The organism is Limnohabitans sp. DM1 (assembly GCF_001269385.1).
In the GTDB taxonomy this organism is placed as follows: domain Bacteria; phylum Pseudomonadota; class Gammaproteobacteria; order Burkholderiales; family Burkholderiaceae_C; genus Limnohabitans_A.
In genome coordinates this window covers 1-44,774 of record NZ_CXOO01000012.1, presented here as the reverse complement: position 1 = coordinate 44,774, position 44,774 = coordinate 1, and the positions used below count along the sequence as shown (strand labels likewise).

Here is a 44,774-nt window from a genome sequence, read left to right as displayed (position 1 = left end):
TTTCCCCGCCACGCCACTGATGCCCGCCGTGGTCGTGCTTTGGGCTGAGCCCTTGTCACTGCCCACACCCACGCCGCTCATGCCCGCACTGGCGCTCTTGCCGGGCAGGGTGCCTGCGCCTATGCCCACACTCACGCTGTTGGCGCTGTAGCTGGCACTGTTGTTGAGGTCGGTGGTGGTGGTGCCTTGCTTGGCTTCGTAGCTGTTTTTGTTGTTGTCGATGGCCGCTTGGGTGCTGGTGATTTGGCCGCCCGTCAGGGTGGTCTTGCCTTGCACGTTGACTTGGAAGCCGCCGTCGCCTGCGCGGATGGCGCTTTGCTCGCCCACGCTCAGGTAGTCGCTGTTGATGCTGCTCTTGGCCAGATTCACGCTGCCGCTGTAGCCCGCGCCCACCATGACCGAGCCGCCTGCGCTCTTGCTGCTTTCTTTGTATTGGCTCTTGTCTTGCAGGCTTTCTATGTTGAGGTTGCCGCCCACATCAGCCCTGACTTGCTCACCCTTGACCACTGCACCTTTGAGGTTGGTTTCACCGCCTGATTCAATGTTGACCGTGTTGCCCGCCACCTGGCTGTTGGTGTAAGTGACGCCGTTGCCCGCGCCTTGGCCTGTGGCTTTGCTGGCACTGGCCGTGAAGCCGCCACCGCCACCGCCTGCGCCCAGCTGCATGGCTAAGCCAATGCTGCCGCTCTTGCTTTGGTTGCTGCTGCTCTCGCTGGTGGTGTTTTGCGCGGCCAGCAAGTTCACTTGGTCGTCGGCTTTGAGGGTGACGGTTTTACCGGCTTGGACCTTGCTGCCTTGCACGGTGATGTCGCTGTCTTTGCCAGCGCCTGTGGCCGTGATGGTCACGTTGCCGCCTGCGTTGACCTTGCTGCCCTTGGCGCTGTCGGCGCTGCTTTGTTGTTTGGACTGGCTGCTGCTGGCACTGATGCCAATGCCGCCTGCTTTGTCTGCGGCATTGCCGCCTTCTTTGGCTTGGCCTGCAGCTATCGCGTCTGCGCCTTGCTTGAGGTTGAATGCCGCGTTGACCCCAGCCAGCGCTTGCATACGGGTGACGTCTTGGCTGACCAGCCAGACCATGTCGCTGGTCAGCTGGGCCATTTGCGCATTGCTCAGGGCAATGCCGGGGCGCAGGTTCCATTGCTGGGCGTAGGTCAGGCCGCTGTTCATGAGGGCCATGTACTCTTGTTCGTCGCTGGCGTAGTTGCCCAAAAACCGTTGCCCGGTGAGCAGTGCCACTTGTTCGCGGATGAGCTTTTGTTCATAGAAGCCGTCGCCCAAGCGCTTTTGGGTGTCGCCGGGGTTCAGGTGCAGGCTTTGCAGCATGTGCGGCACTGGCACACCTGCTGGCCTGCGCACACGCCGAGTCCCTGAACATCCACCACCACTGCTGCGGACGTTTTCTGCAACAGCCATCATGCAGCCACGTGATTGGTTAAAGATCAAGCGGTGGGTTTGGGGGTTCATGGCGCAACCATACTTGTAAACACTGTGGGAGATGTACCGGTTTTCGGTGTGATGGAGAAGCCCTCAAACCCCAGTTGCGCACCACGAACGCTTCGTTCTGCTGGCAAGCCCAGGCGTCGCTTGTCGGCTTGTTGGCGATTCATCAAAAAGATTGTTGACAAGGAAGCGGTAACCTGTAAGGGCTGCGACTTGTTTGACCGGTCAGGAGCCATCAACCACTCCGTCATTTTCCATGACGTTGTATGGAAAGCCATTAATTGCCAACAGAAACTTACTCAATAGTCCTGTACCTTCAAAACGGCTCCACTCCTGCAGATTGGTTTCAAAATCCCAATAGTTCATGTTTGGTACCTCCAGTGGTTTATCGATTTGCTTTTCTTTGGCAAGCCTTAGTGCGTCAGCAAAGGGGGGGTACTGAGAAAATCTATCAAGGTCTTTGAACTTGTTTCTATCGGCTGCAATCCGCCGCTCTAGCGCGAATGCAATCTTCTGGAATTGGTTTTTGTCTTCTTCGCAGAAAACAATATCAGGCCAGCTCATTTGTTACCTCCAATCGTACCAATCGGTTTTGGCTCCGTCCACAACGAACGGTTGGGGACGATGGTTTGTTGTGCCCCACCCACCGCTGTGTATGCGCCTTGTTCCACAGGCGCGACGGTGCTGGTAAACACCTTGGGAGCACTGCCCGGTTTTGGCGTGATGGCGAAGGCCTCAAACCCCAGTTGCGCACCTCGAACGCTTTGTTCTGCTGGTAGTCCCAGGCGCTGACCAATTTCTGTAGGACTGAGTTTGCTCAATGCGTCGTACTCTGATCGGGTCATGAAATAGGGTGAAAACGCACCAACACCGTCACTGCCTGCAACATTTTTCGGCACCACCTTGATCAACTCTTCGTTGCCCGAGACGGTCCGAACAACAGGTAAAGAATCACCCGTTTGCAGCACACCCCTTGAATAGCGGATCGCTTCCTCTGCCGGAACCCCCGCCGCCTGATACTCAGCCATCAGCGCTCTAGCTTGTGGCGTTTGCATCACCTCTGGCGTGACATTCATGCCTTTAGCACCAAACTTGCTGATGTCCTCGTAAGACAATCTGGCTGCTGCGCTATTACCCGCTTGCGATGCCGTCGCTGCATTCACCACACTCCCGGCTTTGGCTGCTGCACCAATGCCCAGCGCTGCCTCGGCATAACCTGCTGCTTCAGGACTCAGGCCCAATGCCTGCAATGTGTTGTTCAGTGCTGTGTTTTCAGGCTGACCCGACAACAGCTGTTTAGCCCCAGTCAATGCCGCGTCGGCACTGAATGTGACTGCCGCCGCATTGGCCACACAACCAATGCCCGTGGCACAACTGGCAGGCGCAGTTACTGCGCTGGCTGCCACGCCTAAGCCACCCAATACGGCTTGTCCCGCGCCTGCTGCTCGCGTGGTGATCTGATAGGTGTTGTTCAGTTGTTTGGCGGCGTCGATGTTTTTGTCACTGAGCACACCTTGTGTGCTGTAGTTGAACATGCCTTGCTGCGCCTGCAACTGCTGTCGCTCTGCGGCCATGGCATCACTGCTGCCCGCTGTCGCCATAGCTTTGAGCGCGTAGTAAGTCGCACTGCCTTCCGGATACTCGGCATAGCACTGCACAAGCGCACAGGCTGCTGCGGTCAGTCGTGCTTCTTTTTGTGGATCGCCTTTAGCCAAGTCTTTGATACGTTGCTTCTCACTCGGATGCAACTGCCGATTGTTCATGTCCGAATTGAACGCCGTGGCCGCCCCGGCTGTCGTGCCCCCACTGGCCGCTGCACCAATCGCTGCAGCTGTGGTGCCACCGGCCAGGCTGGAGATGACGTTCGCCGCACTGTCGCCCAAGCCTGCATTTTTGATCGCGGTTTTGAGTTGGCCTTGCAGTTGGTCAATCGTGGGCGCTGCGGCGCTGGCGGCTCCTGCCCCTGCAGCTCCTGCAAGGCCACCCGTCAGACCACCAACGGCGGTGTGCATCGCCACGCGATAGGCGCCGCCTTCTTCCCACTTGGCCGCTTCGGCTTGCAAGGCCGCTTTCTTGCCGGGGTCGGTTTCGGCGTTGGCCTTGCGGCTCAGGTCTTTGAGCTGGTTGCCCGCATAGTCCCCCACCGCCTTGCTCGCCTGCTTGCCAAACTCACTGGTGATCGCCACTTGTGCGGCCACTTCCTTTTGAACCTGATCTTTGTTGAAGATCGGCGCAATGCTGGTGCTCTTGTCTCCGGTGCGTGCGGCAGTGTTGCCCGCCTCGCCGCTGATGCCCGCCGTGGTCGTTGAGCTGGCACTGCCCTTGTCGCTGCCCACACCCACACCGCTCATGCCCGCACTGGCGCTCTTGCCGGGTTGTGCTCCTGCGCCTATGCCCACACTCACGCTGTTGGCGCTGTAGCTGGCACTGTTTTGCAAGTCGGTGGTGGTGGTGCCTTGCTTGGCTTCGTAGCTGTTTTTGTTGTTGTCGATGGCCGCTTGCGTGCTCGTGATCTGCCCGCCCGTGAGGGTGGTTTTGTCCTGCACGTTGACTTGGAAGCCGCCGTCGCCTGCGCGGATGGCTGACTGCTCGCCCACGCTCAGGTAGTCGCTGTTGATGCTGCTCTTGGCCAGGTTCACGCTGCCGCTGACACCTGCGCCCACCATGATGGAGCCGCCTGCGCTCTTGCTGCTTTCTTTGTATTGGCTCTTGTCTTGCAGGCTTTCTATGTTGAGGTTGCCCCCCACATCAGCCCTGACTTGCTCACCCTTGACCACTGCGCCTTTGAGGTTGGTGTCACCGCCTGATTCAATGTTGACGCTGTTGCCCGCCACCTGGCTGTTGGTGTAAGTGACGCCGTTGCCCGCGCCTTGGCCTGTGGCTTTGCTGGCACTGGCCGTGAAGCCGCCACCGCCACCGCCTGCGCCCAGCTGCATGGCTAAGCCAATGCTGCCGCTCTTGCTTTGGTTGCTGCTGCTCTCGCTGGTGGTGTTTTGCGCGGCCAGCAAGTTCACTTGGTCGTCGGCTTTGAGGGTGACGGTTTTACCGGCTTGGACCTTGCTGCCTTGCACGGTGATGTCGCTGTCTTGGCCCGCGCCTGTGGCCGTGATGGTCACGTTGCCGCCTGCATTCACCTTGCTGCCCTTGGCGCTGTCGGCGCTGCTTTGTTGTTTGGACTGGCTGCTGCTGGCACTGATGCCAATGCCGCCTGCTTTGTCTGCGGCATTGCCTTCGACCATCTTGCCGTCTGCGTTCTTCACCATGCCATTGGCGTCGCCCTGGCCAGCCTTGATAGCGTCTGCCGCTTGTTTGAAGTTCATGGCCGCGTTGGCCCCGGCCAGGGCTTGCATGCGGCCGCTGCTGGTGTTGCCTGCCGCTTGCAACTCGTTGTTGGCCGTTTGCAGGGCGCTGATCACCGGGCTGGTGATGGCCACCGTCAGGCCGCTTTGCTTGAACTTTTGTTCGGTGCTTTGGCTGCCGGTTTCTCTGGCTTCTTGGATGTCCACTGTCTTCGCAGTGATGTCGATGTTGCCGCTACCGGAGGGGCTGTTCAGTCCTGGCGTGATCACATCACTGCCTGTTTGCGTGTAGGTCTTGCCTGCAGTGATGCTCACGTTACCGCCCGTGCTGCCCACGGTGCTGCCTGCTGCCGTGGTGCTTTGGCCTTGGCTGTCCACGCTTTGCATTTGCTTGCCAAGGGTCACGCTCAGGCCGCCTCCGCTCAAGAGACCGGACTTGGTGGTTTGGCTGAAACTGCTTTGATTTTGCGTGTTTTGCGCAGCTTCAATGTTCACGTTGCCACCGGCATTGAGCTGAACGTTCTGGTCGGCCAGCACGTTGGAGCCTTTGACGGTGAGGTCTTGCCCTGCGGTGATGCTCACGCTGTTGCCTTCAAAGCTGGAGCCCAGGGCGGTGGTGCTGGCGCTCTTGATTTGGGTGGTGGTGGTCGTGCTCGACAGCACGCCTTTGTTGGTGCTCTTGCGCGCTTCGTCAAAGGTTTCGCTGGCCTCGCCTGCGCTGATGTTGACCTTGCCCGCTGTCAGGCTCAGCTTGCCTTCGGCGTTGATCTGGCTGCCCACGTCTTGGCTGTTGCATTGGCGCAGGTGGTTGTTGGCGTCCCAGTTGAGGCTTTGGCTGCTGCCGGTGGTCACGTTGCTCAGGTTCAGGTTGTTGCCTGTGCTGAGTTTGGTCTCGCCCGTGCCTGCATTGCTCACGGCCGCCGCCGTCAGGTTCAGGTCTCGCCCGGCGCTGGCCACCAAGGCCCCGGCCTGGCCCTTGACGTAGAGCCCCGCCACGCGGTCGATGCCGGTGTTGCTCAAGGTGTTGGCACCTGTGTTGGTGGTGGTGCTCTGGGTGGTGGTGACCACGTTCAGGTCACGCCCTGCATTGACGTCGAGCTTGCTTAGGGCCTCAAACGTTCCGCCCAAGTTGTTGATGTTCTTGGCGTTGATCTCCATCACGTTGCGCCCCGCGATGATCCGCATCACATCAGTCCTGCGCCCATTTGTGATCAGACATCAATGGAGCACCGCACTTGCTGCACTTTCTTGGGAACAGCAATACACCCGATGTCCCTGCCTGACTGCTCTTTGGTGGATCACCGCACCGAGGACATCGATAGGTGTAAATGACTAACAACGCCGATACATACGCAACAGCAAAATTAAAAAATTCATAGCCCTTCGGAAATATCCTAGTCGCGTCATCTCTGATCTCCAAAACAAAGCATACAAATAACATCACCAGCGCTAAACGGATCAACCGCCGCCGGGCTTTGAACGCCAACGAGGTTTCTGAATCGGTCAAATCAGGATTCTTGAAAAAATAGGACTTCATTTGTTTGCATCCGGCGGAGCTTTAACGGAAATTTCAAGAACATTGACCTTGATCTCACCTTGAATTTTCGGGAGAACTGGAGACACCGTGAGGTTGCCAACAGAACCATCCTTAAAAGGGGTTCTCTTGAAATTTGAGTGGGTAAGCTTCTGCCATATTGATCAACTTTTGAGCGTGAATTGATGACTGCCAAGCTGTTTGAATCTGCCCTGGGCATCACTGACCCGTGGTGCGTTGCCTCGGTTGAGTTCGACGAAGGTGCCAAGACCTTGACGATATTGATTGACTTCAAAGTCGGCAGTCGCTTTGCAGTCTCGGGTCACGATGGGCTGCATGGTGTGCACGACACGGTGGCCAAGACGTATCGGCACCTGAACTTCTTTCAACACGAGTGCCATCTGCAAGTTCGCACGCCTCGCGTGAAACTTCCCAACGGTTCGGTGCGGTTGGTCGAGCCTGATTTTGCCGGGCGACTTAATGGCTTCACCTTGCTGTTTGAAGCCTTCATTCTGATGCTGTCTGGCCAGATGCCATTTGCCGCCGTCTCGCGTCTTGTCGGGGAGTCGCCGCACAAGGTTCTGGCCGTGTGCGAAAAGTATGTTGAGATGGCCTGTGGCTTGGCAGATCACTCGGATGTCACGGCACTGGCGATTGATGAGACTTCGCGTGCCAGGGGACACAGCTACGTCACGCTGGCCGCTGATGCCGTTGCCAGGCGCGTGTTGTTTGTAACCGAAGGGCGCGATGCTAAAACCATCAAGGAACTGGCGTCCTACCTGGAAGACCATGGCTGCCCGTGCGAAAACATCATCCAGACCAGCATCGACATGTCGCCCGCCTTCATCTCGGGGGTTACCCAGCATTTGCCCAACGCCCGGATCACGTTTGACAAGTTTCACATCATCGGTCACGCAAGCACTGCAGTGGACAAGATGCGCCGGATCGAGCASAAGACCGACAAGTCTCTCAAGGGCATGCGCTGGACTTTGCTCAAAGACACAGCCAAGCTCAAACCGGAGGCGGCAGCTGAACTGGATGCGTTGATGGCCAAGATGACCGTCAAACGCACGGCCAGGGCGTGGTCCTACAAAGAGCAGTTGCGTGAGATCCTTGATCGAAAGCAGATCAACGTTGTGCGAACCATGCTGGATCACTGGTGCACATGCGTGATGCGCTCCAAGGTCGAACCGATGAAGGACGTTGCCAAGATGATCCGCGCTCATATGGAAGGCATCGTGGCCTGGGCGCAGACACGCCAGACCAACGGATTCCTCGAAGCCATCAACGGTTTGTTCCAGGCATCCAAGCGTCGTGCGCGTGGGTTTACGCGAATCACAACGATCAAGACTGTCATCTTCTTGATCGCCGGGAGACTCGACTTCCACGCTATCAATCCTCATGCTGGGCAACCCACTTGAAATTCATCAGAGCCTCAAGTTTGCTGAGATTGTGAACAGCCAGCATGCCATCTGCGTGTTGATGCAAGACTTGAGCACCGCTGGCCAGCGGCGCGTAGCCATCAAAGCGCAAGAGGGGATTGAGCCAAAACAGTTGGCGGCAATGCCTTTTGAGCCACTGCACTTCAGACTGCAATTGTTCAGGTGCGCCTGTGTCCAAGCCATCGCTGATGAGCAGCACCATGGTTCTGCGCCCGACCAGACACCGCGCATGACGCTCGCGCAAAGTGGTCAAGGACGCGCCCAAGCGGGTGCCACCGGCGAAATCAGAGATCCGTGTGTTGGCCTCCTCCAGCATGCGATCGGTGTCTTTGTGCTTGAAAGCAGGACGCAGGTCCGACAGGTCAGTGCCAAAGGCAAAAACAGAGCGCGGGTGAGCCCGGGTGGCCTGGTGCAAGAAGGCCAAAAGCAATCGGGCATAGCGTTCCATCGATCCCGAAATGTCGACCAGCACCAGCAAGGGCAAAACCTGCGGGCGACGCGCCCGTTGAGGCAGCCACAACAATTCCCCCTCTGAGCGACCTGCTTGCTGCATGGCGGCAGGCCAATGTGGGCGTTGGCCGCGTGTGCCAGCGCGTGTGCGGCGACCGGGCACCGGTGCCAAAGACAAGGGAACGTCGCGAACCAAGCGTTCAATCAGGCGGAACTCGCTGGCGTTCAGTGTCGCGAAATCGGCATGCTTCAGTCGATGGCGGTCACTGGCGGTCATGGCCGCATCCAGTTGGATTTCACTTTCTTGGCGTGGGCCGCCTTCTTTTTTGGGGGTGGCAGCCAAGGCTTCTTGCACCCTGGCTTTGCGTGATGGGGGCTGGCCTTGACGCACCTTGGGCAACATTTGTGCCAACAGTTGCTGGGCCAGTTCGGGGTTTCTGAACAAGGCCGAAAACAACTGGTCAAAGACCTCCATGTCCTGCTGACGATGGATCAAAACCGTGCCAAGTGCTGCGTGCAGATCGTCTTTTCGTTCAAGACCCACGATGCTGGCCGCTTCAATGGCCAGCGCCATGCCTTGGCTGTCAATGGGCACACCCGCTCGCCGCAAGGCCCGACCCAAGCCCACGATGTTCTGAGGCAGTTTGCCACTTCGGGCGTCACCCAGTTTCATGGCATCAAGCCGACTGCGGCTCAGGTCGCAAAAGCTCGTCGATCATGGGGATCAAAGCTGCCACATCCTCACGCTGCTTGAACAAGATACCGGCCGTGTCCTGGATCACTTCCGGGTCAAGCTCCAGCGTGTCCAGTGCCACCAGTGCCTTGGCCCATTCCACACTCTCGGCGATGCCCGGGGAGCGCTGGAATGCATTGGCAAATGGCATCGCACGCAGCCGAGACACAAATTGTGTGACGGCTTCGGTCAACATCGGTGCGGCCTCAGGCACTTGACTTTGCACAATGGCCAGTTCCCGTTCACGCTCAGGGTAATCCAACCACTGGTAAAGACAACGCCGTTTCACGGCATCGTTCAGGTCGCGCGTGCGGTTGCTGGTGAGGATGGTGATCGGTGCCACTTGGGCCTTGATCGTGCCCAGCTCTGGAATGCTCACTTGGTATTCGCCAAGGTATTCCAGCAAGAAGGCCTCAAACGGTTCATCGGCACGGTCGACCTCATCGATCAGCAAAACGGCACCCGGAGCTGGCGCTTGCAAGGCCTGCAACAAAGGCCGACGAATCAGGTAGCGCTCTTGATAGACCTCTTGCTCGATTTCGGCCACGGTGTGGGTGGCTTGCGCCGCACGCATGTGCAGCAGCTGCGCTGTATGGTTCCACTCGTACAAGGCTTCGCGCTGCTCCATGCCGTCGTAACACTGCAGGCGCAGCATGGGCCGCCCCAACACCTTGGCCAGTGCTTTGGCCAATTCTGTTTTGCCAACACCGGGTTCGCCTTCGAGCAACAAAGGCCTTTTGAGCTTCATGGCCAAAAAGACCGATGTCGCCAGACGACGAGGCGCGTGATAACCCACACCCTCCAGGGCGTGGGTCAATGCATCGATGCTCACAAAATCGTGAATGGTTTCACGCATTGGCTTGTTGCACCGCCCGCTGTGTTTGCACCTTGATCAATTGGGCACGGAACGCAGCGCTGGCATGCAAGTCGCCATTGAGTTCATTCGCATCAATCGACACACCTTCGACAGCCTCGGCCGTGAAGCTTTTCGACAAGGCCGCTTCCAAGCCAGCATGGCGAAACACGCCATTGCCCGCACCGGTGATGGCCACGCGAACGCCTTGATCGGTTTGTGCGACAAACACGCCCACCAGCGCAAAGCGCGAAGCTGCTTGGCGGAACTTGGCATAGGCCGCCTTTTGGGGCACAGGGAAATGAATCGCGGTGATCAATTCACCTTCTTCCAGCGCCGTGGTGTACATGCCCTGAAAGAAATCGTCAGCCGCGATTTTTCGCTTGTTCGTTTGCACTGTGGCGCCCAATGCCAAAACGGCGCTGGGGTAGCAAGCTGCGGGGTCGTTGTTGGCCACCGATCCGCCCATGGTTCCCATGGCACGAACCTGACGGTCACCAATTTGGCCCGCCAGTGCGGCCAATCCAGGGATGGAGGATTTCACTTCGGCGCTGTCGGCCACAAACTCATGGCGTGTCATGGCACCAATGACCAAGGTGTTGCCTTCTTTTTTGATCCCGCTCAGTTCACCGACACCTGCCAAGTCAACCAAACTGCCGGGCTGGGCCAGGCGCTGCTTCAGGGAGGCGATCAAGGTTTGGCCCCCTGCCAGAGCTTGACCTCCGGCAGAGATTTTGGCCAGTGCGTCTGCCAATGCGGCGGGACGTTCGTATGCGAATGCGTACATGTTGTGGTTCCTCAGGCTTTGGCTTGTTGAATGGCGGTCCATACCCGGTTCGGGCTGGCGGGCATGTCCAGGTCTTTCACGCCCAGGGGGGCCAAGGCGTCGAGCACAGCGTTCATCACCGCAGGCGGCGAGCCGATGGCACCAGCTTCACCGCAACCTTTGGTGCCCAAAGGGTTTGTGGTGCAAGGCGTGCACACATGGCCAATCGTGAAGGAAGGGAAATCGTCGGCGCGGGGCATGGCGTAGTCCATGAACGAACCTGTGACCAGTTGCCCGGTTTCGCGGTCGTACACGCAGTGCTCCAGCAGCGCTTGACCGATGCCCTGAACCAAGCCACCGTGGACCTGGCCTTCCACAATCATCGGGTTGATGATGGTGCCAAAGTCATCCACCGCAGTGAACCTGTCCACATGAACTTGGCCTGTGGCCGGATCGACTTCGACCTCGCAAATGTAGGTGCCGGCCGGGAAGGTGAAGTTGGTCGGGTCATAGAAGGCTGTTTCATTGAGACCGGGCTCCAACTTGTCCAGCGGGTAGTTGTGGGGCACATAGGCGGTCAGGGCCACTTGGCCAAAAGTGACCATTTTGTCCGTGCCCTTGACCTTGAATTCACCACCGGCAAAGTCCACATCGGCATCGCTGGCTTCCATCAGGTGAGCCGCAATTTTCTTGGCTTTGGCCTCAATTTTGTCCAACGCCCGCATGATGGCTGCACCGCCCACCGAGATGGAGCGCGAACCATAAGTGCCCATGCCAAAGGGCACCCGGCCCGTGTCTCCGTGCACGATGTCCACTTGCTCGGGCGAGAGGCCCAAGCGAGCGGCCACCACCTGTGCAAACGTGGTTTCGTGGCCTTGGCCGTGGCTGTGCGAACCGGTGAAAACGGTCACGCTGCCAGTGGGATGCACACGCACTTCACCGCACTCAAACAAGCCTGCACGCGCACCCAGAGCACCTGCCACATTGGAAGGGGCCAGGCCGCAAGCCTCGATGTAGCTGGAATAACCCAAACCACGCAACAAGCCTTTGGCTTTGGATTGCGCCTTGCGTTGCTCAAGACCCGCCACATCGGCCAATTCATTGGCTTGTTTCAGGCAGGCGTGGAAGTCACCGGTGTCGTACTGCAAGGCAACCGGTGTCTGGTAAGGGAACTCGGTGATGAAATTGCGACGGCGAATTTCGTCTTGAGACAGACCCATTTCCCAAGCCGCGCGAGACACGATGCGCTCAAGCAAGTAGGTCGCCTCGGGTCGACCTGCGCCTCGGTAGGCATCCACGGGCGCTGTGTTGGTGAACCATGCGTCGACCTCCACATAGACCTGTGGCGTTTTGTACTGACCGGCCAGCAATGTGGCGTAAAGGATGGTCGGAACGGCCGTTGAGAACGTCGACAGGTACGCGCCCAGGTTGGCATCGGTGTGGACGCGGAAACCCAAGAACTTGCCATCCTTGTCCATGGCCAACTCTGCATGGCTGACGTGGTCACGGCCATGGGCGTCAGACAGGAACGCTTCAGAACGGTCGCAGTTCCACTTGATGGGGCGGTTGAGCTTTTTGGAGGCCCAAGTCAGGCACACATCTTCTGCATACAGATAAATCTTGGCACCAAAGCCGCCGCCCACATCGGGCGCAATCACACGAACTTTGTGTTCGGGCAGGCCCATCACAAATGCCGTCAAAAGCAATCGCTCGACGTGCGGGTTCTGGTTGGAGACATACAGGGTGTAATCGTCACCGGCCCGGTTGTAGTGCCCGATGGCCGCACGCGGCTCCATGGGGTTGGGGGCCAAACGGTTGTTGACCAAGTCAAGCTTGGTCACATGCGCAGCATTGGCAAATGTGGCATCGACGGCCGCCTTGTCACCAATGGCCCATTTGTAGCACTGGTTGTTGGAGGCAATGTCGTGGATCACAGGTGCGCCCGGGGCTTGCGCATCACGCACATCCACCACCGCAGCCAAGGGTTCGTAATCCACCACCACCAATTCGGCGGCATTGCGGGCTTGTTCGTAAGTTTCGGCCACGACCATGGCGACGTGGTCGCCCACATAACGCACTTTTTCGAAGGCCAAAATGGGGTGTGGCGGCTCTTTCATGGGTTCGCCGTTGGTGCTGGTGATCAACCAGCCGCAAGGCAAACCATTGATCTTGTCAGCGGCCACGTCCTGGCCATCCAAAATACCGATGACACCCGGCGCTGCCAGAGCCGCCGATTTATCGATGCTGCGGATTTTGGCGTGTGCGTGGGGCGAACGGACAAAGTAGCACTGGGCCATATTGGCCAGCACGATGTCGTCGGTGTACTGGCCCGCGCCGGTCAGGAAACGGTAGTCCTCCTTGCGGCGGAGGGATTCCCCAATGTGGGGCAGGTTGGCGAAATCGGAAGCACCCATGTTCGATCTCCTTAAGATTTCATGGCCGCTGCACCCTGCAGCACGGACTTGACAATGTTTTGATAACCGGTGCAGCGGCAAATATTGCCTTCCAGCGCCTCACGGACTTCGTGTTCACCCGCATTCGGTTGACGTTTGCACAAATCCAGTGCACTCATGACCATGCCTGGGGTGCAAAAACCGCATTGCAATCCATGGCACTCCTTGAAGGCTGCTTGCATGGGGTGCATGGTCCCATCTGCCGCCGCAAGGCCTTCGATGGTTTCGACCTCGGAGCCAGCAGCTTGCGCCAACAGCATGTTGCAGGACTTGACGGCCCGGCCATTCATGAGAACGGTACAGGCACCACATTGGGCCGTGTCGCAGCCCACATGTGTGCCCGTGAGTTTGAGATGCTCGCGCAATGCTTGCACCAGCAAAGTATGGGGCGCTGCCTCCACCGCAACGGCCTTGCCGTTGACCTTGAGTTGAACCTGCATTCCTGTCTCCTTTTTGAGGGTTTCACTTTTCATTTCAACGCACAAACACCCCAGATCCCGAGGATCTAAGTCCTTGGCGCGCATCCAGTTTCAGGCCGATCTTCAACCGATTCGCGCACGACCCGCAAAGCAGGACCGCAGGTAGGCGAGCCGCAGCACAACCGTCTGGAAATGGCCTGACAAGGTGTTCTTGTTTGCGCATTCATCCTAAGGGACGAAAGCTCATTTTTGGCTCAGGGATATCCGCTATGAAATGCGTTGCATACATCCCGGGCATGCGATGGACTGTCACCGTTCGCAATGAGGCACACTCCTGCCCGTGCAACACATCAACCTCTCTTACAGCTGGACCCCGCATCAAGCGCAGGCGCAGCAGCGTGACCAAATCAGCCCCCTGCGCAATCCTTTGATGGACATGCTGCAAGCTGTGCGGGCAACCGGCTCCATTGCGGGCGCTGCCCGCGTTTTGGATTTGTCCTATCGCCATGTCTGGGGCGAACTCAAGCGCTGGGAACAAGTGCTCGGCCAGCCTTTGATTCTTTGGGAAAAAGGCCAAGCCGCCCGCCTGTCGGAATTTGCCGACAAGCTGCTGTGGGCCGAACGCCAAGCCCAAGCCAGGCTGGTCCCCCAGATCAGCGCTTTGCAAGCCGAACTGGAAAAAACCTTTGCCGTGGCCTTTGACCCTGGCAGCCATTTGTTGACGGTCTATGCCAGCCACGACGATGCGCTGGTCAAACTCAGGGAACACAGTGCCCGGCAATCCCTGCATTTGGACATGCGCTTTTGTGGCAGCGTGGATGCGATCCGCGCTTTGAACGAAGGCCGCTGCACCGTCGCAGGGTTTCATGCCCCTTTGCAACCCGATGCCAGCACCTTGACGGCCCGCACATACAAGCCTTTGCTGAAAACCGGGCACCACAAACTGATCGGATTTGCCACCCGTGAGCAAGGCTGGATGGTGGCCCCAGGCAACCCCAAGAACATCTCGGGTTGGCACGACCTGACGCGGGCAGACCTGCGCTTGGTCAACCGGACACTGGGCACCGGCACCCGTCTGCTTTTGGACCAATGGCTGCAAACCCACAAGCCTGCAAGCCTGCCCACTGGCTACGACAACGAGGAGCCCTCACACTCTGCAGTGGCCACACGCATCGCCTCGGGCCACGCTGATTTGGGGCTGGGCATTGCATCCGCTGCACAAGCTCAAAAACTGGATTTTGTGCCCCTGACCCAAGAGAACTACTGGCTTGTGTGCCTGAAATCGGCCTTGGACAACCCGGCCGTGATCGCCATGCGTCAAGTCTTGCAAAGTCCGCAATGGCAGCAACAGCTGAGCCAACAAACAGGTTATCGCCTGAATGAACAAACCGGGCGAATTCAATCCCTCAAACAATGCCTGCCATGGTGGTCCCATTGAACCAGTACCCGACTTGAGTGAAGCGACCTGCAAAAAAGCGACCAGAAAAAAAGCATGCGTTGATTGAGCCCACAACAATCACATGTTTTTAGATAGAAATCATTGCCTTGCTCAAGGCCTGGCGGGCCTGAACGCCTCGTCCACAAAGTCCACAAACGCCCGCACCCGCGCCGCCGACTTGTGCTGAGCAGGGTAGACCGCATAAATGTCGGCATCGGGCGTGTGGTGCTGCGGCAGCACTTGCACCAGCTGGCCAGTGGCCAAGTGCTGGCGGATGTCCCATTCGGCCCGCAGCAAGAGGCCGTGACCATCCAGCGCCCATTGCACCGCGATGCTGCCGTCGTTGGTGGTCAGGTTGCCGCGTGTCTTGATGGTCTCGGTGGGGCCTTGTTTGCCGCGTGTGAGTTTGACCACGCCATAGGCTTCGCCCCCTTGGCGGATGCTGATGAAGTTGTGCCGGGCCAGGTCAGCCGGAGTTTTGGGCTCGCCATGTGCATGGAGGTAGGCGGGCGAGGCACACAGCAAGCGTTGGTTGTCGGCGATCTTGCGTGCAATGACGCGGGTGTCGGGCGGCGGGCCAAAGCGGATGCACACATCAAAGGCGTCGTCGGTCAGCGAGGGCGGGTCAACCGACAGCTGCAGCTGTGCATCGACTTGCGGGTATTGCCGCACGAAGCGGCTGATCAGTGGGCCGATGTGGCTGCGCCCAAAGCCCAGCGTGGCGTTGATGCGCAGCAGGCCGCTGGGCGTGGAGCGGCTGGCACCCAACTGCTGTTCCAGATCGGCCATCTCGGCCAGGATGCTGCGGGCGTGGCGCAGCATGGTTTCGCCTTCCACCGTCAGGCTCATGCGGCGGGTGGTGCGGTTGACCAGGGGAACACCCAGGCGCGACTCCATGTGCGTCAAGCGTTTGCTGACGGCGGCGGTGGTGATGCGCAGCTCACGCGCGGCGGCGCTCAGGCTGCCCGCCATGGCCAGTGCAGAAAAAAAGCCGAGATCGGCCGCTTGCAGGCGTGGTTCCATTGTTGATAACAGGTTAATAATGGATTGAATTTTAGGGTGTTTGTTGATCTGATCAGGCTCCAGAATGTCTGCACCGTTCAACATCCATCCCGCATTCACATGAAAACCTACCGCATCGCCACCATCCCCGGAGACGGCATTGGCAAAGAAGTCATCCCCGCAGGCCAACAGGTCATGCAGGCCTTGGCGAACGCCTGTGGCACCTTCGCTTTCGAGTTTGAAAACTTTGGCTGGGGCGGCGACTACTACCGCGAGCACGGCGTGATGATGCCGGCCGATGGCCTGGACGCCTTGCGTGGCAAAGACGCGATTTTGTTTGGCTCGGCCGGTGACCCGGACATCCCGGACCACATCACGCTGTGGGGCCTGCGCCTGAAAATTTGCCAGGGCTTTGACCAATACGCCAACGTGCGCCCCACACGCATCTTGCCTGGCATCGATGCACCGCTCAAGCGCTGCACGCCCAAAGACCTGGACTGGGTCATCGTGCGTGAAAACTCCGAGGGCGAATACTCGGGCGTGGGCGGCCGTGTGCACCAAGGCCACCCGATCGAGGCGGCCACCGACGTGTCCATCATGACCCGCGCAGGCGTGGAACGCATCTTGCGCTACGCCTTCAAGTTGGCGCAGTCGCGCCCGCGCAAGCTGCTCACGGTGGTGACCAAGAGCAATGCCCAGCGCCACGCCATGGTCATGTGGGACGAGATCGCTGTGCAGGTCTCCAAAGAGTTTCCCGATGTGAAGTGGGACAAAGAGCTGGTCGACGCCGCCACCGCCCGCATGGTCAACCGCCCGGCCACGCTGGACACCTTGGTCGCCACCAATTTGCATGCCGACATCCTGAGCGATCTGGCAGCCGCCTTGGCGGGCAGTTTGGGCATTGCGCCCACGGGCAACATCGACCCCGAGCGCCGTTACCCCAGCATGTTCGAGCCCATCCACGGCTCGGCCTTTGACATCATGGGCAAGGGCTTGGCCAACCCGGTGGGCACTTTCTGGTCGGTGGTCATGCTGCTTGAGCACATTGGCGAGCCGGCCGCCGCCCAGCGCCTGATGGCGGTCATCGAAAGCGTGACGGCCAATCCTGCGCTGCACACCGGCGACCTGGGCGGGAAAGCCCTGACGGCCGATGTCACCCAGGCGGTATGCAAAGCCCTCGCTTGAAGTCATGATGCAGGGCTGGATGCAGTTTGTCCTTTTCCTGATGACTGAATTTTGATCCCCTTAATCTTTGAAAGGTTTGAACATGCGCTCCCCATTTCTGCCGGTGTCCTTCGCTTGTGCTTTGCTCTTGTCTGCCAATGCGTTCGCTCAAGACTACCCCTCGGCCAATAAACCCATCACCTTCGTGCTGCCTTATGCCGCAGGCGGGCCGACCGACAAAGCCGCACGGGACCTTGCCCAGGCCATGAGCAAGGCCATGGGCGGGCACAGCATCGTGATCGACAACTCGGCCGGTGCTTCGGGCTCGATCGGGGCGAACAAAGTGGCCAAGGCGTCAGCTGACGGCTACACACTCTTGTTCACACACATTGCACAAGCGACCTTGCCCACTTTTTTCCGCAAATTGCCCTACAACGTGGAAAAAGACTTTGAGTACATCGGTTTGGTCAGCGAAAACCCGATGAACCTGATCGGTCGCCCCAGTTTGCCCGTCAACACCATGGGTGAGTTGGTCACCTGGATTCAGGGCAACAAGGGCAAGATCAACATCGCCAACGCAGGCCCCGGCTCTGCCTCGCACCTGTGCGGCATGTTGTTCCAGTCCACCCTCAAGGTGGACATGACCTCGGTGCCCTACAAAGGCACGGCCCCCGCCATGACCGACCTGATCGGCGGCCAGGTGGACCTGATGTGCGACCAGACCACGACCACGATCCCGCAGATCGAGGGCAAAAAGGTCAAGTCTTTCGCCGTGACCACGCCCACGCGTTTGAGCTCGCCGGTGCTCAAGGACAACCCCACCATGCAGGAAGCCGGGCTTAAGGATTTCAGCGTCACGATCTGGCAGGGCTTGTATGCACCCAAGGGCACACCCGCCCCGGTGCTGAAAAAACTCAATGACGCACTGAAAGTGGCGGTCAAAGATCCGGACTTCATCCGCAAGCAAGATGCTGGTGGTGCGTCTGTCATCAACGATGCCCGCAACGACCCAGCAGGTCACAAAGCCTTTGTGCTGGCCGAAGTGGCCAAATGGGCGCCTGTGATCAAGTCGGCGGGCGTTTACGCGGATTGAAGCGCACATCCAACCCACCAAAGGGTGCACTGGCCTCAGGGCTGGTGCACCCTTTTGACCTTGAAGGGTTATGGGCTGAAATGCCTTTATCCTTTGCGCCTGTTCTTTTGCCCGAGACTGTCTGAACATGACCGATCCTCAAACCGCGCTGCGCCACCTCTACGATGTGGCCGTGCAACGCGCCTTGCCCCTGCACAACACCGCCGCCCATTTGCCCACCCCGCCAGATCCGGCGAAGGGCCGCACCCTGGTGCTCGGCGCTGGCAAAGCCGGGGGCGCGATGGCGCAGGCGGTCGAGGCCCTGTGGCCAGCTGACGCGCCACTGTCGGGCCTGGTGGTCACGCGTTATGGCCACACGCCACCGCGCCCGGCGGGATTGCCCTCGCGCATCGAGGTGGTTGAGGCCGCCCACCCCGTGCCCGATGCAGCGGGTTTGCAAGCGGCCGAGCGCATTTTGGAATTGACGAAAGGCTTGACGGCCGATGATTTGGTGCTGTGCCTGATCTCGGGCGGCGGTTCGTCGCTGCTGACCTTGCCTGCCGACGGCATCGATTTGCAGCTCAAGCAAGACATCAACCGCCAGTTGCTGGCCAGCGGGGCCAATATTTCCGAGATGAACTGCCTGCGCAAACACCTCTCGCGCATCAAAGGCGGGCGGCTGGCGGCGGCATGCAGCCCGGCGCGGGTGGTCACGCTCACCATCAGCGACGTGCCGGGTGATGACCCGTCCATCATCGCCAGCGGCCCCACCGTGCCCGATGCCAGCAGCTGCGCTGACGCGCTGGCCATCTTGCAACGCTACGCCATCACGGTGCCCGACTCGGTGCTGCAGGCTTTGCAGTCGGGTGTTTGGGAAACGCCCAAGCCCGGCTCGCCCGTGTTTGCGGGGCACAGCGTGCACATGATCGCCACGCCCCAGCAGTCCCTGGAGGCCGCAGCTGCCGCTGCTCGTGCCATGGGGCTCAATGCTTACATCCTGAGCGACGAAATCGAAGGCGAATCGCGCGAGGTGGGCAAAGTACACGCGGCGCTGGCCCGTGCGGCGGCCAAGGGTCTTGGGCCCTTCACCAAGCCCTGTGTGATTTTGAGCGGTGGCGAAACCACCGTGACGATCAAGCCCCAAGCCGCTGGTGTGCCCAAGGGGCGCGGGGGGCGTGCGGGCGAGTTTTGCATGGGTTTGGCGCAAGCGCTGCAAGGCCAAGCGGGCGTGTGGGCCTTGGCCGCCGACACCGACGGCATCGACGGCATCGAGGACAACGCCGGGGCGCAAGTGAGCCCCGACACGCTGGCCCGCGCCCTGGCGCTGGGCCACAAGGTGGACGAGCACCAGCAGCGCAACGACGCTTATGGCTTCTTTGAACCCCTGGGCGATCTGGTCATCACCGGGCCCACACATACCAATGTGAACGACTTTCGGGCCATGCTGGTGCTGTGAAGCCTGCATGGCGCAGGCTTGTGTGCGGCGCAGTAGCACATGGCATGCGGCCAGTTGATGTGTGTCAAAACCGCAGGCGACATGCTCTGGCACAGTGGAGCCCATCATGTTGGCATCCGTTTCTTCCCTCACCTCCCATCCTGGCGTCACTGTGGCGGCGGGCACTGTTTTACTGCACCGGGGCGATGTGGTGGACCGCATCATCCACGTCAGCAAAGGGCTGGTCACGTTGGGGGTGTTGCAGCACGGTTCGCTGGAGCATCAGCTGGGAGCGGTGGAAGGCCCTTTCTGGCTAGAGGCCGCTTCCGGTTTGCTGGGCCTGACCCATGCGGTGGACGCTGTGGCGCAAACGCCCGTCGAATTGCACTACATCAGTGTGCAGGATTTTCTGGCCGAGGTGAACACCTTGCCTGCCAGCACGCAAAATCTGCTGAAGGACTTGGCCAAAGCCCAGCGACAGCAAACCGATCTGGCCGTGAGTCGTTTTTCCAAGGACGCCGATGCGCGCTGCGCCGAATGGTTGCTGCAGCATGCTGCGCCCCAGGAGGGCTCGGGTGGTCTGGCTGTCACTTTGACCGAGCGCAAACGCACCATCGCGGCGCAATTGGGCATCGCCCCTGAAACCTTCTCTCGCGTGTTGCGCCATTTGCGTGAGCGCCAACTCATCAGCGGTGGTGGCCGCATCCTGTCACTGCCCAACCCGCAAGCGCTGCGCGAGTTGGCTGGGGTTTGAGGCGCAGAGCAGCGGTGCCTCGGCCGATCACCTGCGGGCAGTGCCTTGCCCTATCATCCGGCATCCCCATTTTCGACCCACGTGATGACTGCTGCACTTGCCTACCTCAGTGACATTGAAGCACCCACCCGGGCCGAAGTGGAGGCTTTACGTGGCCTGGCCTTGCTGGAGTTTGGCACCGACTGGTGCGGCCACTGCCGCGCCGCACAGCCTGCGGTGGCCCGGGCGCTGGCAGGTCAACCGCAATGGAAACACCTCAAAATCGAAGACGGGCCAGGCCGTGCGCTGGGGCGTTCCTACCGCATCAAGCGTTGGCCTACGCTGGTGTTTCTGCGCGACGGGCAAGAAGTGGCCCGACTGGAACGCCCAACAAGCGCTCTGGACATCGTCCAGATGCTGTCGACGGCATGAAGGTCTTGCCCACCTTGCGAGCGTGCATTGGGCGGTATGGGTGAATTGGCAGAGGTCGGACTCTGCGGGGACCGATCTGCGGGATTGCATGATCGAAGTTTGGGGTTCCTAGGTGATCAGGCGATACCCAGGCGCTGGTGCAGCAAGGTGGAAGTGGTGGTGTACTGCAACAGGGTTTTTTCTTCAGGTCGCAGCAGCGCCTGGGCGCCAAAGGCGGCCAAAGTGGCTTCGTGGAAGCCGCAGAGGATGAGTTTCTTTTTGCCGGGGTAGGTGTTGATGTCACCCACGGCAAAGATGCCGGGCTCCGAAGTCCCGAAGTTTTCGGTGTTGACCACCAGTTGCTTGCGTTCCATGGCCAGGCCCCATTGCGCCACGGGGCCTAATTTGGGCGACAGGCCCAGACAGGTTTGCAGCACATCCAGGCTCAGCCATTCGGTTTCGCCTTGCGGGTTGAGCAGTTCCAGCGCTTGCAGGCGGCCTTGCTCGGTCCTCAGGCCGGTGGGCTGACCGGCCACAAAGCGCATGCGGCCTTGGACGCAGGCTTGGCGCATTTGCTCGGTCAACTCGGGTGTGGCGCTGAACTGGTCGCGTCGGTGCAGCAGGGTGACGCTGGCTGCGGCGTGCGGGCCTGTCATGGCATCCAGGCAGGTTTGCAAGGCGGTGTCGCCGTCGCCGGCCACCACCAAATGGTGTCCTGCCCAGCGCTTGGGCGCAGGGTGTTCGGCAAACACCTGCGTGCCTTCAAAAGCACTCAGGCCATCGAGCACCATGCGGCGCGGCACAAAAGCGCCGACGCCCGCCGCAATGAACAAGGTGGAGGTGAGAAAGTGTTGTCCGCCATCGGTGGTGATGGCCAAGCGCTGGTCGGCTTGGCGTTCGATGTGGGTGACTTGCTGGCCCAGGTGCAAGGTGGGTTTGAAGGGCGCCATTTGCTGCTGCAAGCGCTCGACCAGCTCTTGGCCGGTGCAAAAAGGGATGCCCGGGATGTCGTAAATCGGTTTGCCCGCATACAGCTCGGCGCATTGGCCGCCCGCATGGGGCAGGGCGTCGACCACTTGGCAGTGCACGCCTTGCAGCCCCAACTGAAACACCTGAAACAGGCCCACGGGGCCTGCGCCAATGACCAGTGCTTCGGTCTCGATGGGGGCCTGGGTCATGGGAGGGGCTTGAAGAAAATGGCCGAAAAATCAGCCCCATGTGAAAGGGCTGGGCAAACGGTCAGCGCATGGGCGCTGGCGTTCAGCGGATCAACTCGGACAACTTGCCGGTTTTGTCTTTCCACTCCTCAGCGCTTGGCAGGGGCGCCTTGCGCTTGGTGATGCTTTTCCAGCCGGGCAGCAAAGCCAACTCGGCGTTCAGTTGGGTCATGTGCTGTTGGTCGGCTGGCAGGTCTTCTTCAGCGTAGATGGCGTTGACGGGGCACTCGGGGATGCACACGGCGCAGTCGATGCATTCATCGGGGTCGATGGTCAGGAAGTTGGGGCCTTCGCGGAAGCAGTCCACAGGGCAAACGTCCACACAGTCGGTGTATTTGCACTGGATACAGGATTCGGAAACAACGTGGGTCATGGTGGACTCTGGAAATTAGATGGCGCTGCGTGTGCTGCACTAAACTGGTGATTTTAAAGGAGTTGGAAAGGCCATGGCGCTCAAATTGTGGATGGCTGCACAAGTTCGGGCGGGGTCATCGCACCTTAATTGGGGTCAGATCCCAATTAATCCTGAAAGTCGCCTGGTGATTTTTAAATTGGGATCTGACCCCAATTAGCTGTGACCCCATTTAACTGCCCCCCTCAGTTCACCAGCACGGCCCCCGAGGTTTTGTGGCTGGCGGTGTCCACGAGCACCAGCGCGCCCAAAATGCGCGACTGCGCAAAGGGCAGGGTGGCCAATGGCTCTTGCAGGGTCAGCGTGACATGGCCGATGGCGTTGGGGGGCAGTTCGGTGGCTTCTTCCTCGGCCAGAGTGTTCACATTCAGGCGGTGCACCACGCGCTGCACCCGGGCCTTGACCCAGCGGTGGCCGTGCAGCGCCCAATAAAGGCGGCCTGCCACCAGCGGTTCGTCGTCCATCCAGGCGATGGTGGTGCTGAGTTGGCGCTGGCCTTCGGGGCTGCCGTGTTCTGCCAGCAGCCAGTCGCCACGCGACACATCCACCTCGCGGTCGAGCACGATGCCTGCGCTGTGGCCTGCGGCTTTGTTTTGCGGCTGGCGGGTGGCGCTCAACACTTGGGAGACCACGGCGGTTTGGCCGCTGGGGAAGACCTTGACGGTCTGGCCTGGCTCGACGCTGCCGGTGGCCACGCGGCCCCAGAACACGCGCCGGCCTTGGGTGGTCACGCCGGAATCATGAAACTTTTCGACCCATTGAACAGGGAAGCTGAAGGCCACATCGGTCTCGGCCGGGGTCACAGGCAGGTCTTCGAGGATGCTGAGCAGGCTGGGGCCGGTGTAGCCGCACCAGTCGGGCTGCGAATCAACCACGTTCCAGCCTTTCAGGGCCGACACGGGGACCATGGCGGTCACGGTGATTCCGGCTTCTTTGGCAAATTTTTGCAATGCGCCTGCGATGTTTTGGTAAGCCACGGCCCGATCGGCCACGGCATCAAGCTTGTTGATGGCGAACACGATGGAGGGCACGCGCAGCAGGTTCACCAGCAGCGAGTGGCGGCGTGTTTGCGGCAGCAGTTGCAAATTGGGGTTGGCCCAGTCGAGCTTGATGGCGTCGACCAGCACCACGGCAGCGTCAGCGCTGGATGCGGCTGTGACCATGTTGCGGGTGTACTGCTCGTGGCCGGGTGCGTCGCCGATGATGAATTTACGGGCTTCGGTGTTGAAGTAACGGTAGGCCACGTCGATGGTGATGCCTTGTTCACGCTCGGCACTCAAACCGTCGGTCAACAGGGCCAGGTCGGTTTCACCCGAGCGCTGCACCCCTGCCAGGTGGTCTTGCAGAACGGCCTTGGTGTCGACCAGCAGGCGGCCAATCAGCGTGCTCTTGCCATCGTCGACCGAGCCGCAGGTGATGAATCGCAACGCGGTTTGCGTGTTGCTTTCAGAGGACTTGGCAGAAAAGTGTTGTTCGTTGTGCATGATTCGTCTTATTTCGGTGTTCTGTAGGCGCGAGCCCTGCTCGCGAATGGTGGTTGGCCATCACCTCTGATTCGGCCGCAGGGGCGACCTCCCAAAGGGGCATTCGCGGCTTTAGAAGTACCCATCTTTCTTGCGCTTCTCCATCGAAGCCTCGGACGTCTTGTCGTCCATGCGCGTGGCCCCGCGTTCGCTCACATCGGCGGCCAGCGTTTCGATGACGATCTGCTCAGGCGTGGCTGCCAGGCTCTCCACCGGGCAGGTGCAGGTGATGTCGCCCACAGTGCGAAAACGCACGTCGCGCAAAACCACTTCTTCGCCGTCTTTGGGTGGCGTCAGCTCGGTCACCGGCACCAGCAGGCCCCGGCGGTCCACCACTTCGCGCTTGTGGGTGTAGTAGATCGACGGCAGCGCAATGCGTTCGCGGGCAATGTATTGCCACACGTCCAGCTCGGTCCAGTTGCTGATGGGGAACACACGAAAGTGCTCGCCCGGTTGCAGCTTGTGGTTGAACAGCGTCCACAGCTCGGGCCGCTGGGCCTTGGGTTGCCACTGGCCAAAGCTGTCGCGGTGCGAAAAGATGCGCTCCTTGGCGCGGGCCTTTTCTTCGTCGCGGCGGGCACCGCCAATCAGCGCGTCAAAGCCGAACTCTTCAATCGCTTCGAGCAGCGTGACCGACTGGTGCACATTGCGGCTCTCGCCCGGGTGGGCCAGACGCACAGTGCCGCGCTTCATCGAGTCTTCGACGCTGCGCACGATCAGCTCGGCCCCCAGTTCTTTAGCCCGTGAATCGCGGAAGTCAGTCACTTCTTTGAAGTTATGGCCCGTGTCGATCATGAGCAGCGGGTAAGGAATGCGACCGGCACCAAAAGCTTTTTCGGCGCACTTGAGCATGACCAGCGAGTCCTTGCCGCCCGAAAACAGCAGGGTGGGGCGCTCGAAAGCGGCGGCGACTTCGCGCAGGATAAAGATGGTTTCTTCTTCCAACGCGTCGAGGTGGGCATTGCTCAGGGTGTGCAGTTCGGTTGGGGTGATGGCGGTCATGTGCGTTCTTTGTTTTCTGTAGGAGCCAGCCCTGCTGGCGATTCGCTTGAAAGTGGTCTGCTGGTCAATCGCTTGCAGGGCAAGCTCCTACAGACAAGCTTTCTACGTTTGGGTTTAGGAGCCAGCCCTGCTGGCGATGGTTTTGATCAGTTTTTAATTCTTGACGTGCAGGCCACATTCCTTGGCCGCTTCGTCCTCCCACCACCAGCGCCCGGCGCGGAACTCCTCGCCCAGGCTGATGGCGCGGGTGCAGGGGGCGCAGCCGATGCTCGGGAAAAACTGGTCGTGCAAGGGGTTGTAGTCCACCTGGTTCGTGGCGATGTAGTGCCACACGTCGCCCCAGGCCCACCTGGCCAGCGGGTTGAACTTGGCCAGGTTTTTGGAGGCTTCTTCACTGGTGTCGAGCAGGGGCACTTCGGCGCGGGCGTTGGATTGCTCCTGACGCAGACCCGTGATCCAGGCGCGTTGGCCCGTCAAGGCGCGGGCCAGCGGCTCTATCTTGCGGATGCCGCAGCAGGCCTTGCGCAAGTCCATGCTCTGGTACATCGCGTCCTGACCTTTTTCACGGACGAACTGGATGACCGATTCGGGCACCGGGCGGTACACCACGATGGGCGCACGCGAATGCGCCTGCGTGCGCTCCAGCAGGGCCAGGGTTTCGGTGTGCAGCGCGCCGGTTTCGAGCACAAAGACCGGGATGCCCAGCTGCAGACGGTTGATGAGGTGGGTGATCACCACGTCTTCGGCACCCAGGCTGGAGGCTTGGGTCACGGGCGCAAATTCGGCGGCAGCGCGTTGCAGCAGCGCCTGCGTTTCGGCCAGCTTGGCGGCAAAGTCGGGGCTGGCTTGGGCGTTTTGCTCGGTGGCTTTGAGCGGCGCGTTGCGGGAAGAAATCAGGCTAGAAGTCATGGTGTGTCTTTTGTAGGAGACCACCCCGTGGGCGATGGTGGGTGGTCCTTCGCAGGGGACATCGCCCACGGGGTGGGCTCCTACAGGGATGTGTGTCGGCGGGTTGGTTTTGTTGATAGTCCTGTGGCCACTGACCTCAGGCGGCTTTGGCAAAGTGCGGTTGGGTTTCGACCGCCGAGCCTTGGTAGAACCCGGCAAAGCGCTCAAACTGGCGCTGCGCTGCCGATGCGTCCACGCCCTCGCGCAGCACGGCCACGTCAAAACCCGTGCGCTGCATCTGCACCAGCTGGTCGATCAGCACATCCCCCGTGGCGCGCAACTCGCCCGCAAAGCCCAGGCGGCGTCGCAGCAAAAAGGCCTGGCTGTAGGCGCGGCCGTCGGTGAATTTGGGGAACTGCAGATCGATGCGGGTCACGCCGCTCAGGTCGAGCGCGCGAGGGTCGGCGTCGTTGGCCAGTGTGAGGACCACAGGCGATTCAACAGCTTGGTGTTCTTGGGCGGAAATGATTTTCATGGTCGTTTTGTCTTTGTGTAGGAGCCCACCCTGTGGGCGATGTTTTCGCAAAATCGCCCACGGGGTGGGCTCCTACAAGAGTGCTTCAGATGGTGGTTTCCTCGGCGGGGTGGCGGGCGGCGTTGGCGGCGGCTTTGAACGGCTCTTGCCCCACGCGGCGCAGGGTGTCGATGAAGGCTTCGGCCTTGTGGCCTTGGCTGGTGCGCAGGGCCTTGTAGGTGTCCAGAATCGCTTCGATCACGTCAGGCACTTCAAACGAAGAGAACGAAGGGCCGACCACCTTGCCCGCCACGGTGGGGCCTGACAGCGCTTTGCCGTCCGAGCCGCCCAGCGTGACCTGGTACCACTCCTTGCCGTCTTTGTCCACGCCCAAAATGCCGATGTGGCCCGAGTGGTGGTGACCGCAGGAGTTGATGCAGCCGCTGATGTGGAAGTCGATGTGACCCAGGTCGTTCAGCTCGTCCAGGTCCTGGTAGCGTTCGGTGATGGCGGCCGCCAAAGGCAGCGAGCGGGCATTGGCCAGGGCGCAGTAGTCGCCGCCGGGGCAGGCGATCATGTCGGTCAGCAAACCAATGTTGGGCTGGGCCAGTCCCAGCGCTTTGGCTTCGAGCCACAGGGCGTGCAACTGGTCCAGGCGCACCCAGGGCAGGACCAGGTTTTGGGTGTGGGTCACGCGGGCTTCGCCAGCGGAGTATTTGGCGACCAGCGCCGCAGCGGCATCGAGCTGGTCGGCGGTGGCGTCGCCCGGCGCTTGGCCCGTGCGCTTGAAGGACAAACTCACGGCGCGCAGGGCAGGGTTCTGGTGGAGCTTGACGTTTTGCGTGATCCAGCGGGCAAAGGCTGGCGTCTTGGCCGCTTCGATGCTGACATCGGCTTCGGCCTTGGCGGCCCATGACGCATCGTTTGGCAGGTTCAAAGCAGGCGCGGCAAAGCAGGCGGCCACGCGGTCGAACTCGGCTTGCGGGATGGTGTGCAGGCCGCCGTCCTTGACCAGAATGTCCTGGTACTCGGCCTCGACTTCGTCAAAGTAACGCTGGCCTTCGGCTTTCACCAAAATTTTGATGCGCGCTTTGTAGATGTTGTCTCGGCGGCCCCAGCGGTTGTAGACGCGGATCACGGCTTCGAGGTAATTCATGATCTGGTTCCAGGGCAGGAACTCGCGGATCTGCGTGCCCACCGTGGGCGTGCGGCCCATGCCGCCGCCCACCAGCACCTTGAAGCCCACTTCGCCAGCCGCGTTCTTCACCATTTGCAGGCCCACGTCGTGCCAGCCAATGGCGGCGCGGTCTTCCACAGCGCCCGTGATGGCGATCTTGAATTTGCGGGGCAAAAACGCGAACTCGGGGTGCAGCGTGCTCCACTGGCGGATCAGCTCGGCGTAAGGGCGTGGATCGACCACTTCGTCCACCGCCACACCGGCCAACTCGTCGGTGGTGGTGTTGCGGATGCAGTTGCCGCTGGTCTGAATGCCGTGCATGTTCACGCTGGCCAGCAGGTCCATCACCTCGGCCGATTTGGACAGGGGAATCCAGTTGAACTGCACGTTTTGGCGGGTGGTGAAGTGGCCGTAGTTGGTGGTCAGTTTGGGTGCCAAGCCGGCGATTTTGTCTTGCGTGGCCTGGGCTTCGGCCAGCAGGGCGGCGTCGGGCGTGTCGTACTCGCGGGCAATTTGGGCCAGCACTTTGAGCTGGGGCGCCGAGATTTCGCCATAAGGCACGGCCACGCGCAGCATGGGCGCGTAGCGCTGCACGTACCAGCCGTTTTGCAGGCGCAGGGGCTTGAATTCATCGCCGCTGAGTTGCCCGGCCTGATAGCGCTCGAGTTGGTCACGGTGTTGAGCAGCGCGGGAGCGCACGAACTGTTTGTCAAATTCGGTGTATTGGTACATGAGGGTTCTTCTTCAGATCAAAACGAGTTTGGTGCCAGCCCAGGCCAGCAAGACGGAAAGCAAGGAACGGATCACGCGGTCGGGCGTGTGGTGGGTCAGGCGTGAGCCCAGCCAGATGCCGGGGAGTGAGCCCGCCAGCAGCTTGGCCAGCAAAGACCAGTCGACAGACCCCAAAGAGGCATGGCCCAGCCCAGCCACCAGCGTGAGCGGCACGGCGTAAGCGATGTCGGCGGCCACGATGCGCGGCAGGGGAAGCATGGGGTAAAGCAAGAGCAAAACGGTGACGCCAATGGCACCCGCGCCGACCGAGGTGAGGGTGACCAAGGTGCCAATCAGGGCACCGAACACCACCGGCAGGCTCCAGTGGCGTGGGGTGCTGGCATGGGCTTCGTCGGCACTGGCCAGGTGGCGGGGCACTTGCTTGCCACGCACGGCCTTGTAGAGCATGGCGGCGGCCGTCAGCAGCAATGCCACACCCAATGTGGTGGTCATCAGCGACTGCACCTCAGGGGAGGCTGGTCCCACCCCGTGCAAAAAGCCCAGGGTGACCAAGCAGGCCGGAATGCTGCCCGCACTGAGCAAGCCCACCACGCGCCAGGGCACGATGCGCTGGCGGGCAAAGCTCACGGTGCCGCCCAGTTTGGTGAAAGCCGCAAACAGCAAGTCGGTGCCGACCGCCATATAGGGCTTGACGCCAAAGAAAAAAATCAACAGCGGCGTCATCAAGGAGCCGCCACCTACCCCCGTCAGGCCCACGATGGTGCCCACGAAGAAACCTGCAAAGACATAAGCCAAATCAACCATGGGGGCGACTTTAAGCGTGCTTTATGCCAAAACAAACGATTTTTTAGTTGGGTATATATTCCATAGGCTTATAAAGATGGCGTTTGCGCACACAGGCCTATCCTCTGGGGGTGTGTATTCAGGTCTGGTTTTGAAGACGGCGCTGTGGCGCTGCGCGAATGCTGACAGGGCCGTCCTGAGGGCGTGACGGGCTTGGCGCGGGCAGGCTTGGGTGCAGGAAGACCACGGCGGAGGCATGAGCCCCCGCCGTGCGAAGGCTCAGCGGTTTTTTTCCGCCTGTTTGGCTTTGCTGCCCGGGGCTTGGCTGTGTGCCAGGACGTTGGCTCGGGAGCGGATTTTGCTGGTGCTGGGCAGCTCTTGACGTGATTTGAAGGTCTGGGCGCGCTCTTGTGACCTGAATGGGCCGGTGAGTACGCTGAACTGAAGGGCACCCTGATCGCGTTCGTACACGGGAACGATCCGGGCATTGGCCAACCAGGTTTTGGATTGAATCAGTTGTTGCGCCTTGCTTGCCGTGCTGAATTGGCCGTGTTCGATGAGGAAACTGTCTTTGGGCAATGTGTTGAGCCATTGGCGACCTTTGACGGCGACTTTGGGCAAGGGCTCCGGAACGGCCGCCTCAGAGGGGGCAGACGCGGTCAATGCCGCTTGCGCCACGCCGGGCGTGGCATTGCTGGACACAGCGGGCGCCACCACGGTTGCGGGCGTGAGGGGTGCTTGCAAAGCCTCGGATGCCGATGGCAGTGCGGAGGCAGGGGCCGCATTGGATGCGGCGCCGGGCTCGGACGCTGCCCTGGCCTCGGAGGCTGCGGCCGCTTCGGAGGCGGCTGCTGTCGGTGCAGCAGCTGGTGTATCCGTTGCTGAATGGCGGGGTGCATTCGCCCCAGCACCTGGAGCCAGTGTTTGCCAGGTCAAGCCAGCCGCGATGAGCGCCAGCCCCCCGGCCACGCCCGCCCACGAGGTGCGCGACAGGGTCATTGCGCCCGAGGCCTTGGGCTGGCTGGGCGGTGTCCATGGAATGTTCCAGCTCTCGATGCGGGTGCCCGGTTCCAGGCTTTGTGGCAGCGCTTGTTCGGGGCCTGTGAACAGCAAGATCAGCCCGACACCAAAGCTGGGAAAGTGTTTGAGCAAGCGCTGAAGCAGCGACAACTCGTGTACCGCCAGCAATTGGGCCTTGTCGATCACCCAGATCTTGACCGGGGTGCTGATGGCGCCGGGTTTCATGGCCAGATCAATTGATAAATCTGCCAGCCGTTCGTTGATTTTGGCCAGCAGAGGCTGGCTTTTTTCACCCGAAAAGTATTTGACCGTGAGCTCAGGGTTCTGCGCTGTCAGTTGGTTCACCAGGGTTTGACAGTTGTGGCTCAAAAAGTCGGACGAGGTGCAAAACAGCGCCAGGCTTTGGTTGTGCTGCATCAGGGAGGCGGCACATTTTTCGATGCGCAGGCGGTCCGAGGGGCTCCAGGGCCACAGTGGGGTCGTTGCATCGGTCGATGCAGTCAAGGAATTCATGAGAGAGGGTCGGTTTCGGACAGTGATGACACTGAGGTATTAAACAATATGACCAAGGTGTCTTAATGTTGTTGATTTTGTCGTTTTTTGAAACGTTCGGCAAGCAATGATTTCGCCAAGGATGGCGACAGGGGCAAAGGCTCATTTTCCAGCAAAGCGGCCGTCATTTCGCCACACAAGACCGCCAAACTGATGCCTCGTGCCCCCATGCCTGCACTGATCCACAAGCCGGGCCACGTTGTGGCGTCGATGGGTCCCACCACGGGCAAGCGGTCTGGCAAGGTGCAGCGCAGGCCCGCCCAGCCTTGCACTTTGGGTGCAGAAAACTGTCCGGCCATGGCGGCACCCAGCGTGGGCAAGAGCGTGACCAGGCGCTTGTGGTTGGCGCTGTGGTCTTCTTCCCGAAGGGGGGCCTGGGTGCAGTTGCGCTCAAAAGTCGACCCCATAAACCAGCCGTTGGCCCCCTCAGGCGTGGGCACGCCAGCGATGAAACTGCCGTGGCCGTTCACCGGGAAGGGCGGCAGTTGCTGCGTGGCGGCCTGGGGCAGTCCCGCCAATTCGCCAAAACTGATTTGTCCGCGCAGCGGGTTCAGCGGGATGGCGGGTTTGTCGGCATCGGGCGGCAGGCTGTTGAGCATGTGCAGGGTGTCAAACCCCCCCGAAAAAACCACCCATTCAGCCTGCGCAATGGGCTTCCCAGCCGCGTCGCAAGCTTGCCATTTGTTCGAGGTGAGCGGGGTTTGCCCGTCTGATCCACCTGATGCATCTGGCAGGCGCTGCAAGTGCGCCATGCGCTGGCCCCACAGGGTGAGGACGCCGGGGGTATTCAATTGAGCGGCGACCAAAGTCTGGGGGCGAAGCCAGCCCGCCAGCTTGTGCCAAAGCGCGTTGTCGCTGGGCGCCAAGCCCGCTTGGCGAAGGTGTTCGGGGGTGGCCTGTGTGCTCCATTCGTGGGCTGCCTCGGGCCAGTCCGAGCCTGTAGGCAAGCTGCGTTTGCCTTCCACACGGTGTTCCAGCACGCCTGTGGGGGACCAGTCGGCACCCGTTTTCAGGAGTTGCTCAGCGCGTTGCAGCGTGGCACGCACACCTGAGCGGGTGATGCGCGAGAGCACGTTGTCGTCGGGTGACACATGGGGCGCGGTCAGCCCGGCGGGCAGGCCGGAAGCCCCGGCGCCCGGGCTGCTGCCCTGGTCGATCACGGTGACCGCCCAGCCGCGCAAGGCCAGGCTGTGGGCCACCGCCGAGCCCGACAAGCCCGCGCCGATCACCAATGCCTGGCGTGATGCCGGTGGGGCCGCATGCCGCAGGCGGCTGCGCGGCTGCCAGGCGGGCGCATACAGGGCGCTCAGGCAGGTGGCTTCTGGCAAATCTTTGTGGGGCAGGGGCTGAAAGCCGCATTGCAGCCATTCTTCAGCCGATGGCATGTCGCTCGTCCGCTCCATGGCCAGCCGTGTGCCTGGGCGGCACAGGCGAGAGACTGCTTGCAGCCTTTGCAAGCGTGAGGCGCCTTGGCGGGTGTCTTGGCTCGGGGCGGGCTGGCACTGCGGGCTGCCCAGCAAGACGCTGTCAGCGGCCACATCCATCTCGCGCAGGGTTTTTTCGGGCGCGCCCAGGTGCAGCGTCAGCTGAACGCGGCCCTCTTCAAACACCAGCCGGTGCGTGCCGGGCATCAGGCCCCGCCATTGCCGTCTGAGTGACGCGCTCAAGCCCGCGAGTGCCGGATGGTTTTGGGCGATGGCCTGCAGGTCTTGCAAGGCGCAGGGGTGGTCCGCCAGCACGCTGAAAAACAGGCGATCAGGTCTGCGGGGGTCTTGCAGCCAGGCCTGCCAGGAGGCCAAAAAGGCCAGGCCGTGGACGGCATCGCCCACCTGCATCACATGCCATTGGCGCAGGTCAGCCCACTCGGGCATGCCGCTTGGGTGGGGCAACAGACCGCATGCGTGCAGGAGTTGTGCAGGAGTAGCGCCTGATAACCCAGCTAAATGGGCTGCACTCACTGACCGAATCAAGCCGCAGGAGGCGGCACGTAGCCTTGCGCGGCGTCAGCACCGTCACCAAAGAAATGGTTTTCCATCTGGCGGGCCAGGTACTGGCGGGCGCGCAGATCGGCCAGGTTCAGGCGGTTTTCATTGACCAGCATGGTCTGGTGCTTGAGCCAGTCGGCCCAGGCTTGCTTGCTCACGCCCTCCCAGATGCGCTTGCCCAGCTCGCCGGGGTAGGGCGGAAAATCCAGACCTTCGGCCTCTTTGCCGAGTTTGATGCATTGAACGGTGCGTGCCATGGTGTTGTCGAGCCTTGAACTGTCTTAAGAAGCGCTGGTTATACGGATATAGAATTTACGTATTTCCAGTTGTGAACAAATCGCACGAAAATACGCGTTGTTGCCCAGCGGCCGCGCCATCTTCGTGTTCTTGCAGGCCGCAACTGTAGCAAGCTTTCAGCATCCCTTAGCGGCATTGGGGCTCTGGCCCCGGCCCAAACCGAAACAAATCAAATGAGTGCATTTCTCGAAGAGCGCGTTTTGAGCGTTCACCACTGGACGGACCGCTTGTTCAGCTTCACCACCACCCGCGATCAGGCCCTGCGCTTTTCGAATGGCCACTTCACCATGATTGGCCTGCGCCAGGAAAGCGGCAAACCGCTTTTGCGCGCCTATTCGATTGCCAGCGCCAACTACGAAGAGCACCTCGAATTTTTGAGCATCAAGGTGCCCGATGGCCCGCTGACCTCCAGGTTGCAACACATCCAGGTGGGCGACACCATCGTCGTGGGCCGCAAGCCCACAGGCACGCTGCTGTGCGACTATTTGCTGCCTGGCAAAAACCTGTATTTGCTGTCCACCGGCACGGGTCTGGCGCCCTTCATGAGCATCATCCGCGACCCTGAAACCTACGAGCGCTTTGAAAAAGTCATCCTGGTGCACGGCGTGCGCCAGGTCAATGAACTGGCCTACCACGACTACATCACCCAGGATTTGCCTGCCAACGAGTTCCTGGGCGAGATGGTGACAAAGCAGTTGCTGTACTACCCCACCGTGACCCGTGAGGCCTATAAAAACCAGGGCCGGGTGACCGACTTGATGGAAAACGGCAAACTCTTTGCCGACCTGGGCCTGCCCCCGCTCAATGCTGAAACCGACCGCGTCATGATTTGCGGCTCACCCGAAATGCTGCGCGACTTGAAGCGCATCTGCGAAGAGCGTGGCCTCAAAGAAGGCAACACCAGCACACCGGGCGCCTTTGTGATTGAGCGGGCCTTTGCCGACGCCTGATGTGCCGCACAGGGCCTTGCAATGCCTGATCGGGTTGGGGCCATGTGATTTGCCCCACCCAGCCAATCACCCCACGGGCGCACAATGCGCCCGTTTGCTTTTGTAACCCCCTTGCCCATGAACATGAACACCCTCACCCCCCCACGCTGGATGGCCTTGATCGCCTTGTCGGGCATCGGCATGTTGGCTTTTGGCCTGTATTTGCAGCATGTAGTGGGCCTGAACCCCTGCCCCATGTGCATCGTGCAGCGCTATGCACTGATCGGCGTGGTGGTGTTGGCGGCTGTGGGCTGGCGTTTGCGGGGGTGGGGCCTTGCGGTGTCGGGTTTCTTGCTGGCGCTGGTGGCGGGCTTTGGCGCCTTCACGGCCGCACGCCAAAGCTGGCTGCAGTGGTACCCGCCCGAAGTCGTGAGCTGTGGCCGAGACTTTTACGGCATGGTCGAAAACTTTCCCATCAACCGCGCCATTCCCATGATCTTCAAGGGCAGCGGCGACTGCACCAAGATCGACTGGACCTTTTTGGGCGGCTCCATTGCCAACTGGTCGTTTGTGTGCTTTGTGGCGTTTGGCCTTTTGGGCCTGTGGGTGGCCTTCAAGTCGCGTCAGCCAGCGGCGTAATTGAGCGGCACGGCGGTGGTGTATTTCAGCTCTTCCATGGCAAAGCTCGAACTCACATCTGACAGCGGCACCTGCTGAATCAGCTGCTTGTACACCTGGTCGTAAGCGGCAATGTCGGGCACCACCACCCGCAGCAGGTAGTCCACATCACCGCTCATGCGGTAGACCTCGACGATTTCAGGGATGGTCTGCACTGTGGCCCGAAACTTCTCCAGCCAGGGCAGGTCGTGGTCACGCGTGCGCACCGCCACAAACACCGTCACCCCCAGATTCACCTTTTGCCGATCCACCAGCGCCACCTGCTGAGAGATCACGCCCAGATCCTTGAGCCTCTGAATGCGACGCCAGCAAGGCGTTGCCGTCAGGTGCACGGCGGCGGCCAGCTCGTTGATCGGCAAGTCGCTGCTCTTTTGCAGCAATTCCAGCAATTTTCGATCTATTGCATCCAGTTTCTGTTTCATGGCTAGATTGTAGAAAATTATTCCAAAAAAAAGCCATTTCGTGCGTAATTTTGAAACTTCATGCTGGTCGTCTGGTGGCAAACTTTGAGACTCATTTTGCAAAGAAGGCGGGCATGAAAAAAATTGGTTTGATCGGCGGCATGAGTTGGGAATCCACGGCGCTTTATTACCAACACATCAACCGCGAAGTGGCCAAGCGCCATGGCGGTCTGCACTCGGCGCGGGTGCACCTCATCAGCCTGGACTTTCAGGAAATTGCCGATCTGCAAAAGCAGGGTGACTGGCTGCGCATGACCGAGATATTGCAAACGGCAGCGCGCCAACTCGAAAGGAGCGGTGCCGAAGTCTTGCTGATCTGCACCAACACCATGCACCGCATCGCGCAGGAGGTGCAATCAGTGACCGCCTTGCCCTTGTTGCACATTGCCGACGTGACCGCCGACGCGATTTTGGCTGCTGGTTTGCACAAGGTGGGCCTGCTGGGCACCCGCTTCACCATGGAGCAAGCCTTCATGCGCGATCGGCTGGCGGCAAGGGGCATCGCGTGTGTGGTGCCCGATGAGCCCGGGCGCATCGAGGCGCACCGGGTCATTTTTGAAGAGCTGTGCCAGGGCGTAGTGAAGGAGGATTCGCGCCAGAAGCTCGCGGCCCTGGTGCGCGATTTGACGGCCCAAGGCGCGCAAGGCGTGATATTGGGCTGCACCGAACTGACCATGATCTTGCACCCTGGTGACGGCGGCTTGCCCAGCTTTGACACCACAGCGTTGCACGCCATGGCGGCGGTGGATTTTTCCTTGTCCTGAAGCTCGCCATGTGCCAGCTGATGGGCATGCGCTGCAACAAGCGCGCTGCCAGCACGTTTTCTTTCACAGCTTCTTGACCAGCACCTGGCTCTTTCGGTCCCAGTTGTATTTGCGTTTACGCGCCTCGGGCAGCCAGTCCGGGTCCACCTGCGCAAAGCCGCGTTTGATGAACCAGTGCATGGTGCGCGTGGTCAGTACAAAAATGCTCTTGAGGCCCATGGCGCGGGCGCGTTGCTCGATGCGCTTGAGCACCTTTTCGCCATCGCCCTGACCTTGTGACTGGGGCGACACGGTGAGCGCCGCCATCTCGGCCGTTTTGGCTTCCGGGTAGGGGTAGAGCGCGGCGCAGGCAAAGATCACGCCGTCGTGGTCAATGATGGTGTAGTGGTCGATGTCGCGCTCGATCTCGGTGCGGTCGCGCTTGACCAGCGTGCCGTCTTTCTCAAAGGGCTCGATCAGCTGCAAGATGCCGCCCACGTCGTCGGACGTGGCTTCGCGCAGCTCTTCGAGCTTTTCGTCCACCACCATGGTGCCAATGCCGTCGTGCACATAAATTTCGAGCAGCAAAGCGCCGTCCACCGCAAAGGGCAGGATGTGCGAGCGTTCCACGCCTTCTTCGCACGCTTTGACGCAGTGCTGCAGGTAAAAGCCGATGTCGGTCGGCTCGGTGGGCGTGGGCAGTGAAGCGAGCAACTGTTTGGCGGCAGCCAGGGGCAGCTCGGTGTCGATCGGGTTGTCTTCGCTGGCCGGCTCGCTGGGCTGCATGCGGATGCCCGGGATCTCGGTCACAAAAATCAGTTTGTCGGCTTGCAACTCGGCCGCCACGCTGGTGGCCACTTCTTCCATGGTCAGGTTGAAGGCCTCGCCCGTGGGCGAGAAGCCAAAGGGCGAGAGCAGCACCATCGCGCCCATGTCGAGGGTTCGCATGATGCCGTCGACATCGACCTTGCGCACCAGGCCCGAGTGGATGAAGTCCACCCCGTCCACAATGCCCACGGGTCGTGCGGTGATGAAGTTGCCCGAAATCACCCGTACGGTGGAGCCCGCCATGGGCGTGTTGGGCAAGCCCTGGCTGAAGGCGGCTTCGATCTCGTAACGCAGTTGACCCGCGGCCTCTTGGGCGCAGTCGAGCGCCACGCTGTCGGTGATGCGGATGCCGTGCGAGTACTTGGGGGTGTGGCCCTTGGCGGCCAGCTGTTCATTGACTTGCGGGCGAAAGCCGTGCACCAGCACGATCTTGACGCCCATGCTCTGGATCAGCGCCAAGTCTTGTGCCAGATTGTGCAACTTGCCCGCCGCAATCGCCTCGCCCGCAATGCCCACCACAAAGGTCTTGCCCCGGTGCATGTGGATGTAAGGCGCGACCGAGCGGAACCAGGGCACGAAGGTGAAGTTGAAGACTGTGGACATGGGCTTGAGGTGTCAGGGCTTGAGCAAAAGAAGTTGGTCTGCGGGAAGCAGACGCGAAAAATCGCGGTCGAATGTGCAGAGTGTCTCACCGGATTGCATCACCGTTGCGGCGATCCATGCATCGGTGATCAAGTTGCCTGTGGCTTGTTGTGCCAGACACACTTGCCGCAGATTGGGCCAGGTGGCACCCTGCGGCTGAAATTGCACGCCGGGGCAGCTGAGCAGGCTGTCCACAAAGTCGGTCACGTCTTGTAAAGGATCTGTTTGTTGAAAAATTTTGGGGTGGGTGGTGATCCGTATCAAACCTGTCACCACCATGCCCAGCAGCATCAGGCTGGTGCGTCCGTTGGCTGCTTGCACAACGGCGTCGTCCAGCCAGGCGCGGGCAGGCAAGTGGTGCGGGTGGTCGGGCCGGTAAGCGGCCGCCAGCACATTGACATCAGGCGTCATGACAGCCGCGTCAGGTCCATGTCCGCGTCCATCGCGTCATACATGGAGCGGTTACTGCTCGGGTCAATACCCGGTTGCAGGCCGCCCCGGGCTTTGGAGACAGGCAGTTTGGGAATCACGATGGGGGCAGCGGGTGTGTCTTGCCGGACATACAAGGACAGCAGTTCGCGCATCTTTGCGCTCAGCGATGTGCCTTCTTGGATGGCTTTGATACGGGCTTGCTTAATCAGGTTTTCGTCAACGGAAATGGTGAGATTGCTCATGAAAAATCTCTTTCTAGAAAAACACGTAAATCAGTGTAGCACGTGTTCACGTGAACTTTTTTGACAACAAAATATGACCCCTGGGGTAACAAATTCATACGGTAAAATTCCGTACCCATTGACCCACGAGACCTTCGCACCCCGCTTCAAAGGACCGCACCATGACCGCTTCTGCTGCCCGACTGGACCTGAAAATGGACGCCGCTGAAAAAGACGTGGTCTCGCGTGCGGCAGCGCTCATGGGCACGACCATGTCGGCCTTCATGCGGGCGGCAGCCAAAGACAAGGCGCTGGAGTTGCTGGAGCGCGAATCGCGGATCACCCTGAGCGACCGGGACTTTCAGGCCTTTGCCGCCGCACTGAACGCCGACTTTGCGCCCAACGCCGCCTTGCAGGGTGCCCTGGCCGATGCGGCAAAGGTCAAGCGTGCTTGAAGAGCAACTGCTCGAAGCCCAGCGCCACGACCGTTCATCTTTTGACTGCGGCGTGCCGCCGCTCAACGACTACCTGCACCGACTGGCCGCGCAGCACCAGAAAAAAGGCATCAGCACGGTGCGCGTGCTGGTGGACAGCGATGCCCCGCCAACCATCCTCGGCTACTACAGCCTGAGCGCAGCCCATGTGGCCCACGCCGCGCTGCCTGCCGAGACCCGCAAAACCTTGCCCCCATACCCCGTGCCCTGTTTCAGGCTCGGGCGTTTGGTGGTGGACCTGCGCTTTCGTGGGCAGGGCCTGGGCCAGGTGCTGGTGGGCTTGGCGGTGCAGCGGTGCCTGCAAGCGCGCCAGCATGTGGCGGCCTTTGCCATGCTGGTGGACGCCAAAGACACAGCTGCCCAAAATTTTTACCTGCATTACGGCTTCACGCCCTGTGCCGACAAGCCCATGACGCTGTATCTGCCTTTGGGTCGTACTTTGTAAGCACTGCTTGTTCGCGCCATTACCCTTTCATTTGACCCATGTCTGAACTCCAAATCGACTTCCCCGAAGGCCTGCCCGTCTCGGCCCGCCGTGACGAAATCATGGCCGCCATGGACCAGCACCAGGTCATCATCGTGTGCGGTGAAACCGGCTCGGGCAAGACCACGCAGCTGCCCAAAATTGCGCTGATGCTGGGGCGCGGCAAGCTCAACGCCAAGCCGGGCGAGCGGGCGCGGATGATCGGCCACACCCAGCCCCGGCGCATTGCGGCCAGCTCGGTGGCCAAGCGGATTGCCGAAGAACTCAAAACGCCGCTGGGCGAGGTGGTGGGTTTCAAGGTGCGGTTTCAGGACCGTTTGAGCAAAAACGCCTCGGTCAAGCTCATGACCGACGGTATTTTGTTGGCCGAAACGCAAACCGACCCGCTGCTGCAGGCCTACGACACCATCATCATCGACGAGGCGCACGAACGCAGCCTGAACATCGACTTCTTGCTGGGTTACCTGCGCCAGATCTTGCCGCGACGCCCGGACCTCAAAATCGTGGTGACTTCGGCCACCATCGACGCCGACCGGTTTGCCAAGCACTTTGCCTCGCGCAACGGTCCGGCCCCGGTCATCATGGTGTCCGGCCGCACCTTCCCGGTGGAGCAGCGTTACCGCCCGTTTGAAGAGTCGCGTGACTATGGCCTGAACGAGGCTATGGCCGATGCGGTGGACGAACTCTGGCAAGGCGGGGCAGCGGGCGACATCCTGATCTTTTTGCCCGGCGAGCGCGAGATCCGCGAAGCCGCCGACCACCTGCGCAAGCACTTGGCGCACCAGCCACTCACGCGGGGTGCCGAAGTTTTGCCTTTGTTTGCCCGCCTGTCGCAGGCCGAGCAAGACCAGATTTTTGAAGCGTCCAACGGCCGCCGCATCGTTCTTGCCACCAACGTGGCCGAGACTTCTTTGACGGTGCCGGGCATCCGTTATGTGATCGACGCGGGCACGGCGCGGGTCAAACGCTACAGCCTGCGCAGCAAGGTCGAGCAGCTCATGGTCGAGCCGATCAGCCAGGCGGCGGCCAACCAGCGGGCGGGCCGCTGCGGCCGCGTGGCCAACGGCATCTGCATCCGCCTGTACGACGACAAAGACTTTGCAGGCCGCCCCCGCTTCACCGATCCGGAAATCTTGCGCTCGTCCTTGGCGGGCGTGATCTTGCGCATGAAGAGCCTGCACCTGGGCGTGGTGGAAGACTTCCCGTTCATCGAAGCGCCTTCCAAACGCGCCATCACCGACGGCTACCAATTACTGGCCGAGCTGGGCGCAGTCGATGACGACAACGAACTCACCCCCATTGGCCAAGAGCTGGCCCGTCTGCCGCTGGACCCGCGTGTGGGCCGCATGATTCTGGAAGCGCGTCACCGCAACGCCCTGGACGAAGTGCTGGTCATTGCCAGCGCCATGAGCGTGCAAGACGTGCGCGACCGCCCGATGGACGCCCAGGCCCAGGCCGACCAGCAACACGCCAAGTTTGATGACGACAAAAGCGAGTTCACCGGTTACCTGAAACTGTGGAAATGGATTCATGACGCCCGAGGCGGGCCCTCTAAAACAATTGGGGTCAGATCCCAATTAAATTCGCCAGTCCAGCCGGGTCAAAACAATCGGGATCTGACCCCGATTAAAGAAGCGCCGCAGCACAAGCTGAGCAACCGCCAATACGAGCAGCTGCTCCGCCAGAACTTCATCAACATCCGGCGCGTGCGCGAGTGGCGGGACACGCACACCCAGCTGCTCACCGTGGTGGCCGAACACAAGTGGCGCATCAACACGCAGCCTGCGAGTTATGAGCAATTGCACCTGTCCATGCTGGCAGGTCTGCTGGGCAACGTAGGCTACAAACTCGAAGACGAAGAAGCCTATCTGGGCGCACGCGGCATCAAGTTCCACAAACATCCCGGCGCACACTTGAGCAAAAAGCCGGGCCGTTGGATTGTGGTGGCCGAGCTGGTGGAGACCACGCGCCTGTTTGGCCGGGGCATCGCGGCCATCGAGCCGCAGTGGCTGGAGCAAGTCGGCGCGCACCTCCTGCGCAAACAGGTGCTCGACCCGCATTGGGAAAAGAAATCCGCCGAAGTGGTGGCGCTGGAACGCGCCACGCTGTATGGCCTGGTGGTTTACAGCGGGCGGCGCACGGCCTACAGCCGGGTGGACCTGCACGGCGCACGCGTCATCTTCATCCGCGAAGCGCTGGTGGGCGACCAGTGGGAGACCAAGCTGCCTTTCCTGGCCGCCAACCACAAGATGATCGCCAAGGTCGAAGAGCTGGAACACAAGTCGCGCAGGCAAGACGTGCTGGTGGACGACGAGCTGATCTACGCCTTTTACGACCAGCAGATCCCCCCCGAAGTGTGCAGCGGCCGCCTGCTGGAAGACTGGTATCGCCATGAGAGCGCCAAGCAACCGCGCCTGCTGATGCTGACGCGCGAAGAGCTGATGCGCCACGAAGCCGCAGGCATCACCACGCAGGCCTTCCCCAAACAGATCCGTTTGGGTGGCACCGACTGCACGGCCACTTATCTGCACCAACCGGGCGACGCCCGCGATGGGGTCACCGTGACGGTGCCGTTGTTTGTGCTCAACCAAGTCAGCGAAGACCGCTGCGAATGGCTGGTGCCCGGCCTGCTCAAAGACAAGATCCAGGCCCTGCTCAAGAGTCTGCCGCAGCGCCCGCGCAGCCGCTTTGTGCCCCTGCCCGAATCGGCCACGCGCTTGGCGGCCGAGCTGTCGGTGCCCGAGTTGTTTGGGACCGGATCGCTGACCGACGTGCTGCTCAAAAAAGTGCGCGACGAAACCAGCCTGGACGTGAAGCGCACCGACTTCAAACACGAGATGCTCAGCCCGCATTTGTTCATGAACCTGCTGGTGGTGGACGAACACGGCCGCCAGCTGGGCATGGGCCGCAACTTGGGCGCGCTCAAAGGCGAGCTGGGTGCCAAAGCGCGAGGTGCGTTTCAGGCGCTGGCGCAGCTGAAAGTCGCCGCCAGTCCATTACCTGCGAACTCACCTCAAAACAATGCGGACCACTCTCCGGTCAATGCGAGTGAAGCGCGGCCATCCAGCCAACGCGCACCCGCCTCGGCCAAAGCCGCCGCAGCCCCCAAACCCCTGGCCCCCCAGCGCTACACCACCTGGACCTTCGGGGAACTGCCCGAGCTGATGGAAATCAGCAAAGGCGGCCAGACCCTGATCGGCTTTCCCGCGCTGGTGGACGTGCAAGACGCCGTGACCATCGAAGTGTTTGACGAGCCCGACGTGGCCGCCAGCAAAAACCGCGCTGGCTTGCGCCGCCTGTTTGCGCTGCAGATCAAAGACGCGCTCAAGTACCTTGAGAAAAACATCCCCGACCTGCAAAAAATGGCCGTGGCCTACATGCCGCTGGGCACGGCGGATGAATTGAAAGCCCAGATCATCGACGTGGCGCTGGACCGCGCCTTTTTGCTCGACCCGCTGCCCAACGACGAAGCCACCTTCAAGCGCCGCATCGAAGAAGGCCGTGGCCGCCTCACCTTGATCGCCAACGAAGTGGCCCGGCTGGCGGGCACCATCTTGCTGGAATTTGGCGCGGCCACCCGCAAGATCAAGGACACCAAAAACGCCCCCGATGCGACGGCCGACTGCACCCAGCAACTTCAACGCCTGATGCCCAAAAACTTCATGGCCGCCACCCCGTGGGCGCAGCTGCAGCACTGCGCCCGCTACCTCAAGGCCGTGACCCTGCGCCTCGATAAATACCGCGCCGACCCCGCCCGCGACGCCCAGCGCCTGACCGAGCTAAAACCGCAAGAGCAACGCTACTGGCGCCTGGTGGCCGAACGCAAAGGCGCGCAAGACGCCCGCATGCTCGAGTTCCGTTGGCTACTCGAAGAGCTGCGCGTGAGCTTCTTCGCGCAAGAGCTGCGCACCCCGCAGCCGGTGAGCATCAAGCGGCTGGAGAAGGCTTGGGGGCAGTTGAATCATTGAACGGAGTGGGCTCGCATGCCCCATGTGGGCATGCGAATCTGGTCAAAGCGACTGCTGGTAACGCGCCAACATCTCGGCTTGGGCTTCCACCTCGATCTCTTCACCCTTGAAGCTGCGGATCTGGTCGCGCATCATCTCGCCCATGCTGGGCATTTGCGCCCGGTCAGTGTGGCGCGAAGCATCCCACAAGCCCGAACGCATGAAAGCCTTGGCGCAATGCAGGTACACCGACGCCACCGTCAAGCGGATCACCAGCGCGGGCGTGCGCCGCGCATCGGCGCACAGCGCCAAGTCAGCCGGGTCGGTGGACAACACGGCGCGTCCGTTGACGCGCAAGGTCTCGTCAAAGCCCGGCACCATGAACAAAGTGCCCAAGCGGCCCGTGGCGATGATGTTCTCCAGCGTGTCCAGCCGGTTGTTGCCCGGCGCATCGGGCACGAGCAGCGTCTGCGCGTTCAGCACCTTGACGAAACCCGCATCGCCCCCGCGAGGCGAGGCGTCCATCTGCCCCTGCGCATCGCTGCTGGCCAGCACCACAAAGGGCGACAAACCAATGAACTGCACCGCATGCGCATCGAGCGCCGGGATTTCTTTTTTGAGCGCCCGCTCACGGGCGGGGCCGAAGAGCTGGCGCAGTGCGGGGAGGGTGGTGATGTGATGGGGGGTCATGGGCTTTGAGCTTTGGTCAGGCTAAATACCCCAAGTGGGTTGGTATGTACCCAGCCAGCGGGTGGACATCCCCTCGCGCCAGACTTTGTCTTTGTGCCTTCAGGGCAGCTGGCTCAAGTAGATGCGCGCTCGCTCAAGGGATTCGTTGTAACTCGGCCGATACTCAAGGGTGTCAATCGCCTCAAACTGCGCAGACAGCACCGCACGCCGTTGTTCAAGCTGCGACAAAAATGCTGCTCGGTGTCGCGTGAGATACGGCGAAGCCGTGGCCAAAGCATCAGGCTCACGTTCGATGACCAAAGACAGATCGAACAAATCACGGGCCGTGGCCCGGTCACCTCGGTGCCACAGTTTCTTGGCGACGATTTCGGCCGAGGTCTCGACTTTGACTTTGCGCCCCAGCAAGGTCCACTCTTCAAAAGGCTGAGCCGTCAAATTGGGCGACGCCACAAAATCAATCTCACCCTCAGGGCGCAGCAGCTTCACAAAGCCAGGTCCTTCAACATAGTCCTGTGATCAGTAGTGTCCGGTTAAATCGATTGGTTTGAGGCTGAAGTCTCGAATCCATGCGGCCTGCAGCTGATTTTTGTTTGGTGCCGATTTGAAATCCAGTTTGCCATTCCTGTGTAATTTCCAAGGACTATCGCCCTTGGAGCCTTGCCATGAATGTCGGCAAAACCTTGTTTGCACAAATCATGGAGTTTGTGCCTTGGACCAGCTTTTCTCGCATCGTCAACCGCTATGGGGGCGACTCGGGTGTGCGACGTTTGCGTTGTACCGAGCAGTTCCGCATCATGGCTTTTGCCCAGTTGACCTGGCGAGAGTCGTTGCGCGACATCGAAGCGAGTTTGGGTGCCAATGCCAACAAGCTCTATGCCATGGGCTTTCGGCATGCCCCTCACCGCTCCACCTTGGCCGATGCCAACGAGTCGCGCGACTGGCGCATCTGGGCCGACTTGGCTGCGTTGCTCATTCAAAGGGCGCGCAAACTATTTGGTTCTCTTGAAATTTGAGTGGGTAAGCTTCTGCCATATTGATCAACTTTTGAGCGTGAATTGATGACTGCCAAGCTGTTTGAATCTGCCCTGGGCATCACTGACCCGTGGTGCGTTGCCTCGGTTGAGTTCGACGAAGGTGCCAAGACCTTGACGATATTGATTGACTTCAAAGTCGGCAGTCGCTTTGCAGTCTCGGGTCACGATGGGCTGCATGGTGTGCACGACACGGTGGCCAAGACGTATCGGCACCTGAACTTCTTTCAACACGAGTGCCATCTGCAAGTTCGCACGCCTCGCGTGAAACTTCCCAACGGTTCGGTGCGGTTGGTCGAGCCTGATTTTGCCGGGCGACTTAATGGCTTCACCTTGCTGTTTGAAGCCTTCATTCTGATGCTGTCTGGCCAGATGCCATTTGCCGCCGTCTCGCGTCTTGTCGGGGAGTCGCCGCACAAGGTTCTGGCCGTGTGCGAAAAGTATGTTG

41 protein-coding genes and 1 pseudogene are annotated in these 44,774 nt (G+C 60.6%); 15 read left to right on the top strand and 27 right to left on the bottom strand.

The window, feature by feature from the left end; all coding sequences use genetic code 11:
* From AMM33_RS04775 to AMM33_RS21770, 4 genes are all read right to left on the bottom strand, one after another.
* A partial coding sequence (locus AMM33_RS04775) for a hemagglutinin repeat-containing protein (protein ID WP_194945245.1) occupies nt 1–1,464 on the bottom strand: 1,464 nt, incomplete at its 3' end.
* Between the two features lie 201 nt (nt 1,465–1,665).
* A complete protein-coding gene (locus AMM33_RS04765; RefSeq protein ID WP_090139246.1) occupies nt 1,666–2,004 on the bottom strand; it encodes a hypothetical protein in 339 nt (112 codons plus the stop codon).
* The gene (locus AMM33_RS04760; RefSeq protein WP_090139245.1) at nt 2,001–5,924 is read right to left on the bottom strand and encodes a hemagglutinin repeat-containing protein; all 3,924 of its coding nucleotides are present in this window, start codon (nt 5,922–5,924) and stop codon (nt 2,001–2,003) included. The genes AMM33_RS04765 and AMM33_RS04760 overlap by 4 nt, the downstream gene beginning before the upstream one ends.
* A 4-nt stretch (nt 5,925–5,928) precedes the next feature.
* Nucleotides 5,929–6,246: a hypothetical protein gene (locus tag AMM33_RS21770; protein ID WP_228767964.1), complete on the bottom strand. Its 318-nt coding sequence runs from the start codon at nt 6,244–6,246 to the stop codon at nt 5,929–5,931.
* A gap of 212 nt (nt 6,247–6,458) precedes the next feature.
* Here AMM33_RS21770 and AMM33_RS04755 point away from each other — a divergent pair, with 212 nt between their 5' ends.
* Complete coding sequence (locus AMM33_RS04755; protein ID WP_090139244.1) at nt 6,459–7,694, top strand: ISL3 family transposase; 1,236 nt, start codon at nt 6,459–6,461, stop codon at nt 7,692–7,694.
* Here the strand turns inward: AMM33_RS04755 and AMM33_RS04750 are convergent.
* Genes AMM33_RS04750 through AMM33_RS04730 form a run of 5 tightly spaced genes read right to left on the bottom strand, consistent with a single transcriptional unit; the run spans nt 7,666 to nt 13,410 of the window.
* The gene (locus AMM33_RS04750) at nt 7,666–8,838 is read right to left on the bottom strand and encodes a vWA domain-containing protein (RefSeq protein WP_090139243.1); all 1,173 of its coding nucleotides are present in this window, start codon (nt 8,836–8,838) and stop codon (nt 7,666–7,668) included. The two genes, AMM33_RS04755 and AMM33_RS04750, sit on opposite strands and share 29 nt — an antisense overlap.
* A 4-nt stretch (nt 8,839–8,842) precedes the next feature.
* Nucleotides 8,843–9,754, bottom strand: a complete 912-nt coding sequence (locus AMM33_RS04745; RefSeq protein WP_089958794.1) for an AAA family ATPase — start codon at nt 9,752–9,754, stop codon at nt 8,843–8,845.
* Nucleotides 9,747–10,538 carry an FAD binding domain-containing protein gene (locus AMM33_RS04740; protein ID WP_090139242.1) on the bottom strand — a complete coding sequence of 264 codons (792 nt, stop codon included), beginning with the start codon at nt 10,536–10,538 and terminating at the stop codon, nt 9,747–9,749. Before AMM33_RS04740 ends, AMM33_RS04745 begins: the two co-directional genes overlap by 8 nt.
* Before the next feature lie 11 nt (nt 10,539–10,549).
* Nucleotides 10,550–12,931, bottom strand: coding sequence for a xanthine dehydrogenase family protein molybdopterin-binding subunit (locus AMM33_RS04735; RefSeq protein ID WP_090139241.1), 2,382 nt, complete (start codon nt 12,929–12,931; stop codon nt 10,550–10,552).
* An 11-nt stretch (nt 12,932–12,942) separates the two neighbouring features.
* Nucleotides 12,943–13,410, bottom strand: a complete 468-nt coding sequence (locus tag AMM33_RS04730) for a (2Fe-2S)-binding protein (RefSeq protein ID WP_089959120.1) — start codon at nt 13,408–13,410, stop codon at nt 12,943–12,945.
* Between the two features lie 319 nt (nt 13,411–13,729).
* Between AMM33_RS04730 and AMM33_RS04725 the strand changes: the two genes are divergently transcribed.
* Nucleotides 13,730–14,827: a substrate-binding domain-containing protein gene (locus AMM33_RS04725; protein WP_369802404.1), complete on the top strand. Its 1,098-nt coding sequence runs from the start codon at nt 13,730–13,732 to the stop codon at nt 14,825–14,827.
* 111 nt (nt 14,828–14,938) lie between these two features.
* On the opposite strand, the gene AMM33_RS04720 is transcribed toward AMM33_RS04725, so the two are convergent.
* Nucleotides 14,939–15,850, bottom strand: a complete 912-nt coding sequence (locus tag AMM33_RS04720) for a LysR family transcriptional regulator (protein WP_090139250.1) — start codon at nt 15,848–15,850, stop codon at nt 14,939–14,941.
* Nucleotides 15,851–15,949: 99 nt separating this feature from the next.
* On the opposite strand from AMM33_RS04720, the gene AMM33_RS04715 reads away from it, so the two are divergent.
* The 5 genes from AMM33_RS04715 to AMM33_RS04695 all read left to right on the top strand — a co-directional run bounded on the left by AMM33_RS04715 (nt 15,950) and on the right by AMM33_RS04695 (nt 20,665).
* Nucleotides 15,950–17,014, top strand: coding sequence for a tartrate dehydrogenase (locus AMM33_RS04715; protein WP_090139240.1), 1,065 nt, complete (start codon nt 15,950–15,952; stop codon nt 17,012–17,014).
* Between the two features lie 82 nt (nt 17,015–17,096).
* Nucleotides 17,097–18,086 (top strand): Bug family tripartite tricarboxylate transporter substrate binding protein, encoded by a 990-nt coding sequence (locus AMM33_RS04710; protein ID WP_090139249.1) that lies wholly within the window; start codon nt 17,097–17,099, stop codon nt 18,084–18,086.
* 127 nt (nt 18,087–18,213) lie between these two features.
* Nucleotides 18,214–19,521: a glycerate kinase type-2 family protein gene (locus AMM33_RS04705; protein WP_090139239.1), complete on the top strand. Its 1,308-nt coding sequence runs from the start codon at nt 18,214–18,216 to the stop codon at nt 19,519–19,521.
* Between the two features lie 106 nt (nt 19,522–19,627).
* Nucleotides 19,628–20,254: a Crp/Fnr family transcriptional regulator gene (locus AMM33_RS04700; protein ID WP_090139238.1), complete on the top strand. Its 627-nt coding sequence runs from the start codon at nt 19,628–19,630 to the stop codon at nt 20,252–20,254.
* An 84-nt stretch (nt 20,255–20,338) separates the two neighbouring features.
* Entirely contained in the window at nt 20,339–20,665 is a 327-nt protein-coding gene (locus tag AMM33_RS04695) for a thioredoxin family protein (protein ID WP_090139237.1), read from the top strand.
* A 116-nt stretch (nt 20,666–20,781) separates the two neighbouring features.
* Here AMM33_RS04695 and AMM33_RS04690 read toward each other — a convergent pair whose 3' ends face one another.
* From AMM33_RS04690 to AMM33_RS04640, 11 genes are all read right to left on the bottom strand, one after another.
* A complete protein-coding gene (locus AMM33_RS04690) occupies nt 20,782–21,822 on the bottom strand; it encodes an NAD(P)/FAD-dependent oxidoreductase (RefSeq protein ID WP_090139236.1) in 1,041 nt (346 codons plus the stop codon).
* Nucleotides 21,823–21,904: 82 nt separating this feature from the next.
* Nucleotides 21,905–22,234, bottom strand: coding sequence for a ferredoxin FdxA (gene fdxA, locus AMM33_RS04685; RefSeq protein WP_090139235.1), 330 nt, complete (start codon nt 22,232–22,234; stop codon nt 21,905–21,907).
* A 224-nt stretch (nt 22,235–22,458) separates the two neighbouring features.
* Entirely contained in the window at nt 22,459–23,757 is a 1,299-nt protein-coding gene (locus AMM33_RS04680) for a sulfate adenylyltransferase subunit 1 (RefSeq protein WP_090139234.1), read from the bottom strand.
* Nucleotides 23,758–23,868: 111 nt separating this feature from the next.
* Nucleotides 23,869–24,798 carry a sulfate adenylyltransferase subunit CysD gene (gene cysD / locus AMM33_RS04675; protein WP_090139233.1) on the bottom strand — a complete coding sequence of 310 codons (930 nt, stop codon included), beginning with the start codon at nt 24,796–24,798 and terminating at the stop codon, nt 23,869–23,871.
* Nucleotides 24,799–24,951: 153 nt separating this feature from the next.
* On the bottom strand, nt 24,952–25,707 hold the full coding sequence (locus tag AMM33_RS04670) for a phosphoadenylyl-sulfate reductase (protein WP_090139232.1): 756 nt from the start codon (nt 25,705–25,707) through the stop codon (nt 24,952–24,954).
* 136 nt (nt 25,708–25,843) lie between these two features.
* Complete coding sequence (locus AMM33_RS04665) at nt 25,844–26,221, bottom strand: DUF934 domain-containing protein (protein ID WP_090139231.1); 378 nt, start codon at nt 26,219–26,221, stop codon at nt 25,844–25,846.
* 85 nt (nt 26,222–26,306) lie between these two features.
* A complete protein-coding gene (locus tag AMM33_RS04660) occupies nt 26,307–28,109 on the bottom strand; it encodes a nitrite/sulfite reductase (RefSeq protein ID WP_090139230.1) in 1,803 nt (600 codons plus the stop codon).
* 12 nt (nt 28,110–28,121) lie between these two features.
* Nucleotides 28,122–28,913, bottom strand: coding sequence for a sulfite exporter TauE/SafE family protein (locus tag AMM33_RS04655; protein ID WP_090139229.1), 792 nt, complete (start codon nt 28,911–28,913; stop codon nt 28,122–28,124).
* A gap of 258 nt (nt 28,914–29,171) precedes the next feature.
* Nucleotides 29,172–30,425: an SPOR domain-containing protein gene (locus AMM33_RS04650; RefSeq protein ID WP_090139228.1), complete on the bottom strand. Its 1,254-nt coding sequence runs from the start codon at nt 30,423–30,425 to the stop codon at nt 29,172–29,174.
* Nucleotides 30,426–30,487: 62 nt separating this feature from the next.
* The gene (gene mnmC / locus AMM33_RS04645; RefSeq protein ID WP_228767963.1) at nt 30,488–32,335 is read right to left on the bottom strand and encodes an FAD-dependent 5-carboxymethylaminomethyl-2-thiouridine(34) oxidoreductase MnmC1; all 1,848 of its coding nucleotides are present in this window, start codon (nt 32,333–32,335) and stop codon (nt 30,488–30,490) included.
* A gap of 95 nt (nt 32,336–32,430) precedes the next feature.
* Nucleotides 32,431–32,706: an oxidative damage protection protein gene (locus AMM33_RS04640; protein WP_090139227.1), complete on the bottom strand. Its 276-nt coding sequence runs from the start codon at nt 32,704–32,706 to the stop codon at nt 32,431–32,433.
* Nucleotides 32,707–32,919: 213 nt separating this feature from the next.
* Between AMM33_RS04640 and AMM33_RS04635 the strand changes: the two genes are divergently transcribed.
* Together AMM33_RS04635 and AMM33_RS04630 are read left to right on the top strand one after the other, a co-directional pair.
* Nucleotides 32,920–33,696, top strand: coding sequence for a ferredoxin--NADP reductase (locus AMM33_RS04635; RefSeq protein WP_090139226.1), 777 nt, complete (start codon nt 32,920–32,922; stop codon nt 33,694–33,696).
* Between the two features lie 111 nt (nt 33,697–33,807).
* Entirely contained in the window at nt 33,808–34,314 is a 507-nt protein-coding gene (locus AMM33_RS04630; protein WP_090139247.1) for a disulfide bond formation protein B, read from the top strand.
* On the opposite strand, the gene AMM33_RS04625 is transcribed toward AMM33_RS04630, so the two are convergent.
* Nucleotides 34,299–34,775, bottom strand: a complete 477-nt coding sequence (locus AMM33_RS04625) for an Lrp/AsnC family transcriptional regulator (RefSeq protein ID WP_090139225.1) — start codon at nt 34,773–34,775, stop codon at nt 34,299–34,301. The genes AMM33_RS04630 and AMM33_RS04625 overlap by 16 nt on opposite strands.
* A 113-nt stretch (nt 34,776–34,888) precedes the next feature.
* Here AMM33_RS04625 and AMM33_RS04620 point away from each other — a divergent pair, with 113 nt between their 5' ends.
* Nucleotides 34,889–35,578, top strand: a complete 690-nt coding sequence (locus AMM33_RS04620; protein WP_090139224.1) for an aspartate/glutamate racemase family protein — start codon at nt 34,889–34,891, stop codon at nt 35,576–35,578.
* A 63-nt stretch (nt 35,579–35,641) separates the two neighbouring features.
* On the opposite strand, the gene argA is transcribed toward AMM33_RS04620, so the two are convergent.
* Genes argA through AMM33_RS04605 form a run of 3 tightly spaced genes read right to left on the bottom strand, consistent with a single transcriptional unit; the run spans nt 35,642 to nt 37,701 of the window.
* The gene (argA, locus tag AMM33_RS04615) at nt 35,642–36,988 is read right to left on the bottom strand and encodes an amino-acid N-acetyltransferase (protein ID WP_090139223.1); all 1,347 of its coding nucleotides are present in this window, start codon (nt 36,986–36,988) and stop codon (nt 35,642–35,644) included.
* 12 nt (nt 36,989–37,000) lie between these two features.
* Entirely contained in the window at nt 37,001–37,438 is a 438-nt protein-coding gene (locus tag AMM33_RS04610) for a TA system VapC family ribonuclease toxin (protein ID WP_090139222.1), read from the bottom strand.
* A complete protein-coding gene (locus AMM33_RS04605; RefSeq protein WP_090139221.1) occupies nt 37,435–37,701 on the bottom strand; it encodes a hypothetical protein in 267 nt (88 codons plus the stop codon). Before AMM33_RS04605 ends, AMM33_RS04610 begins: the two co-directional genes overlap by 4 nt.
* A 161-nt stretch (nt 37,702–37,862) precedes the next feature.
* On the opposite strand from AMM33_RS04605, the gene AMM33_RS04600 reads away from it, so the two are divergent.
* From AMM33_RS04600 to hrpA, 3 genes are read left to right on the top strand one after another with little or no spacing between them, the layout of a single operon-like run.
* Entirely contained in the window at nt 37,863–38,135 is a 273-nt protein-coding gene (locus tag AMM33_RS04600; protein ID WP_090139220.1) for a type II toxin-antitoxin system TacA family antitoxin, read from the top strand.
* Nucleotides 38,128–38,619, top strand: coding sequence for a GNAT family N-acetyltransferase (locus AMM33_RS04595; protein WP_194945242.1), 492 nt, complete (start codon nt 38,128–38,130; stop codon nt 38,617–38,619). Before AMM33_RS04600 ends, AMM33_RS04595 begins: the two co-directional genes overlap by 8 nt.
* A gap of 38 nt (nt 38,620–38,657) precedes the next feature.
* Entirely contained in the window at nt 38,658–42,626 is a 3,969-nt protein-coding gene (gene hrpA, locus AMM33_RS04590; protein ID WP_090139218.1) for an ATP-dependent RNA helicase HrpA, read from the top strand.
* A 42-nt stretch (nt 42,627–42,668) separates the two neighbouring features.
* On the opposite strand, the gene AMM33_RS04585 is transcribed toward hrpA, so the two are convergent.
* Both AMM33_RS04585 and AMM33_RS04580 read right to left on the bottom strand, forming a co-directional pair.
* Complete coding sequence (locus AMM33_RS04585) at nt 42,669–43,295, bottom strand: pyridoxamine 5'-phosphate oxidase family protein (protein WP_090139217.1); 627 nt, start codon at nt 43,293–43,295, stop codon at nt 42,669–42,671.
* A 99-nt stretch (nt 43,296–43,394) separates the two neighbouring features.
* Nucleotides 43,395–43,781 carry a nucleotidyl transferase AbiEii/AbiGii toxin family protein gene (locus tag AMM33_RS04580; RefSeq protein ID WP_090139216.1) on the bottom strand — a complete coding sequence of 129 codons (387 nt, stop codon included), beginning with the start codon at nt 43,779–43,781 and terminating at the stop codon, nt 43,395–43,397.
* 176 nt (nt 43,782–43,957) lie between these two features.
* On the opposite strand from AMM33_RS04580, the pseudogene AMM33_RS04575 reads away from it, so the two are divergent.
* Together AMM33_RS04575 and AMM33_RS04570 are read left to right on the top strand one after the other, a co-directional pair.
* Nucleotides 43,958–44,290, top strand: a pseudogene (locus AMM33_RS04575) (DUF4372 domain-containing protein); the annotation flags it as partial.
* Between the two features lie 63 nt (nt 44,291–44,353).
* The coding region (locus AMM33_RS04570) for a transposase family protein (RefSeq protein ID WP_194945241.1) at nt 44,354–44,774 on the top strand (421 nt) is incomplete at its 3' end.

Excerpts from the sequence above, each read along its gene's own strand:
- AMM33_RS04735 (WP_090139241.1), bottom strand. The coding sequence starts at position 12,931 with ATGGGTGCTTCCGATTTCGCCAACCTGCCCCACATTGGGGAATCCCTC.
- AMM33_RS04660 (WP_090139230.1), bottom strand. The coding sequence starts at position 28,109 with ATGTACCAATACACCGAATTTGACAAACAGTTCGTGCGCTCCCGCGCT.
- AMM33_RS04695 (WP_090139237.1), top strand. The coding sequence starts at position 20,339 with ATGACTGCTGCACTTGCCTACCTCAGTGACATTGAAGCACCCACCCGG.
- AMM33_RS04670 (WP_090139232.1), bottom strand. The coding sequence starts at position 25,707 with ATGACTTCTAGCCTGATTTCTTCCCGCAACGCGCCGCTCAAAGCCACC.
- AMM33_RS04740 (WP_090139242.1), bottom strand. The coding sequence starts at position 10,538 with ATGTACGCATTCGCATACGAACGTCCCGCCGCATTGGCAGACGCACTG.
- AMM33_RS04640 (WP_090139227.1), bottom strand. The coding sequence starts at position 32,706 with ATGGCACGCACCGTTCAATGCATCAAACTCGGCAAAGAGGCCGAAGGT.
- AMM33_RS04745 (WP_089958794.1), bottom strand. The coding sequence starts at position 9,754 with ATGCGTGAAACCATTCACGATTTTGTGAGCATCGATGCATTGACCCAC.
- AMM33_RS04650 (WP_090139228.1), bottom strand. The coding sequence starts at position 30,425 with ATGAATTCCTTGACTGCATCGACCGATGCAACGACCCCACTGTGGCCC.
- AMM33_RS04625 (WP_090139225.1), bottom strand. The coding sequence starts at position 34,775 with ATGAAACAGAAACTGGATGCAATAGATCGAAAATTGCTGGAATTGCTG.
- fdxA (WP_090139235.1), bottom strand. The coding sequence starts at position 22,234 with ATGACCCACGTTGTTTCCGAATCCTGTATCCAGTGCAAATACACCGAC.
- AMM33_RS04760 (WP_090139245.1), bottom strand. The coding sequence starts at position 5,924 with ATGCGGATCATCGCGGGGCGCAACGTGATGGAGATCAACGCCAAGAAC.
- AMM33_RS04665 (WP_090139231.1), bottom strand. The coding sequence starts at position 26,221 with ATGAAAATCATTTCCGCCCAAGAACACCAAGCTGTTGAATCGCCTGTG.
- AMM33_RS04720 (WP_090139250.1), bottom strand. The coding sequence starts at position 15,850 with ATGGAACCACGCCTGCAAGCGGCCGATCTCGGCTTTTTTTCTGCACTG.
- AMM33_RS04750 (WP_090139243.1), bottom strand. The coding sequence starts at position 8,838 with ATGAAACTGGGTGACGCCCGAAGTGGCAAACTGCCTCAGAACATCGTG.
- AMM33_RS04610 (WP_090139222.1), bottom strand. The coding sequence starts at position 37,438 with ATGACGCCTGATGTCAATGTGCTGGCGGCCGCTTACCGGCCCGACCAC.
- AMM33_RS04700 (WP_090139238.1), top strand. The coding sequence starts at position 19,628 with ATGTTGGCATCCGTTTCTTCCCTCACCTCCCATCCTGGCGTCACTGTG.
- AMM33_RS04605 (WP_090139221.1), bottom strand. The coding sequence starts at position 37,701 with ATGAGCAATCTCACCATTTCCGTTGACGAAAACCTGATTAAGCAAGCC.
- AMM33_RS04585 (WP_090139217.1), bottom strand. The coding sequence starts at position 43,295 with ATGACCCCCCATCACATCACCACCCTCCCCGCACTGCGCCAGCTCTTC.
- AMM33_RS04765 (WP_090139246.1), bottom strand. The coding sequence starts at position 2,004 with ATGAGCTGGCCTGATATTGTTTTCTGCGAAGAAGACAAAAACCAATTC.
- AMM33_RS04730 (WP_089959120.1), bottom strand. The coding sequence starts at position 13,410 with ATGCAGGTTCAACTCAAGGTCAACGGCAAGGCCGTTGCGGTGGAGGCA.
- AMM33_RS04655 (WP_090139229.1), bottom strand. The coding sequence starts at position 28,913 with ATGGTTGATTTGGCTTATGTCTTTGCAGGTTTCTTCGTGGGCACCATC.
- AMM33_RS04635 (WP_090139226.1), top strand. The coding sequence starts at position 32,920 with ATGAGTGCATTTCTCGAAGAGCGCGTTTTGAGCGTTCACCACTGGACG.
- AMM33_RS04690 (WP_090139236.1), bottom strand. The coding sequence starts at position 21,822 with ATGACCCAGGCCCCCATCGAGACCGAAGCACTGGTCATTGGCGCAGGC.
- AMM33_RS04620 (WP_090139224.1), top strand. The coding sequence starts at position 34,889 with ATGAAAAAAATTGGTTTGATCGGCGGCATGAGTTGGGAATCCACGGCG.
- AMM33_RS04715 (WP_090139240.1), top strand. The coding sequence starts at position 15,950 with ATGAAAACCTACCGCATCGCCACCATCCCCGGAGACGGCATTGGCAAA.
- AMM33_RS04600 (WP_090139220.1), top strand. The coding sequence starts at position 37,863 with ATGACCGCTTCTGCTGCCCGACTGGACCTGAAAATGGACGCCGCTGAA.
- cysD (WP_090139233.1), bottom strand. The coding sequence starts at position 24,798 with ATGACCGCCATCACCCCAACCGAACTGCACACCCTGAGCAATGCCCAC.
- AMM33_RS04710 (WP_090139249.1), top strand. The coding sequence starts at position 17,097 with ATGCGCTCCCCATTTCTGCCGGTGTCCTTCGCTTGTGCTTTGCTCTTG.
- mnmC (WP_228767963.1), bottom strand. The coding sequence starts at position 32,335 with ATGCCCGAGTGGGCTGACCTGCGCCAATGGCATGTGATGCAGGTGGGC.
- hrpA (WP_090139218.1), top strand. The coding sequence starts at position 38,658 with ATGTCTGAACTCCAAATCGACTTCCCCGAAGGCCTGCCCGTCTCGGCC.
- AMM33_RS04705 (WP_090139239.1), top strand. The coding sequence starts at position 18,214 with ATGACCGATCCTCAAACCGCGCTGCGCCACCTCTACGATGTGGCCGTG.
- argA (WP_090139223.1), bottom strand. The coding sequence starts at position 36,988 with ATGTCCACAGTCTTCAACTTCACCTTCGTGCCCTGGTTCCGCTCGGTC.
- AMM33_RS04680 (WP_090139234.1), bottom strand. The coding sequence starts at position 23,757 with ATGCACAACGAACAACACTTTTCTGCCAAGTCCTCTGAAAGCAACACG.